General features: G+C 67.7%; 50 protein-coding genes and 2 pseudogenes. 23 read left to right on the forward strand and 29 right to left on the reverse strand.

Features of this window, described 5'->3' with window-relative positions:
* Window positions 1–293 precede the first annotated feature (293 nt).
* Together DES52_RS13155 and DES52_RS13160 are read right to left on the reverse strand one after the other, a co-directional pair.
* Window positions 294–1,091 carry a Cof-type HAD-IIB family hydrolase gene (locus DES52_RS13155; RefSeq protein ID WP_110887285.1) on the reverse strand — a complete coding sequence of 266 codons (798 nt, stop codon included), beginning with the start codon at window positions 1,089–1,091 and terminating at the stop codon, window positions 294–296.
* On the reverse strand, window positions 1,088–1,960 hold the full coding sequence (locus DES52_RS13160; RefSeq protein WP_110887286.1) for a PhzF family phenazine biosynthesis protein: 873 nt from the start codon (window positions 1,958–1,960) through the stop codon (window positions 1,088–1,090). Before DES52_RS13160 ends, DES52_RS13155 begins: the two co-directional genes overlap by 4 nt.
* Before the next feature lie 100 nt (window positions 1,961–2,060).
* Between DES52_RS13160 and DES52_RS13165 the strand changes: the two genes are divergently transcribed.
* From DES52_RS13165 to DES52_RS13175, 3 genes are all read left to right on the forward strand, one after another.
* A complete protein-coding gene (locus tag DES52_RS13165; protein WP_110887287.1) occupies window positions 2,061–3,044 on the forward strand; it encodes a tyrosine-type recombinase/integrase in 984 nt (327 codons plus the stop codon).
* Window positions 3,045–3,151: 107 nt separating this feature from the next.
* Complete coding sequence (asnS, locus tag DES52_RS13170; protein WP_110887288.1) at window positions 3,152–4,486, forward strand: asparagine--tRNA ligase; 1,335 nt, start codon at window positions 3,152–3,154, stop codon at window positions 4,484–4,486.
* 55 nt (window positions 4,487–4,541) lie between these two features.
* A complete protein-coding gene (locus DES52_RS13175) occupies window positions 4,542–5,762 on the forward strand; it encodes a lycopene cyclase family protein (protein ID WP_110887289.1) in 1,221 nt (406 codons plus the stop codon).
* Window position 5,763: 1 nt separating this feature from the next.
* Here the strand turns inward: DES52_RS13175 and DES52_RS13180 are convergent, their stop codons facing one another.
* A complete protein-coding gene (locus DES52_RS13180) occupies window positions 5,764–7,170 on the reverse strand; it encodes an aspartate kinase (RefSeq protein WP_110887290.1) in 1,407 nt (468 codons plus the stop codon).
* A 208-nt stretch (window positions 7,171–7,378) separates the two neighbouring features.
* On the opposite strand from DES52_RS13180, the gene gap reads away from it, so the two are divergent.
* From gap to DES52_RS13215, 7 genes are all read left to right on the forward strand, one after another.
* A complete protein-coding gene (gene gap, locus DES52_RS13185) occupies window positions 7,379–8,371 on the forward strand; it encodes a type I glyceraldehyde-3-phosphate dehydrogenase (RefSeq protein WP_110887291.1) in 993 nt (330 codons plus the stop codon).
* A 66-nt stretch (window positions 8,372–8,437) separates the two neighbouring features.
* Window positions 8,438–9,604, forward strand: coding sequence for a phosphoglycerate kinase (locus tag DES52_RS13190; protein WP_110887408.1), 1,167 nt, complete (start codon window positions 8,438–8,440; stop codon window positions 9,602–9,604).
* Window position 9,605: 1 nt separating this feature from the next.
* Window positions 9,606–10,364: a triose-phosphate isomerase gene (gene tpiA / locus DES52_RS13195; RefSeq protein ID WP_110887292.1), complete on the forward strand. Its 759-nt coding sequence runs from the start codon at window positions 9,606–9,608 to the stop codon at window positions 10,362–10,364.
* 75 nt (window positions 10,365–10,439) lie between these two features.
* Complete coding sequence (locus DES52_RS13200) at window positions 10,440–10,832, forward strand: DUF1517 domain-containing protein (RefSeq protein WP_110887293.1); 393 nt, start codon at window positions 10,440–10,442, stop codon at window positions 10,830–10,832.
* Window positions 10,833–10,965: 133 nt separating this feature from the next.
* Window positions 10,966–12,027, forward strand: coding sequence for a M24 family metallopeptidase (locus DES52_RS13205; protein ID WP_110887409.1), 1,062 nt, complete (start codon window positions 10,966–10,968; stop codon window positions 12,025–12,027).
* Window positions 12,024–12,554 carry a septal ring lytic transglycosylase RlpA family protein gene (locus DES52_RS13210; RefSeq protein ID WP_245900985.1) on the forward strand — a complete coding sequence of 177 codons (531 nt, stop codon included), beginning with the start codon at window positions 12,024–12,026 and terminating at the stop codon, window positions 12,552–12,554. The genes DES52_RS13205 and DES52_RS13210 overlap by 4 nt, the downstream gene beginning before the upstream one ends.
* A 1-nt stretch (window position 12,555) precedes the next feature.
* Entirely contained in the window at window positions 12,556–13,191 is a 636-nt protein-coding gene (locus DES52_RS13215) for an MBL fold metallo-hydrolase (protein WP_245900987.1), read from the forward strand.
* A 121-nt stretch (window positions 13,192–13,312) separates the two neighbouring features.
* Here DES52_RS13215 and DES52_RS23750 read toward each other — a convergent pair.
* Window positions 13,313–13,768: pseudogene (locus DES52_RS23750) on the reverse strand (FAD-dependent oxidoreductase); the annotation flags it as partial.
* 165 nt (window positions 13,769–13,933) lie between these two features.
* Here DES52_RS23750 and DES52_RS13225 point away from each other — a divergent pair.
* Window positions 13,934–14,731, forward strand: a complete 798-nt coding sequence (locus DES52_RS13225) for a hypothetical protein (protein ID WP_146237284.1) — start codon at window positions 13,934–13,936, stop codon at window positions 14,729–14,731.
* A 9-nt stretch (window positions 14,732–14,740) separates the two neighbouring features.
* On the forward strand, window positions 14,741–15,643 hold the full coding sequence (locus DES52_RS13230; protein ID WP_110887295.1) for an RluA family pseudouridine synthase: 903 nt from the start codon (window positions 14,741–14,743) through the stop codon (window positions 15,641–15,643).
* 12 nt (window positions 15,644–15,655) lie between these two features.
* Here DES52_RS13230 and DES52_RS13235 read toward each other — a convergent pair whose 3' ends face one another.
* From DES52_RS13235 to DES52_RS23590, 9 genes are all read right to left on the reverse strand, one after another.
* On the reverse strand, window positions 15,656–16,411 hold the full coding sequence (locus DES52_RS13235; protein WP_170131047.1) for an alpha/beta fold hydrolase: 756 nt from the start codon (window positions 16,409–16,411) through the stop codon (window positions 15,656–15,658).
* Entirely contained in the window at window positions 16,408–17,136 is a 729-nt protein-coding gene (locus DES52_RS13240; protein WP_110887297.1) for an alpha/beta fold hydrolase, read from the reverse strand. The genes DES52_RS13235 and DES52_RS13240 overlap by 4 nt, the downstream gene beginning before the upstream one ends.
* Window positions 17,137–17,197: 61 nt before the next feature.
* Window positions 17,198–18,130 (reverse strand): hypothetical protein, encoded by a 933-nt coding sequence (locus tag DES52_RS13245; protein ID WP_110887298.1) that lies wholly within the window; start codon window positions 18,128–18,130, stop codon window positions 17,198–17,200.
* A 42-nt stretch (window positions 18,131–18,172) separates the two neighbouring features.
* The gene (gene pdxT / locus DES52_RS13250; protein WP_281268571.1) at window positions 18,173–18,769 is read right to left on the reverse strand and encodes a pyridoxal 5'-phosphate synthase glutaminase subunit PdxT; all 597 of its coding nucleotides are present in this window, start codon (window positions 18,767–18,769) and stop codon (window positions 18,173–18,175) included.
* Complete coding sequence (gene pdxS, locus DES52_RS13255; RefSeq protein ID WP_110887299.1) at window positions 18,759–19,640, reverse strand: pyridoxal 5'-phosphate synthase lyase subunit PdxS; 882 nt, start codon at window positions 19,638–19,640, stop codon at window positions 18,759–18,761. The genes pdxT and pdxS overlap by 11 nt, the downstream gene beginning before the upstream one ends.
* A gap of 65 nt (window positions 19,641–19,705) precedes the next feature.
* Entirely contained in the window at window positions 19,706–20,047 is a 342-nt protein-coding gene (locus DES52_RS13260) for a response regulator (RefSeq protein ID WP_110887300.1), read from the reverse strand.
* Between the two features lie 135 nt (window positions 20,048–20,182).
* Window positions 20,183–21,916 carry a beta propeller lectin gene (locus DES52_RS23305; RefSeq protein WP_211317926.1) on the reverse strand — a complete coding sequence of 578 codons (1,734 nt, stop codon included), beginning with the start codon at window positions 21,914–21,916 and terminating at the stop codon, window positions 20,183–20,185.
* A 91-nt stretch (window positions 21,917–22,007) separates the two neighbouring features.
* Window positions 22,008–23,306 (reverse strand): transcription termination factor Rho, encoded by a 1,299-nt coding sequence (gene rho, locus DES52_RS13270; RefSeq protein ID WP_425451127.1) that lies wholly within the window; start codon window positions 23,304–23,306, stop codon window positions 22,008–22,010.
* A gap of 14 nt (window positions 23,307–23,320) precedes the next feature.
* Entirely contained in the window at window positions 23,321–23,443 is a 123-nt protein-coding gene (locus DES52_RS23590) for a hypothetical protein (protein WP_281268572.1), read from the reverse strand.
* A gap of 435 nt (window positions 23,444–23,878) precedes the next feature.
* Here DES52_RS23590 and ileS point away from each other — a divergent pair, with 435 nt between their 5' ends.
* On the forward strand, window positions 23,879–27,175 hold the full coding sequence (ileS, locus tag DES52_RS13275; protein ID WP_110887301.1) for an isoleucine--tRNA ligase: 3,297 nt from the start codon (window positions 23,879–23,881) through the stop codon (window positions 27,173–27,175).
* A gap of 171 nt (window positions 27,176–27,346) precedes the next feature.
* The gene (locus DES52_RS13280) at window positions 27,347–28,126 is read left to right on the forward strand and encodes a methyltransferase (protein WP_110887302.1); all 780 of its coding nucleotides are present in this window, start codon (window positions 27,347–27,349) and stop codon (window positions 28,124–28,126) included.
* Here the strand turns inward: DES52_RS13280 and DES52_RS13285 are convergent.
* From DES52_RS13285 to aspS, 5 genes are all read right to left on the reverse strand, one after another.
* Window positions 28,123–28,863 (reverse strand): alpha/beta hydrolase, encoded by a 741-nt coding sequence (locus DES52_RS13285; protein WP_110887303.1) that lies wholly within the window; start codon window positions 28,861–28,863, stop codon window positions 28,123–28,125. The two genes, DES52_RS13280 and DES52_RS13285, sit on opposite strands and share 4 nt — an antisense overlap.
* Window positions 28,864–28,897: 34 nt before the next feature.
* Window positions 28,898–29,638, reverse strand: coding sequence for an alpha/beta hydrolase family protein (locus tag DES52_RS13290; protein WP_110887414.1), 741 nt, complete (start codon window positions 29,636–29,638; stop codon window positions 28,898–28,900).
* 112 nt (window positions 29,639–29,750) lie between these two features.
* Complete coding sequence (locus DES52_RS13295; RefSeq protein ID WP_110887304.1) at window positions 29,751–30,893, reverse strand: AI-2E family transporter; 1,143 nt, start codon at window positions 30,891–30,893, stop codon at window positions 29,751–29,753.
* Window positions 30,894–30,940: 47 nt separating this feature from the next.
* Window positions 30,941–31,471, reverse strand: coding sequence for a hypothetical protein (locus DES52_RS13300; protein WP_146237286.1), 531 nt, complete (start codon window positions 31,469–31,471; stop codon window positions 30,941–30,943).
* A 50-nt stretch (window positions 31,472–31,521) separates the two neighbouring features.
* Window positions 31,522–32,814: an aspartate--tRNA(Asn) ligase gene (gene aspS / locus DES52_RS13305; RefSeq protein WP_110887306.1), complete on the reverse strand. Its 1,293-nt coding sequence runs from the start codon at window positions 32,812–32,814 to the stop codon at window positions 31,522–31,524.
* 175 nt (window positions 32,815–32,989) lie between these two features.
* Here aspS and DES52_RS13310 point away from each other — a divergent pair, with 175 nt between their 5' ends.
* Complete coding sequence (locus DES52_RS13310) at window positions 32,990–34,054, forward strand: 3'(2'),5'-bisphosphate nucleotidase CysQ (protein WP_110887307.1); 1,065 nt, start codon at window positions 32,990–32,992, stop codon at window positions 34,052–34,054.
* Here DES52_RS13310 and DES52_RS13315 read toward each other — a convergent pair.
* Entirely contained in the window at window positions 34,020–34,610 is a 591-nt protein-coding gene (locus tag DES52_RS13315; protein ID WP_170131048.1) for a hypothetical protein, read from the reverse strand. The genes DES52_RS13310 and DES52_RS13315 overlap by 35 nt on opposite strands.
* A 147-nt stretch (window positions 34,611–34,757) precedes the next feature.
* Here DES52_RS13315 and DES52_RS13320 point away from each other — a divergent pair, with 147 nt between their 5' ends.
* The 7 genes from DES52_RS13320 (at window position 34,758) to leuS (ending at window position 43,383) form a co-directional block, all read left to right on the forward strand.
* Entirely contained in the window at window positions 34,758–35,726 is a 969-nt protein-coding gene (locus DES52_RS13320) for a lysophospholipid acyltransferase family protein (RefSeq protein ID WP_170131049.1), read from the forward strand.
* Window positions 35,629–36,846, forward strand: a complete 1,218-nt coding sequence (locus DES52_RS13325; protein ID WP_170131050.1) for an ABC transporter substrate-binding protein — start codon at window positions 35,629–35,631, stop codon at window positions 36,844–36,846. The genes DES52_RS13320 and DES52_RS13325 overlap by 98 nt, the downstream gene beginning before the upstream one ends.
* Window positions 36,847–36,892: 46 nt before the next feature.
* On the forward strand, window positions 36,893–37,735 hold the full coding sequence (locus DES52_RS13330; RefSeq protein WP_170131051.1) for an ABC transporter permease: 843 nt from the start codon (window positions 36,893–36,895) through the stop codon (window positions 37,733–37,735).
* Window positions 37,732–38,487 (forward strand): ABC transporter permease, encoded by a 756-nt coding sequence (locus DES52_RS13335; RefSeq protein ID WP_110887312.1) that lies wholly within the window; start codon window positions 37,732–37,734, stop codon window positions 38,485–38,487. The genes DES52_RS13330 and DES52_RS13335 overlap by 4 nt, the downstream gene beginning before the upstream one ends.
* On the forward strand, window positions 38,484–39,518 hold the full coding sequence (locus tag DES52_RS13340; RefSeq protein ID WP_110887313.1) for an ABC transporter ATP-binding protein: 1,035 nt from the start codon (window positions 38,484–38,486) through the stop codon (window positions 39,516–39,518). Before DES52_RS13335 ends, DES52_RS13340 begins: the two co-directional genes overlap by 4 nt.
* A 71-nt stretch (window positions 39,519–39,589) precedes the next feature.
* Complete coding sequence (locus tag DES52_RS13345) at window positions 39,590–40,417, forward strand: AAC(3) family N-acetyltransferase (protein ID WP_110887314.1); 828 nt, start codon at window positions 39,590–39,592, stop codon at window positions 40,415–40,417.
* Between the two features lie 494 nt (window positions 40,418–40,911).
* On the forward strand, window positions 40,912–43,383 hold the full coding sequence (gene leuS, locus DES52_RS13350; RefSeq protein ID WP_110887315.1) for a leucine--tRNA ligase: 2,472 nt from the start codon (window positions 40,912–40,914) through the stop codon (window positions 43,381–43,383).
* 213 nt (window positions 43,384–43,596) lie between these two features.
* On the opposite strand, the gene DES52_RS13360 is transcribed toward leuS, so the two are convergent.
* The 8 genes and pseudogenes from DES52_RS13360 to DES52_RS13395 all read right to left on the reverse strand — a co-directional run bounded on the left by DES52_RS13360 (window position 43,597) and on the right by DES52_RS13395 (window position 53,802).
* Window positions 43,597–44,112 carry a GlcG/HbpS family heme-binding protein gene (locus DES52_RS13360; RefSeq protein WP_110887415.1) on the reverse strand — a complete coding sequence of 172 codons (516 nt, stop codon included), beginning with the start codon at window positions 44,110–44,112 and terminating at the stop codon, window positions 43,597–43,599.
* Window positions 44,113–44,178: 66 nt separating this feature from the next.
* Window positions 44,179–44,796, reverse strand: a complete 618-nt coding sequence (locus DES52_RS13365) for a response regulator transcription factor (RefSeq protein ID WP_110887317.1) — start codon at window positions 44,794–44,796, stop codon at window positions 44,179–44,181.
* Entirely contained in the window at window positions 44,789–45,241 is a 453-nt protein-coding gene (locus DES52_RS22985) for a sensor histidine kinase (RefSeq protein WP_110887318.1), read from the reverse strand. Before DES52_RS22985 ends, DES52_RS13365 begins: the two co-directional genes overlap by 8 nt.
* Before the next feature lie 79 nt (window positions 45,242–45,320).
* A pseudogene (locus DES52_RS23755) lies at window positions 45,321–46,646 on the reverse strand (PAS domain-containing protein); the annotation flags it as partial.
* Window positions 46,647–46,870: 224 nt separating this feature from the next.
* Window positions 46,871–48,967, reverse strand: coding sequence for a tetratricopeptide repeat protein (locus DES52_RS13380; protein WP_146237289.1), 2,097 nt, complete (start codon window positions 48,965–48,967; stop codon window positions 46,871–46,873).
* Window positions 48,968–49,028: 61 nt separating this feature from the next.
* The gene (locus tag DES52_RS13385) at window positions 49,029–49,748 is read right to left on the reverse strand and encodes a carboxypeptidase regulatory-like domain-containing protein (protein WP_110887320.1); all 720 of its coding nucleotides are present in this window, start codon (window positions 49,746–49,748) and stop codon (window positions 49,029–49,031) included.
* A gap of 66 nt (window positions 49,749–49,814) precedes the next feature.
* On the reverse strand, window positions 49,815–52,835 hold the full coding sequence (locus DES52_RS13390) for an ATP-binding protein (protein WP_110887321.1): 3,021 nt from the start codon (window positions 52,833–52,835) through the stop codon (window positions 49,815–49,817).
* A gap of 166 nt (window positions 52,836–53,001) precedes the next feature.
* A complete protein-coding gene (locus DES52_RS13395) occupies window positions 53,002–53,802 on the reverse strand; it encodes an SDR family oxidoreductase (protein WP_170131052.1) in 801 nt (266 codons plus the stop codon).
* 234 nt (window positions 53,803–54,036) lie between these two features.
* On the opposite strand from DES52_RS13395, the gene DES52_RS22585 reads away from it, so the two are divergent.
* Window positions 54,037–54,240, forward strand: a complete 204-nt coding sequence (locus tag DES52_RS22585; RefSeq protein WP_146237290.1) for a hypothetical protein — start codon at window positions 54,037–54,039, stop codon at window positions 54,238–54,240.
* Between the two features lie 283 nt (window positions 54,241–54,523).
* Here the strand turns inward: DES52_RS22585 and DES52_RS13410 are convergent, their stop codons facing one another.
* Together DES52_RS13410 and treZ are read right to left on the reverse strand one after the other, a co-directional pair.
* A complete protein-coding gene (locus DES52_RS13410) occupies window positions 54,524–55,420 on the reverse strand; it encodes an isoaspartyl peptidase/L-asparaginase family protein (RefSeq protein WP_110887325.1) in 897 nt (298 codons plus the stop codon).
* A gap of 100 nt (window positions 55,421–55,520) precedes the next feature.
* Window positions 55,521–57,323, reverse strand: a complete 1,803-nt coding sequence (gene treZ / locus DES52_RS13415) for a malto-oligosyltrehalose trehalohydrolase (protein WP_110887326.1) — start codon at window positions 57,321–57,323, stop codon at window positions 55,521–55,523.
* Window positions 57,324–57,671 lie beyond the last annotated feature (348 nt).

Below are 57,671 nucleotides of genomic sequence, written 5' to 3' on the forward strand. Positions count from 1 at the left end.
CTTGGCCCAGCATCAGCAGCCGAAAACCAACTTCTGCTGCTGTCAGTCATTAGGCACGGCGCCTCCGAAAAGGGAAGGCTCGCGGCACAATATCGCGTCTTTCATTTTTCATTCCTGCCGCGCGCCATGCGAGGATATGCGGGGCTGGAGGCGAGATTTTTCCGTAAATGCGGCAAAAATTTCACGCGCCCATTTTATCGTGAATCATTTCACTTACCTCCATTGAATGGTTTCCTACCGCTCTCCTCAAGACCCTACGAAGACTCGAAGGGTGCGGCCTCTCGAGTCTTCGATCACAACGTCAACGCCAAGCGAAGTGCCTGCGCGAGTCCTCCCGCGTCCACGTGACCGACGTGATACCGTGCCGCTTCGCGCGCGTCCGCGTCGGCGTTGCCCATCGCCACGGCGTGCCCCACGACGCCCATCGCGCCGACGTCATTGTGCGCGTCGCCGACCATCATGACGCGCTCCAACGGCACTCCGTACGAAGCCGCGACGGCCGTGACGGCGCTCGCTTTGCTCACGCCGGGCTTCGTGAGGCTCACGAACAACGCGTCCGGCATGACCGGCGAGGTGGCAGGGGAGACCGTGAGGTCCTCGTTCGCTTCCGAGAGAAGCTCGTCTTTCATCGCGAGCGGCACCACCCACTGTGCCCGCACGACCTTCCCGTCGAGGCTCAGCAAGTCGCGCGGAACGAACGGCACGCCCAGCAACGCCGCGTGCTCCACGGCCGCGCGGTCGGTGCGCTCCACGGCGTACGCGTCGTCCGTGTACACCTCCAAGATGCGGTTCGTGCGGCGCGCGAGATTCACAAGGTTCGCGAGGGCCACGCTCGGCAAACCTTCCGAGCGGGACGCGAGGGACGACACGTTCACGATCGACGCGCCGTTTTGGAAGATGTGCCACGCCGAGTCGTCGAGTCGCCGCGCGTACTCGCGCGCCACGCCGAACGCGGGGCGGCCCGTCGTGAGGCACAAGTGAATTCCGGCGGCGCGCGCCTCGCTCACCGCGTCCCATACCACCTCGGGAATCACGCCGCCCGTTCCGACGAGCGTTCCGTCGACGTCGATGCACACCAAGCCGAGCGTCACAAGCGCCCCTCGTGTTCCACCACGGCGCACCCACCGACGCGCACTTCACGCACGGCGTCCCCGTCGAGCGCGATGTCGACGATGACTTCGCCCGGCGTGCCGAGCGCGTGTCCTTGTCGGCACAAGCCGCGCGCCATGCCGCCACGCCTCGGCAGAATGCCCGCGCTCGCCAGCATCGCCACGAGGGCGCCCGACGAGCTGCCCGTCACGGGGTCCTCGGGAATGCCCACGAGCGGCGAGAAGTCGCGCGTGTAAAACGAGTCCGGACTCATGGGCGCGTACGCGTGCACGCCCGTGACGCCGAGTTCGCGGCTGATCGACTCGATCTCGGCGAAGTTCGGCTCCAAGGCGTCCACCACGAACGCGTCGAGCAGCGGCACGAAGATCGACCACAAGCCGGTGCTCGCCACGGCCATCGGCAAGCCTCGGTGTACGAGGCGGTCGCTGACGCCGAGCGCGCCGGCGAGGCGTGACCGCCAACCGCTCGGAAGCGTTCGCACTTCCAAGGGGCGCTGGCGCATCCACACGCGGTGGGGCGCGCCCGCTTCGCGTTCCAAGTCGAGTTCGATCGGTCCGACGAGCGTCTCGAGGACCATGCCGTCACGCCACAAACCGCGTTGCGCGAGCACGAGGCCGAGCGCGACGGTGGCGTGACCGCAAAACTCGATTTCCTGGGTGGGCGTGAAGTACCGAACGCGTGCGACGCGTTCGTCGACGTTCACCACGAACACCGTCTCGGGCACGCCGAGGCGCGCCGCCAAGCCTTGCATTTGAGTGTCGCTGAGCGACGCGCCGTCCAGGACGACGCCGGCGGCGTTGCCGTGTCCGGGCGTGGACGTGAAGGCGCTCACTTGACAGTACGAAATCATGACGCTTCAGGGTAGCGTGTTCGAGCGGGCGGCGCGCCGAGGTGGTCTTGAGCGACTTCCCCATCCATCCGATGATAATGAATGTTATCATCGGAGCGACATGCCGAAGAAGCCCGACGACGCCCTCGTTCCCTACACTGGCGACCGCCTCGCCCAAGCCCGCTCCGTCGCCACCCTCCACGACGACGAACTCAAACGCCGCGCGAGCGCCGCCGCCCGCGACAAGAACCTCGACGATCTCTGGGCCATCACCCTCGCGTACCTCACGTCCGATTCGCACGCGGGCGTCGGCGCGAGCAAGCACACGCTGCGCGCCTACCGCAAAGGCGTCGAAGTCCTCGTGGAGTACGCCGCCGACCACGCGTGGAACTTGCTGCGGCCCGGTCGACGCGAGCCGGGCTTGTTCGTCGCGCACCTCAGCGCCTCGGGCCTCAAGCCCGCCACCGTGCACTCACGCGTCGCGAGCGCCAACGCCTTGTACCGCGCGCTTCGCTGGGCGGGCGCGACGGACGCCGATCCCTTCGCGGACGTCAAGCGCCCCAAGGACCGCACGAAGGGCATCGTGAAGAACCCGCCGTACAAAACCGACTTCGTGACCGCCATGGCCGAGGTCGCCCGAGCCGACGAGCGCGCGTTGATCTTGCTCATGGCGCACGCGGGCCTGCGCATCGCCGAGGCGCTCGCCTTGGCCTGGGAGCACGTGCACTTCGAACGCAAGCGCCTGCTGGTCGCGCATGGCAAAGGCGACAAGGCCCGCCTCGTGCCGATGAGCGCGAAGCTTCGCGAGGCCCTGCACGCCTTGCGCGTCGAGCGTGGTCTCCCCTCGCGCGGCTTCGTCTTCACCTTCCACGCGTACGCCACGGCGTACGAACGCCTGCGCCGCCTCGCGCGGTCCATCGACCGTGAGGACGAGTTTCGAGGATTTCACGCGGGCCGAAAGCTCGCCGGAACGCGCCTGTACGCGCAAGTCAAGGATTTCACGCGCGTCGCGGGCTTTCTGGGGCACGAGCAGGTGGACACCACGCGTCGTTACGTGGAACTCCCCGAGGACGATCTCGCCGACGCCGTGGAGAACTTCGAGTAACACGACGAACATACGTACAAGTGAAATGATTCACGATAAAATGGGCGCGTGAAATTTTTGCCGCCTCATCAAATTTCCCTTCCACCCATGCCTCTATAATTCCACCCATGACGTTCATTTCCGACCTTCCCCGGCACATCGACAAGGAAGTCACGCTCACGGCGTGGCTCACCGACAAGACGGGACGCGGCAAACTGCAATTCCTCAAGCTTCGCGACGGCAGCGGCTTCGTGCAAGCCGCCATGTCGAAAAACGACGTGTCCGAGGACGCCTTCGAGACGGGCAAGCGCCTCGTGCAAGAACAGGCCGTGCGCGTCACGGGCGTCGTGCGCGCCGACGAGCGCGCTCCAGGCGGCGTGGAACTCGGCGTGAAAGACCTCACCGTCGTGAGCGAGAACCACGGCGAGTACCCCATCACGCCCAAAGAGCACGGCGTGGACTTCCTGCTCGACCACCGCCACGTCCACTTGCGCCACCGCCGCCCGTGGTCGATCATCCGCGTGCGCGACTGCGTGCAACGCGCCGTCGCCGACTTCTTCCACCAAGAAGGCTTCGTCCGCTTCGACGCGCCGTTCTTCACGCCGAACGCCGCCGAGGGTACGACCGAACTCTTCGAAATCGACTTGTTCGGGGAGGACAAAGCGTACTTGTCGCAAACGGGCCAATTGCACGCCGAGGCGGGCGCCCTCGCGTTCGGCAAGGTCTACACCTTCGGCCCGACCTTTCGCGCCGAGAAAAGCAAGACGCGCCGCCACCTGCTCGAATTCTGGATGATCGAACCCGAAGTCGCGCCCGCCACGCACGAAGACAACATGGCGTTGCAAGAGCGCTTCGTGAGCTTCCTCGTGCGCCGCGCCCTCGACGAGTGCGAAGCGGAACTCACGATGCTTGGGCGCGACCTCGACAAGCTGCGGCCCGCCGCCGAAGGAAACTTTCCGCGCGTCACGTACAGCGACGCCCTGGGAGTCATCAACGACCGCATCACGCGCGGCGACTTCCCGGAGAACGTCTCCCCCGACACGCCGCTGCTCACGTGGGGCGACGATTTCGGCGCGCCGCACGAAACCATTCTCGGCGCGAGCTTCGACCGTCCCGTGATCGTCGAGCGGTACCCGGCGGCGATCAAGGCGTTCTACATGCAGCCCGATCCGCGAGACGAACGCGTCGCGCTGTGCGACGACATGATCGCGCCGGAAGGTTACGGCGAGATCATCGGAGGCTCCGAGCGCATTCACGACTTCGAGCTCCTCAAGCGCCGCATCGAACACGAAGGCTTGCCGCTCGAAGCGTTCGAGTGGTACCTCGACTTGCGCCGCTTCGGCAGCGTTCCGCACGCCGGCTTCGGCATGGGCTTGGAACGCACGATCGCGTGGATCACCGGCATCGACCACATTCGCGAAGCGATTCCCTTTCCGCGCATGCTGACGCGCATGCGTCCGTGACGCGAACGTAGCGAGAGCGGCAGTCTCGGCGCCCGCGCCCTTCTAGGGTAACGTCATGCGCCGCGTGGACGTGCTCGTGATCGGCAGTGGCCCCTCTGGGCTCGCCCTCACGAGCGCGCTCGCGTCGAACGGTGTGGCGGTCGCCAACCTCAGCTTGGACGCGCACGCACGCTGGCCGCAAACGTACGGCGCTTGGGAAGACGAACTCAGCGACCTCGACGTGCCGACGTCGCACCGCTGGAGCCGCGTGTTCGTCCATCCGAAGCGCGAACGAGCATTGCAACGCGCGTACGTCCTGCTCGACAACGAAGCGCTGCAAAACCAACTGCGCGAACGCGCGGCGCGTGACGGCGCCGCGTGGCGAGCCGCGCGGGCGGTCGAGGTGCGAGCCACGCCGCAAGGAAGCGTCGTGCTCGACGCGCACGGCCGTTCGCACCACGCGCGGCTCGTGGTGAATGCCAGCGGCCACGTCGACTTCGACGCGGCCGCCCCCAGCACGTCGAGGTTGGCGTTTCAAGCGGCGTACGGCGTCGTCGCGACCTTCGACCGCCCGCCCATCAAGCCCGGCTCCGTCGCCTGGATGGACTACCGAGCCGAGCACTTGCGCCCCGGCGAGTTCGACGCCGCCCCGACGTTCCTGTACGCCATGCACCTCGGCGGCGACCGCTACTTCGTCGAGGAGACGTCGCTCGCCGCGCGACCCGCTCTGTCGACGGACGTGTTGCGAGACCGCCTGCAACGCCGCCTCGCGTGGAACGGCACGCCGCCCGCACACGTGGAGCACGTGGAGCGCTGCCTCTTTCCGATGAATCGCTCGCCCGCGCCGCCGTCGCGCGTCGTCGCGTTCGGCGGCGCGGCGGGCCTCGTTCATCCCGCGAGCGGCTTCATGGTCGCGCACGCCCTGCGCCTCACGCGAAGCGTCGCCGCCGAGATCACGCTCGCCCTTCAGCAAGAGGCGCGCGCCGACGACGTGTCGAAGCGGGCGTGGCGCGCGGTGTGGCCGAGCGACGCGAGGCGCGCGCACCGCCTGTACACGTTCGGCTTGGAAGCCTTGCTGCGCCTGCGCGGCGCCGAGCTCGCCGAGTTCTTCGACGCCTTCTTCGACTTGCCGAGCGACCGCTGGCGCGCCTTTTTGTCCAGAACGGCCGCGCCCGCCGACGTCGCGGCCATCATGCTGCAAGTCTTCACGCGCGCCCCGAACGCCGTGCGCCTCTCGCTCGCGCGGTCGGCGCTGCACGAGCCGCGCACGTTGCTCGGAGCCGCCTTGAAGCGGTGACTCAAACTTCTTGCGGTACCTTGCCAAGCTCGAACGCCGCGTGCGCGGCGCGCACGGCCGCGTCGACGTCCGCCTCTTCGATCGCGAGGGAGATGTTGAGTTCCGACGACCCTTGCGCGATCATCAGCAAGTTGACGTTCGCGGAGGCGAGCGCCGAGAACAACCGCGCCGCGACGCCGCGCTGACCGCGCATGCCTTCGCCGACGACGGCGACGATGGCGACGTTCTCCTCCACCTCGTACGCCTTCACGAGCCCCGAGCCTTGCAAGGCCTCCTCCAGCACGCGCGTGGCGTGCGCGGCGACCGTGCGGCCCACGACGAGGCTGACGTTGGCTTGAGACGAACCTTGCGAAATCATCTGCACGGGAATGTTCTCGCGCGCGAGCACCTCGAAGATTTGCGAAACGACGTCGGGCACGCCCACCATGCCCGCGCCTCCCACCGTCAAGACCGACAAACCTCGAATCGCCGTGACGGCCTTGACGGGATGCGCCGCGTCCGTCTTGGCGTCTTTCGTGACGAGCGTGCCGGGAAAGGCGGGATCGGCGGCGCTCTTGACGCGCAAGGGAATCTCGGCGTCTTGCAGCGGCGTCACGGCGAGCGGGTGCAGGACCTTCGCGCCGAAGTACGCGAGTTCCATCACCTCGGCGTAACTGAGATGCTCGAGGTTGCGCGCGTCGGGCACGCTGCGAGGATCGGCGCTCATGACGCCGTCGACGTCCTTCCACGTCCAGACTTCCTGCGCGCCGAGCGCCGCGCCGAGAATCGTGGCCGTGTAGTCCGTGCCGCCTCGCCCGAGGGTCGTGACGACGCCTTCGGGCGTCTCGCCGATGAAGCCGGACACGACGGGCGTGAGGCCCACGCCGATCAAGCCGCCGAGACGCTCGCGAAGCCGCGAATACGCTTGAGGCAGCGGACGCGCGTTTCCAAAGTCCCGATTCGTGACGAGGCCCGCCGCGCCGCCCGACAAGTGATGCGCGCGCACGCCGATGCCTTCGAGGGCGAGCGCCATCAGGGGCGCGCTGAGACGCTCGCCGAACGACACGATGAGGTCGCGCGAACGCGCGCTGAGCTCACGCAGAAGTCCGACGCCCGTCACCGTCTGCTGCAGCGTGTCCGTCAACTCGCGCAGTTCCCGCGCGACGTCGGACGTCGCGCCCGCGCCGAGTTGCGACGCCGCTTCGAGGTGGCGAGCGCGCAGCGACGCGATGTCCGCCAACGCGCCGCCGAGGTCGCCTTGTTCGGCGCGTGACGCGACGCCGAGCAAGGTGTCCGTGACGCCCGACATCGCCGAGACGGCGACGGCGACCTTCGTCCCCGCCGCCGTGGTGCGCGCCACGAGGGACGCCGAGCGTGCGATGGCGGACGCGCCGCCCATCAAAGTGCCGCCGAACTTCATCACGATCATGCGTCGAATGCTAGCAACCGCAGCGTGCGCACTCGCGCAGAGTCATAGACGAAGGCGCAGACTTGAAAGCGCGGATGGTACACTCACCAGGCCGAAGTGAATGACCGACGCGTGAAGGCTTCGTGTGACCTTCACACCGCGAAGGGTGAGTTAAGATGGCGGCGCAAGGTCGCGCCCGACATCGACGCGCGACCTCGGAGGAGGAACCATGAAAGTAGGCATCAACGGGTTCGGGCGCATCGGTCGCCTCGTGTTCCGCATCCTCGTCGAGCGTGGCGTCGACGTCGTCGCCATCAACGACCTCACGGACAACAAGACCCTCGCCACGCTCCTGAAGTACGACTCGAACTTCGGGCGCTTCGCGGGCACGGTCGACTACGACGAGACCAGCCTCACCGTCAACGGCAAGAAGATCGCCGCGCTCGCCGAACGTGACCCGGGCGCGATCAAATGGGGCGAACTCGGCGCGGACATCGTCATCGAGTCCACCGGGATCTTCACGGACCGCGAATCGGTCAGCAAGCACATCCAAGGCGGCGCGAAGAAGGTCGTCATCACCGCGCCCGCCAAGGGCGACGACTTCAGCGTCGTTCTCGGCGTCAACGAGCAAGACTACGATCCCGCCAACCACCACATCATCTCCAACGCGTCGTGCACGACGAACTCTCTCGGCGCGCCGATGAAGCTGCTCGACGAAGCGTTCGGCATCGAAAAGGCGATCATGACGACCGTCCACTCGTACACGAACGATCAGCGTGTCCTCGACTTGCCGCACAAGGACTTGCGCCGCGCGCGCGCCGCCGCCGTCAACATCATTCCGACGTCGACGGGCGCCGCGAAGGCCGTGTCGGCCGTGTACCCGGCCCTCAAAGGCAAGTTCGACGGCACGAGCTTGCGCGTGCCCACCCCGACAGGTTCCATCTCGGACGTCGTCGTGATTCTCTCGCGCGAAGTCACGAAAGACGAAGTCAACGCCGTCTTCCGTGAAGCCGCGCAAGGCAAGCTCAAGGGCATCATGGATTACACCGAGGACCCCATCGTCCTCAGCGACATCCAAGGCGATCCGCACTCGGCGATCATCGACGGTGGACTCACCATGGCGATGGGCAACCTCGTGAAGTTCTTCAGCTGGTACGACAACGAGTGGGGTTACTCCAACCGCATCGCCGACCTCGTGCAGCTGATCCAGCAAAAAGGCTGAGCCACCCTTCGCACACGGGGTCGACGGTTCGATGAGCCGTTGACCCTTTCTTTCAAGGAGAGCTTCGTGAAGACCCTCAAGGACATCGACGTTCGTGGCAAACGCGTTCTCGTGCGCGTCGACTTCAACGTGCCGATCAGCGGCGGCAAGGTGCAAGACGCCACGCGCGTCCAAGCGAGCTTGCCCACCATCGAGTTCCTGCTCGACGAAGGCGCCAGCGTCATCCTCATGAGCCACCTCGGGCGCCCGAAAGGCGGCCCGGACGACAAGTACCGCCTCGCGCCCGTCAAAGACGTCCTCGAAGCGCTGCTGCAGCGTGACGTGACGTACCTGCGCAGCAATCCCGGCTCGGACGAGACGGCCCAAGCGCTTCGCGACGTGCAGCCGGGCAGCGTCGTCTTGCTCGAAAACGTCCGCTTCGAACCCGGCGAGGAAAAGAACGACGCCGAGCTCGCGGGCCGTCTCGCCGCGCTCGGCGACGCGTTCGTGCTCGACGCGTTCGGAAGCGCGCACCGCGCGCACGCCAGCGTCTCGGGTGTCGCGGCGCTCTTGCCGCACGCGGCGGGCTTCCTGCTCGAAAAGGAAGTGCGCGCCCTCGGCAAGCTCCTCGACGAAGCCGAGTCGCCGTACGTCGTCCTCATCGGCGGCGCGAAGGTCAGCGACAAGATCAAGGTCATCGAGAACCTCCTGCCGCGCGTCGACAAGCTTCTCATCGGCGGCGGCATGGCGTACACGTTCCTCAAGTCGCAAGGCGGAACCATCGGCGAGAGCATCCACGAGGACGACCAACTCGACCTCGCGCGCCGCCTTCTGGGCGAACACGAAGGCAAGATCTTCTTGCCGATCGACGTCGTCGCCGCCGATCGTTTCGCCGAGGACGCCGAGACGCGTGTCGTCGACGCCAAGGCGATTCCCGACGCGTGGCAAGGCCTCGACATCGGGCCGGCCACGCGCGAGAAGTACGCCGCCGAGTTGCAAGGCGCCAAGACGGTGTTCTGGAACGGCCCGATGGGCGTCTTCGAATTCGAAGCGTTCGCCGAAGGCACGAACGCCATGGCGAACGCCGTCGCGAACCTCGACGGGGCGTACACCGTCGTGGGCGGCGGAGACTCGGTGAGCGCCATCAACCAAAGCGGACTCGCCGACAAGATCGGCCACATCTCCACCGGGGGCGGCGCGAGCCTCGAGTTGCTCGAAGGGCAAGAATTGCCCGGCGTGAAAGCGTTGGCGTGACATGAGCGACGTCACGCCGCTTTTGGCCCTCAACTGGAAGATGAACAAGACGCCGAGCGAAGCGCGCGCCTGGGCGACCGAACTCGCCGGGACCTTCACGGGGCAGGGCGCCGAACTCGCCGTGATGGCGCCCGCCATCGACCTGCCCGGCGTCGCCGAGGCGTTGCGCGGCTCGCGCGTCGCGTACGGAGCGCAAGACGTGTCCGCGCACGCGTCGGGGGCATACACGGGTGAAATCAGCGCGGCGATGCTGCTTGACGTCGGCGCTTCGTACGCGATCGTCGGGCACTCCGAGCGGCGCGCGTACCACGCGGAAACGGACGAGAAGGTCGCGGCGAAGACGCGCGCGGCCTTGCAAGCAGGCCTCGTGCCGATCGTGTGCGTCGGCGAGGAGTTGCCCGTGCGCGAAGCGGGCGAGCACGTCGCGTTCACCTTGAACTCCCTGCGCGGCAGCCTCGAGGGCGTAGACGTTCGAGACGCGCGCGCTCTGGTGATCGCCTACGAACCCGTCTGGGCGATCGGAACGGGCAAGACCGCCACGGCCGACGACGCCGAGGAGATGGCGAGCGCGATTCGCGGGGAACTGCGGCGTTCGCTCGGAGACGTCGCCGACCGCGTGCGCGTCTTGTACGGCGGAAGCGTGAAGCCCGCCAACATCGCCGAGATTTGCGGCAAGGCCAACGTCAACGGCGCTCTCGTCGGCGGTGCGAGCCTCGAACTCGACTCGGTTCTTGGCATGGCGGGCGCGCTCAACGTCTGATCGAAGGCGCAAGGCCGCCGTTGGGCGCGACTCACGAACCGGAACTTCCCGAAGGCGACACTCGTACTGATGTGTATGACGCGTCGCCTTCTCCCCTTCTTGTTGGTGTTGCTCGCCGTGCTGTCGAGCACCGTGGACGCCGCGCGCCGAAGCGGCGGCGGCTTCGGCGGGTTTCGCACCACTCCCTCGTACCGCACGCCGAGCTATCGAAGCCCCACTTACCGCGCGCCGAGTTACCGAAGCCCCACCTACCGAAGCCCCACTTACCGCGCGCCGAGTTACCGCCCGTCGTACCGCAGCAATTTCTTCTTTCTGCCTTTCTTCGGGTTCTTTCCGGGATTCGGGTACGGCTACGGCGGCGGCGTGTCCTTTCTGGGCGGCTTGCTGAGCTTCCTGCTCAACCTCGTTTTGATCGTCGTCCTGATCGCCATCCTGCTTTGGTTCGTGCGCCGCTCTCGCCGCTTCTGAGCGTCTCGATGTCCCCGGCTGACCCGGGGATTTCCCTTGAGCTGATAGTGAAATGATTCACGATAATCCGGACGTGTGAATTTTGTGTTTGCTCGTCTTTGCGACTGTGTGAAGACGTGTTATGCTCCGCCCCATGCAACAACGACTCGCCGACCTGCTCGGGCGCGAAGGCCTCACCGCGCTTTGGGTGACCACGCCGGAACACGTCCGTCTGATCAGCGGCTTCACGTCTCCCGAGGACGCCAAGGTTCTCGTCACGCCGAGCGAAACGTGGCTGTACACCGACGCCCGCTACACCGCGCAAGCCGACGAGGAATGCCGCGTTCCGCACTTCATCGGCGCGCCCCCCCGCGCGAACGCCCTCAAGGAAATGTACGAGCACGCCCGCGTGCGATTCGGAGACGGTCCCGTCGGCGTGGAAGCCGCGCACCTCACCGTGCACGAATTCGAAACTCTGAAAGCCGCTTGGAACGCCGACCTCGTCGCGACGACCGGCTTGATCGAATCCGTGCGCCTCTCCAAGACGAACGAGGAAATCCAAGCGATTCGCGAAGCGCAACGCGTCGCCGACGAAGCGTACGCCGAAGTGCGCCCGACCATCACGGCGGGCCGCAAAGAGCGCGACGTCGCCCTCGACCTCGAAATCGCCATGCGTCGTCGCGGCGCCGCCGGACCCGCCTTCGACATCATCGTCGCGAGCGGCGCGCGAAGCGCCATGCCGCACGGCGTCGCCTCCGACAAGATCATCGAGGACGGCGACCTCGTCACGATCGACATGGGCGCCGTCGTGAACGGCTACCACTCGGACATGACCCGCACGATCGCCGTGGGCAGCGTGAGCGACGAGCTGCGGCGCATGTACGACGCCGTCCTCGAAGCCGAAGAAGCCTGCGTCGCCGCCGTCAAGCCCGGCATTCGCTGCGCCGACCTCGACCAGATCGCGCGCGACCTGCTCGCCAAGCACGACCTCGCGCCGCTCTTCGCGCACTCGCTCGGACACGGCGTCGGCCTCGCCATTCACGAAGGACCGAGTTTGTCGAGCGCGTCCGAGGACGTCCTCGCGCCCGGCATGATCATCACGATCGAGCCTGGCGTCTACCGACCCGGCGTGGGCGGGGTGCGCATCGAAGACCTCCTGCTCGTCACCGAAGACGGCTTCGACGTGCTGTCCAAAGCGCCCAAGGAGCGCGCGTGAAGCGGGCGCTCGCGGCGATGCTGCTCGCGAGCGCCGCCTTCGCGCAAGGCGCGGCGCCCGCCTCGTACACGGTCGTGCGCGGCGACACCGCGTGGGCCGTCGCTCGCAAGTACGGCCTGAGCGTCGACGCGTTGCTGCGCCTCAACGGCCTCGAAGCTCCCGACCTCAAAGTCGGACAGGTGCTCAAGGTCGGCGACACCGACGAACGCGTCGCCGTCGCCACCACGCCTCCCCCCGTCGCCGCGAGCGTCGCCGCCGCGTTCGCGCAGGCGGGCTACGCCGTGTACTACGGCGGCAGAAGCGACGCCGAAACGATCATGACGGCCGCGCACCTCACCTTGCCGATCGGCACGTGGGTGCGCGTCACCCACGAAAAAAGCGGAAAGAGCGTCCTCGTGAAGATCAACGACCGAGGTCCCTTTGGCAAAGCCGAGCGCATCATCGACCTCAGCCTCGCCGCCGCCCGCGAACTCGGCATTCTCGCCGAAGGCGTCGCCCTCGTGCGCCTCGAAGTCATCTCACGCTGACATGACCACCGAGCCGATGATTCGGTCCACGTCGTTCGGCGTCAACGTACACGTCGTGCTAAGCGGCGACGTCACCTTCGTCGTCGACACGGGCCTCACGAGCCGACAAGGTGACGTCTCGACGTTCTTCGCGCGCGTCGACCCCGACTTCGTCGTCTTGACTCACCACCATCCCGACCACGTCGGCAACGCCCGCGCCTTGTGGGAAACGCGTGGATACCGCATCGTCGCGCCGCGCGGCGACGCCGCGTACCTCACGGGCGAGCGCCCCCGCCCCGTCCTGCCCCTCCCCGTCATCGGGAAGATCCTCGGTCGAGCGCCGCTCGTACCGCGCGCCGCGCTCGACCTCGTCGGGGATGGCGACGACGTCGCTGGTTGGACGGTCATCGCCTTGCCCGGTCACACGCCCGGCCAAATCGGGTTGCTCAAAGACGGCGTGCTCATCGCGGGCGACGCCGTCGGTTCACGTCGAGGCGCCGCGACCTTGCCGCCGAAGTTCCTCAACGAACATCAAGAGGACGCGCGGCGCACCGTGCGCAAGATCGCCAATCTCGAAGCGCGTGAAGTCCACGTCGGCCACGGCCGCGTGCTGCGAGGCGACGCCGTGACGACCCTCGCCGACAAGCTCGGCGTTTGACGCTCCCTTCACGCGGCCGAGAACGTCCGATCGAGAACTCTATTCGGACGAACCGGTCAAGCGAGTGGGCGCGGAATGGACGGGCGGGCGCATCGCCCCGCAACTCCGCGAGCACCTCCCGAGCGGCCCACTCGCCGGATTGAACGGCGCGGTGCATGTACAAGTGCCACTCTGTCGACGTCTCGGCGCCCGCCCAGTGCAACCGGCCCACGGGCGCCCACAACGCCGGTTCGTACTCGCTCGGCACGCCCGGAGCGAAGTGCGCGCCGTAACCACCGCGCGCCCACTCGTCCACCGTCCAGTCCTGCTCGAAGTACGCTTGTGGAACGGCCGCGCGCGGCCGAGCAGGTCGTACACGTTCGAACCTTGATGCGCCGTTCGCATCGTGCGAACGCCGTAGTCGGCCGAGCTCTACGGGCGTGCCGAGTGGCGTGTGGACGGTACGGCCACGCCCTCGACCGAGCAGGCTTCGAGGACCACGACGGCTCGTCTGGCCTCCACGAGTTGCAAGGCGGCGGTGAGAGCCCGCCAAGCCCGCGACGACGACACGCACTTCGGTTTCGATCTGCTCGCGCACGTCACTCCTGAACCGAACGACACGTCGGATTCTCGAGTATAAGCCGCAGCCTCACGCGACTCGCGGGCACTTGCCCCTCGGCGCTTCGCGGACGCGTGGCCGTCGCTCACGTCCGTGCGTCACACTGAAAGCCATGAATTCGTTCCCGTTCACGGCGAGTCGATCGTGATCGAACGGTGGCTTCGAGGTGTCGAGGCCAGCTTGCCCGAAGACGCGCTCGTTCGCGAGGCGAGACGCGTCGTGACGCTCGTGCGCGCCGTCGACGCGGCGTGGCGACCGACGGCCGCGTGGTGGCAGCACGACCTCGACGCGCTCGACGACCTTCAAATGCTGCTCGAGCGGCCCTTCGCGTGGCTCACGCGGCGAGCCGCCATGATCGGCGCGTACCGCCGCGTGGCGGCGCTCGCGTGGAAGGCGGAAGTCGCGCTGCACGAAGCCGCGCACGGCGCGGCAGGGCTACTGGCGAACTTCGCGCCGACGTTGACTTGGACGCAAAGCGGCGAGGAATTCCCCGGGGGAATGACGCGAGCGACGCGACACCCGGCGTTGAGCGCGACGCTGCGCTTCTCGTGGCGCGGCGAGCGGCGACGCGCGGTCCTCGGCGGCGGCGAGTTGAACTTGGACTTGACGGAGCGATTGGTGGCGTTCGGTCTCGCGCCGCGCCTGCTGACGCTTCCCGGCGGTCACCGTTTGACGTTGAGCGACCACGACGAGGCGGCGATCGCTCGGCACTTGCGCGGCGTTCCAGCGGCCGAGCGGGCCGAGGTGATCGAGCGCGCGCAGGCGCGCTTGCAAGCGCATCCCGCCTTCGAAGTCGGCGCGACGGCGTTGGCGCGCGCGATGCTGCACGCTTGGCCGTCGAACCTCACGGCAGGCGAGGCGAAAGCGGTCTTCGACGCGGCGCGCGGCGGAGGTCCGGCAATGGCGCACGACGTCACGCCGACGCGTCCTGGGAGCCGCTAAGGTACGGCCGTGCCTTTCAACGACGGCTTCAGTTACAAAGAGCAACTCGGTGCGTCCGCCACCGGCCAGACCGTCGTGCAGTACCTCAGCGGGCGGCATCGGCACTCCACGCGCGACGAGTGGACCGAGCGCACGACACGTGGAGAAGTGCTGCTCGACGGCGCGCCCGCCCAAGGAGGCGAACGCTTGCGCGCGGGGCAGGTGCTGGTGTGGAACCGACCGCCTTGGTTCGAAGAGGACGTGCCGCGCGAGTACACCGTCGTGTACCGAGACGACGACGTCCTCGCCGTCGACAAGCCCAGCGGCCTGCCCACCATGCACGGAGGCGGGTTCTTGCGCAACACCTTGTTGAGCGTCGTGCGCGATTCGTATCCGCGGGCGGTGGCGCTGCACCGCCTCGGCCGCGCCACGAGCGGCCTCGTGCTGTTCGCGTTGAACGCGCGCGCCGCGTCGATGTTGGCCGAGGATTGGCGAAGGCACGCGATCGAAAAGCGGTACCGCGCGCTCGCGCGAGGCGTCGCGACCGAGGAATCGTACGACATCCGCGCGCGAATCGGGCGCGTGGCGCATCCACGCCTCGGAAGCGTGTACGCGGCGGCGAGTCACGGCAAGGAGGCTCGCAGCGACGCGCGGGTGCTCGAGCGTCGCTCGGACGCGACGTTGTTCGAGGTGAACATCCAAACGGGACGACCGCACCAAATTCGAATTCACCTCGCCTTCATCGGGCACCCGCTCGTGGGCGACGAGCTTTACACGCACGGCGGAGTTCCCAGCGCCGAGCATCCCGCCTTGCCGGGCGACGCCGGGTACTTTCTGCACGCGCAGACGTTGACGTTCAAGCATCCCGCGAGCGGACGCCGCGTCACGCTGAGCGCGCCGCCTCCGCCGCCGTTGCAGGGCGAGCGGCCGTGAACGTCGCCGAGATCATGACGTCGGAGACGGCGCGGCGTCGTGAACGAACGAGACGATTTCACGCGTCACGATTCGGACCCTCGAGTACCAAAAGGCGTGCGGTCCCGGCACCTTCTTCGAGCGGACGTCGGGCACGAACGCGCACAAGGTGCGGATGGCGTGGCTCGAGATCACGACGTCGAAGGTTCCCGCCATCACCAAGACGGGCGCGCGAATCGCGACGAGCTGCGGTTCGGTTTCGTGAACGCGCTGATCCTCGGCGATGAGCGCGATGCGCAGCGGACCGCAGCGCACGTACGCGGGCAGCAGGCGTGACAGCAACGTCGGGCGTTCGATCCACGCGTCGAGCATGAGGCGCGCCAATTGAAGCGGCACGCTCGGATTTTCCGGCACGCCCGTCGGCGCGAGCAGCACGAGACGGCCGAGCGCGTCGGGAAAGCGGCCCGCGAGGTCGATCGCGACTTCCCCGCCGAGGCTGTGCCCCACGATGACCGGGCGGTTCAAGTTCGCCGCGTCCAGCCAAGCGCGCAAGTGGTCCGACAAGCGCGAGATCGTGATGTGATCGAACGCGCGCGCTTCCGAGCGTCCGTGTCCGGGCGGATCGTAACACCACACCTCGAAGTGCCGCGACAAGTGAACGGCGAGCTTGCGGTACGCGTACGCGGCGCAGCCGATGCCGGGCACGATCACGAGCGGTTCGCCCGCGCCGTACACCAAGGCGTGCGTCAAGAGACCGTCGACGCGTCGCACGTCCACGCGAGGCTTCAAGCGTCCTCCAAGAAGTTCAGCACCGCGTCGTTGAACTCGGTCGGCGCGTCCCACATCACGACGTGTCCCGCGTTGGACAGCAGCACGTGCCGCGCGTCGGGAATGCACTTCGAGACGCTGAGGCCCACCTCGGGCGGAACGAGCACGTCCCGCCCGCCCGAAATCACGAGGGTCGGAGCTTGCACGAGCGCGCACAAGGTGGAGACGTCGTCGCGCAGCAACTCGCGACTCGCGCGGTACAACGTCAAGACGCCCGCGCGCAAAGCGTCCGTCGCGACGATCGGCAGGAAGTCGGGCCGTCCCCACAAGCCCGCTTGCGGCAACTTCAACGCCGCGCGAAACCACGACGAGCGCAGCAAGCCCGTCGGCGTGGCCAAGACGAGCTTGCGCACGAGGTCCGGGTAGGCGGCGGCGAGGTGAATGCACGTGTGGCCGCCCATCGAGTGCCCGAGGACGTGCGCGGGCGGCACGTCCGAGTCGCGCAGCCACCGCGCGAGCAACGCCGCCGACGCTTTGAGCGGCAGCGGCGTTTGACGCCGCGCGTAGCCGAAGCCGACGAGTTCGAGGCGGTACACGGTGAAACGCCGTTCGAACGCCGCGACGTTGCGCCGCCACCAGCGGCGAGAACCGCTCAAACCGTGCACGAGCACCAGTGGAGGGCCGTCGCCGCTTTTCGTGAAGCTCAGCGACCGCCCGTCATGCTCGAACAGTTCGTAGGTGCGCACGACCGCAGGATAATCGAAGCGGTGCGCGACCGCTTCTACACCAAGCGTTGAGACGGCGCCCTCAGCGGGCGCGCTCCATCGTGACGGTGCCGCCGCCGATCTCGCCGCCCGCGCGGTCGAAGGCCGTGAACGATCCTTTGAAGTGGTCGCCGTCGAACGCGCCTTGCACGCGGAACACCAAGGTCGTCGCGTCGTCGACGTACAACGTCACCTCCAAGCGGCCCGACGCGCTGTTGCCGGAGACGTTGCCGAGCACGGCGCCGTTCAGGCCGTACACGGTGCCCGCCACGCCGCGGTCATCGTCCATCACCACGCGCGCGTCGAGCGGTTGTCCGTCGCTCGTCACGAAGCGCGTCGTCCACTTGCCCGTCGCGCCCTCGTACACGGGACGGCGCTCGCTCGGCAAGGGCGCGCGGTACACGGGCTCGTTCGACGCGGCGGGCGCGGGCGCGGGAAGATCGGCGGGCGTCGCGCGGCGCAGTTCGAGCGACGCGTTGCTCGCCGTGAGGTGCAGCGCGCCGCCCTGTAACTTGTAGGAGTACGCGCGCGGCGCGCCCACCTTCGCGCCGGAATCGAAGCCGTTGAAGCGTGTGCAGCCGTTGTTGAGGCTGCTCGGCGACGAGCCGTTGACGCCTTTGGCTTGCGCGGGCTGCAACGTCAACGTCGATCCGGCCACCTTGAACGTGCCGCGCTCCCACGCGACGTTCAGCGACTCGCACGAAATCAAGTACGTGCTCATTCCGAAGCCTTGAGCGCTCATCGTCGACGAGATGACCGTTTGTTCGTACGTCCCGTTCGCGTTCAAGACGAGGCGGCGCGACGAGCCGTTGGCGTTCTTGAAGTCGCTGGAACCGAAGGCGTACGTGGCAGGCGTGAACACGCGGCCCGTGAACCACTCGCCCGCCACGGCGCTCGGCACGGCGGCGCTCGCGAGGCACGACGACAAGACGGTCAAGGCGGGCAGGACGCGGACACAACGAAGAACGAAGCTCATACCCAGACGGTACGAGCTTCGCGGTGACGAGCGCATGACGAGTCAGGCGACGAGGTTCAAGAACAGTTCGTGCAACCGCGCGTCACGCGTGAGCTCCGGGTGAAACGAGCTCGCCAGCAGGCGTCCTTGGCGCACGAGAACGACTTGCCCGTCGTGGCGCGCGAGCACCTCGGCCTCGTCGGGCACCGCCTCGATGACGGGCGCGCGGATGAACACCGCCGGAAAGGGTGCGTTCAAACCCGCGACGTTCAAGGGCACCTCGAACGAGTCGACTTGACGGCCGAAGGCGTTGCGGCGCACCCGCGTCGCCATCAAGGCGAGGCTCGGTTGGAAGCCGAACTGCGGCGGCACGCCCTGAATGTCTTGCGCGAGGAGAATCGCGCCGGCGCACGTGCCCCACACCGCGCCGCCCGACGCGGCGAACGCGCGAATCGGCTCGATGAGGTCGAAGTCGACGAGGAGCTTGCCGATGGTGGTGGACTCGCCGCCGGGAATCACGAGGCCGCCGAGACCGGCAAGGTCGGCGGGCAAACGCACTTCGGTCACGCGCGCGCCGAGACGTTCGAGCATGGCGGCGTGCTCGCGAAACGCGCCTTGCAGCGCGAGCACGCCGACCCGCTTGTCGAGGTTACCAGCCACGGCCCGCGAGGCGCTCGGATTCGATGAGGCCGTCGATGTTGATGCCCGTCATGGGCGCGCCGAGGTCTTCGCTGACTTCGGCGAGCACGTCGGGATTTTGGAAGTGCGTCACGGCCTTCACGATGGCGCGCGCACGCTTCTCGGGGTTGTCGCTCTTGAAGATGCCCGACCCGACGAACACGCCGTCCATGCCGAGCCACATCATGAGGGCCGCGTCGGCAGGGGTGGCGACGCCGCCCGCCGCGAAGTTCACGACGGGAAGCTTGCCGTGCTCGTGCACGAACCGCACGAGGTCGTACGGCGCTTGAAAGTCGCGCGCGAGCGTCATGAGCTCCTCGGAACGCGCCGACTTCACCTTTGCAATGTCGGACGTGATGGTTCGCGCGTGCCGCACGGCCTCCACGACGTTGCCCGTGCCCGCCTCGCCTTTCGTGCGGATCATGGACGCGCCTTCGCCGACGCGGCGAAGCGCTTCGCCGAGGTTTTTCGCGCCGCACACGAACGGCACCTTAAAGGCGTGCTTGTCGATGTGGAAGCTCTCGTCGGCGGGCGTGAGCACTTCGGACTCGTCGACGAAGTCCACGCCGAGCGCCTGCAGAATCTGCGCTTCCACGAAGTGGCCGATGCGCACCTTGGCCATCACGGGAATCGAGACGGCTTGGATGATGCTTTTGATCATCTTCGGGTCGCTCATGCGCGCGACGCCGCCGTCCTTGCGAATGTCGGCGGGCACGCGCTCGAGCGCCATGACGGCCGTGGCGCCCGCCGCTTCGGCGATGCGGGCTTGATCGGCCGTCACGACGTCCATGATGACGCCGCCCTTGAACATCTCCGCGAATCCGGTCTTCACTCGAGTGGTGGCAAGTTCCATGCAGGCAGGGTAAAGCACCACTGGTTCTCCCGACAGGGCCAGTTTCGGGTAGTGGGGGGAACCAGTCAGGAGCGTGGCACGCGAACGAGCGACTCGATGAGCGCGAAGAGATCAGCGGGCCGAAACGGCTTGGGTAGGCACGGCACGTTCGGCGGCGCGAATGCCGCTCCGATCAGCACGAAGCCGGGCGGATTCGGACGCGACGCGAGCGCGCGCTCGACGTCGAGGCCGCGGAGCGGCGCACTCAGCACGTCGCACACCACGACGGACGGCGAAAGCCGCTCGACGAGGTCGAGAGCTTGCACGCCGCTCGTCGCCGTGAACACCTCGAAGCCCCGCGAGCGCAAGATCAGCGCGAGCAGTTCCAGCAACTGAGGTTCGTCGTCCACGACGAGCACCGAGGTCATGAAGGCAGTGTAACGAAGCCGCTCATGAACGTGGGCGCAGATGTCGGGCGAATGTTACAAAGTGGGCGGCGCGCGACTCCGAGGCGCCGAAACGACGCGCCTCCGCCTCGACGGCGGAGGCGCGAACAGAGGCGCTCAGTATCGGAACGGACGGCTCCACGCGCCGTTTTGCGCTTTGTACACGAGGTTGAGGGCGCCTCCCGAATCCGTGAACACCACTTCGAGTTGCTGACCGAGTTCCTGGTACGCCACCGTCACGTTCGAACCCGGAGGGGCGCTTCCCGGTCCCGCCAGCACCACCGGCGCGCTCCACGCGCGGTTTTGCGCTTTGTACACGAGGTTGACGGCTCCGGTCGGCCCCACGGTGACGACCTCGAGTTGCTGATTCGGCGGGTGGTAGACGGCGACGATCGGACGGCCCGGCACGCCCACGTTCGCGGGGCTGATGGCAACGGGGCGGCTCCACGCGCCGTTGTTGGCTTTCCACAGCACGTTGACGCGTCCCGAGGGGTCGACGAAGAACGTCTCGAATTGCTGATTCAGCGGGTAGTACACGACGCTCAACGCGCCGCCGGGCGTGATGGCGCCGCTCGACGTGAGGGCCACGGGGCCGTTCCAGCGCCCGTTGTTGGCCTTCCACAGCACGCGAACCGAGCCGTCCTCGGCTCCCAACAGCACTTCGAGTTGGTTGTTGGCGGGATAGAAGGCCGCGGTCACGCCGCCGCCCGACGGCGCGAGACCGGCGGGCCCGAGGCGCGAAGGCGTGTTCCAACGACCGTTCTGAGCTTTCCACAGCACGTAGGGAGCGCCGTCCACGCCGACGTAGAACACCTCGAGCTGTTGATTCGGCGGGTAGTACACCGCGCTCACGTACGCGCCGGGACGCACCGTGCCGGGCGCCGTGAGGCGAACGGGACCGGCCCACGCGCCGTTGTTCGACTTCCACATGACTTGGATCGCGCCGTCGTTTCCGGCGAAGAACGTTTCGAGTTGACGGCCGAGCGGGTAGTTCACGGTCGTGAGCCACGCGCGCGGATCGACGACGTTGGGTCCCGTGAGGGCCGCCGGACCCTTCCACAGCGAGTTGTTGACTTTCCACAGCACGTTGACGGCGCCGCTCGGCGTCACGAACAGCGTCTCGAGTTGCTGGCCGCCCTCGAACGTGTACGGCGTCATTGCCATGCCCGCGCCAAACACCGGGGTGGGTCCCTTGCCGTACAGCACGCTCGCGCCGAGACGGTCGAGGTCGCTGAGCCGCCCGTCGCCGTTCCAGGCGGGATTGCAGTAATTCATGATCGACAAGCGGTCGTACGGAGTGACGAAGAGGTCAGGCTCGGTGCCTTGGTGCGCTTGCGTGCAGTCGAAGCGGTCGGAGCGGTTGTGTTCGTGCGCGAAGCCGAGCGCGTGTCCGAACTCGTGCACGGCGATCGCGTCGATGCAAAACTGCAGTCGCGAACGGCAGTCGCGCGAGAACGTGTTGAAGGTGAAGTTGAGGATCATGCCGTCCGCGCGGCCGTCGAGGCGATTGCCGAGCCCTTCCGTGTGAGGCCAGGCGTCGGCGATGCGAATGCGAATGCCGCGCGCGTCGCGCGCGCACGTTCCCCAACCGGTGAAGCGCACGGCCGAGGCCGTTTCCCACGTGCGCGCCACGGCCGCGCGCACCCAGGCGCGCTCGCGCGCGAAGGTGCCGGGATTTTCCCAGCACACCGCGATTTGAGGCGACGCCCACACGCTCGCGCGCTGAACGCTGAGCGGCGAACTCGTCGTGCCGATCGTTTCACGTTGCGAGAAGGCGCCGCCCGACAACGTGAGTGCCGCGCAGGCCAAGAAGGTCGTCGTCGCCGCCGCTGCCGTTCGTCTCGTCCGCATCACGAACCTCCTCGACCGGAGGACGGACGGGCGAACGAAAAAGACGGCGCCGTCGCGGTCGCCGTCATTGTGCGCTTCGCGCTTCGGGGCGTCAACGCCCCGCGAGGGTGGCGAGAAACTCGGCGTTGTTCGCCGTCTTGCCCATGCGGCCGAGCAGCATGTCCATCGCCTCGGCGGGGTCCATGTCGGAGATGACTTTGCGCAGCAACCACATCTTTTGCAGCACGGGTTGGGTGAGCAGCAGCTCTTCGCGGCGAGTGCCGGACTTGAGGATGTCCATCGCCGGGAAGATGCGGCGCTCTTCGAGGCGGCGGCTGAGGACGAGCTCCATGTTGCCCGTGCCCTTGAACTCCTCGAAGATCACGTCGTCCATGCGCGAACCCGTCTCCACGAGCGCCGTCGCCAAAATCGTCAGCGAGCCGCCGCCGCGGATGTTGCGGGCGGCGCCCAGGAAGCGCTTGGGCCAGTGCAGCGCGTTCGAGTCGAGACCGCCCGAGAGGGTGCGGCCTGTCGGAGGCGTGACGAGGTTGTTCGCGCGCGCGAGGCGCGTGATCGAGTCGAGCAGGATCACGACGTGCCCGCCCTCCTCCACGATGCGCCGCGCCCGCTCGTGCACGAACTCGGCGACGCGCACGTGGTTTTGCGGCGGCTCGTCGAACGTCGACGCGATGACTTGCGCGCCCTGCACGCTTTCGCGGAAGTCCGTGACTTCTTCGGGGCGCTCGTCGACGAGCAGCACCATCACGGTGACTTCAGGGTAGTTGCGAACGATGGAGTTGGCGATCTTCTTGAGAAGCGTCGTCTTCCCGGCTTTCGGCGGCGCGACGATGAGGCCGCGCTGACCGCGCCCGATCGGGCACAGCAAGTCCACGACGCGCAAGGCGACGTTGTCCTCCATCGTCGGGTCTTCGAGGACGAGTTGCTGATCCGGGAAGGTCGGCGTGAGGTCGTCGAAGCGCGGCCGCGCCGCCGCCGCGCCCGGATCGAGGCCGTTGACGGCCTCGACTCGCTGCAAGGTGCCGTAGCGCTCGTTGTCGCGCGGCGGGCGCGCGCGGCCGATGACTTCGTCGCCCGTGCGCAACTGGTACTGCTTGATGAGACCGGCCGACACGAGCACCGTGCGTGAATCGGGATCGAGGAGGTTTTCTTGCAAGAAGCCGTAGCCGTCCTGCGAAATTTCGAGGAAGCCGCGCGCGAGACGTTGACCTTCGCGTTGCGCTTGGCGCTCGAGAATCGCCAGGGCGAGCGCGTCTTTCTTGAGCTTGCGGTAATTGTCGATGCCGAGCCCCGCCGCGATGAGGTGGAGTTCGGGCATGATCTTCGTCTGGAGGTCTTGAAACTTCAGCGGTTCGGGCAGCGGGCCCGAGTTGGAAGGAACGCGGTCCATCATGGGTGAGTCCTTGATCAGGAAGTGGGCGAGGCGAGCCGCGCGGCCGCCGAGCCGAGTGAGGAAGCGAGCGTGAAAGCGCCGCGCGCGTCGAGAACGCGGATCTGTGCGGGGACGGCCGTGTCGACAAAGCGCTTCATGCAGCCTCCGGCGAGAGAAGGAAGATGAACCCGAGGTGTACATCGTACACGATCCATCGGCCGGACATGAAGCAGAAGGCGGACGGCCTGCGCGAAGAAAAACGAACGCGTTGACGCTCGGGACGGATCATCGTACCATGCCTGCAGGGCCGGATGTCCCGGCCGCAACAACTTTGCAGGCGATCGCGAGGACAGTACGCGGACACGGCGTTTCACAGCGAGTCGGGGATGGTGCGAGCCCGACGAGACGTTCCCGCCGAACATCACCTCCCGCGCCGTCGGAAGAACGAGCGAAGCTTCAGTAGACCCGACCGGACGGCCGCCCGACAGACGGCAAAGCGAGGCCCGCGATCCGCGGGCGAAGCCGGGTGGTACCGCGCCTTTCCAGCGCCCCAGCAATCGATGCCGGGGCGCCGATTCTTTTTTGGAGGATTCATGACCGACACGCTCAACACCCAGACCGAATCCCGCAAGCTGTTCGCCGACGTCGCGTCCAACCCGAGATACGCCGAGATCGAAGCGAACGTCCTCGCCTTTTGGAAGGAGCGCGGCGTCTTCGCAGCGACGCAGCGGCGCGAAGGCCCCGAATTCGTCTTCTACGAAGGGCCGCCCACGGCCAACGGGCAACCCGCCTTGCACCACGTGCTCGCGCGGTCGTTCAAGGACCTCTTTCCACGTTTTCGCACGATGCAGGGCTACCACGTCACGCGCAAAGGCGGTTGGGACACGCACGGCCTACCCGTCGAGATCTCCGTCGAGAAGAAGCTCGGGCTGCAAGGCCGCAACCACGGCGCTTCGCGCGAGGAACTCGAGGAATTCAATCGCCTGTGCCGCGAATCGGTCTTCACGACCATCCAAGACTGGAATTACTTCACCGAGCGCCTCGGGTACTGGGTGGACTTGGAGCACGCCTACGTCACGTACACCAACGCGTACATCGAAAGCGTCTGGAACCTTCTCAAGCGGCTGTGGACCAAAGGTCTCGTCGAGCAGGACTACAAAGTCGTGCCGCTCAGCCCGCGCATCTCCACGACGCTGTCCAAAGCCGAACTCGGCGAGGAGGACAGCTACAAGGAAGTCGACGATCCGAGCGTGTACGTGCGCTTTCCGCTGAAGCTCGACTCCTTGCCGAGCGCGGCGAGCGAGGCGTTGGCGGGCGTCCAAGGCGAAGACCGCGCCTCGCTCGCCCTCGTCATCTGGACGACGACGCCGTGGACGCTGCCGAGCAACACCTTGGCCGCCGTGAACGCCAAGCTCACGTACGTTGCGGCGCGCTCGGCGATGGGCACCGTCGTCGTCGCGAAGGACGCGGTGGAACGCCTCGGCGAACTGCCGGGCAAGACGCCGCTCGAAGTTCTCGCCGAATTCGAAGGGCGCGTTCTGGAAGGCGTGGAGTACGAGCCGCCCTTCGCGGACGTCGCGGTCGAACTCGGCGTCTTGAAGCAGTTGCACGAGCGGCGCGACGACGGACGGCCCGTGATGCACTTCGTGGCGCTCGCCGACTTCGTGTCCGCCGAGGACGGGTCGGGCGTCGCGCACGAAGCGCCCGTGTACGGCGCCGAGGACCTCGAGCTTTCACGCGCGTACGGCGCGCCGATGGTGTTCGGCGTGGACGACCACGGCATCTTGCGCGTCACGACCGAGCGCGGCCAGTTCTTCAAGGACGCCGACAAGGGCCTCATTCGTGATCTCAAGGCGCGCGGCCTCATGTACCACGCGGGCACGCTGCGCCACCGCTACCCCTTCCACGACCGCACGGGCGATCCGATTCTGTACTTCGCCAAGCCGAGTTGGTACGTCCGAACGCACAAGATGGCGGGCAAGCTCGTCGAAACGAACGACCTCATCAACTGGGTGCCGGAGAACATCAAGCACGGCCGTTTCGGCAAGTGGCTGGAAGGCAACGTCGACTGGGCCATCTCGCGCGAACGCTACTGGGGCACGCCCTTGCCGTTTTGGCGCGCCGAAGACGGCAGCGACACCATCTGCGTCGGGTCGTTGAGCGAGCTTCAAGAACTCGCGGGACGCGACCTCACGAACCTCGATCTGCACCGTCCCTACATCGACGACGTCACGTTCGAGCGGGGCGGCAAGACGTACCGCCGCGTGCCCGAGGTGCTCGACGTGTGGTTCGACTCGGGATCCATGCCGTACGCGCAGTGGGGCCTTCTCACCGACGAGACGGGCGAGTCTCCCCTGCCCGGCAAGGAAGCGAACTTCGAGGCGTTCAACAAGCACTTTCCCGCCGACTTCATCTGCGAGGCGATCGATCAGACGCGCGGCTGGTTTTACTCGCTGCACGCGATCTCGACGTTGCTGTACGGCGCGCCCGCGTACAAGAACGTCATCTGCCTGGGCCACATCGTCGACGAGCACGGCAAGAAGATGTCGAAGAGCAAGGGCAACGTCGTGCGGCCCATTCCTCTGTTCGATTCGTACGGAGCGGACTCGGTGCGCTGGTACATGTTCACGGCGTCCGAGCCGGGCGACCAGAAGCGCTTCTCGGAGCGCCTCGTCGGCGAAGCGCAGCGCGGCTTTCTGAACACGCTGTACAACGTCTACTCGTTTTTCGTGTTGTACGCGAACATCGACGCGCCGAACTTCGAGGAGGCGCCCGCGTTCGAAACGCGCCCTGAAATCGACCGCTGGCTGCTCGCCCGACTGCAAGTGACGGTGCGCGACGCGACGGCGGCCCTCGAAGCGTACGACGCGCGAGGCGGAGCGCGGGCCTTGGAGCGCTTCGTGGACGAGCTCAGCAACTGGTACGTGCGCCGCAACCGCCGCCGCTTTTGGCGCGGTGACGACCGGTCGGACGCGTCGAGCGCGTACGCGACGCTGCACGAAGCGCTCGTGACGGTGTCGAAGCTCGCCGCGCCGTTCGTGCCGTTCTTCGCCGAGCACCTCTATCAAAGCCTCGCGCGTCCGGTCGACGCGTCCGCGCCCGAGAGCGTGCACTTGTGTGACTGGCCGACCTTCGACGCTGCGAAGTTCGACGAGGCGCTCGTCTCGGAGATGGCGGCCTTGCTGCGCGTCGTGGACCTCGGGCGGGCCGTTCGCGGGCAGACGGGCATCAAGACGCGTCAACCCTTGCCCAAAGTCCTCGTGCGGGCGCGCACGCCTCAGCAGACGGCGGCCCTCGCGCGCTTCGCGGACTTGCTGCGCGAGGAGCTCAACGTCAAGGACGTCGAGTTTCTCGATCCGTTCGCGGAGCTCGTCACCTACACGCTGCGCCCGAACTTGCCCGTCATCGGCAAGACGTACGGCAAGCAAGTGCCGCTTTTGCGTCAAGCGCTCGCCGAGACGGACGCGGCGGCCGTCGCACGCGCCGTGCGCGACGGCCAAGACTTCACGGTGTCGGCGGGCGGCGTGACCTTCACGTTGCCGCCGAGCGGGGTGCTGGTGGACGCCAAGAGTCCCGAAGGGCTCGCGGCGGCGGAAGACGCCGGGTACCTCGTGGCGTTCGACACGACTCTCACGCGCGATCTCGTGCTCGAAGGGCTGGCGCGTGACCTCGTGCGGGCGGTGCAAGACGCTCGCAAGAACGCCGGGTTCGACGTTTCCGACCGCATCGAACTCGGGTTGGACGTGCAAGGCGACATGGGCGAGGCGGCGCGCGCGTGGGAGTCGTTCGTGGCGGGCGAAGTCCTCGCGGACCGTGTCGTGTTCGGCTCGGTCGAAGGATTCTCCGTGGAAGTCGAGGGCGGCCGGGTCTTCGTTCGCGCTCTTCGTTGATCGACCGCGCCACCTTTCGGGGTGGCGCTTCTTCGAGGTCTTTAAGTGATTTATTTCACAATGAACGGGCGCGTGATTTTTTTGTCGCTCTTTGGATATCGAGTTCCGACTATTTTGTTGTTCCCGAAGAAGTAACACGACTATGAATAGGCGGCGGCGTACCCTCGACACATGCCTTGGAATCCCGATCAGTACCAACAGTTCGGCGCCCAGCGCGCCCAGCCTTTTCACGACCTTTTGAACCTCCTCGACGTCCGCCCGCACCTCAAGGTCGTCGACCTCGGATGCGGCACGGGCGAGCTCACCCGCCTGCTCGCCGACCGACTGCCCGACAGCGACACCCTCGGCATCGACGCGTCATCCGAGATGCTCGCCAAATCGCACGCCTTCACGCGGCCCGGCCTGCGCTTCGAACGGCGCGACATCCTCGAGCTCGCCGGAAGCTTCGACGTCATCTTCTCGAACGCCGCCCTGCAATGGCTTCCCGACCACGACGCCCTCCTGGCGCGCTTGTGGACACACCTCGCGCCGCGCGGACAACTCGCCGTACAAGTGCCGAGCAACTTCGACCACCCGTCCCATCGCCTCTTGAACGACACGGCCCGTGAATTCGCCGACGACCTCGGCGGGTTCACCCGCCTGCAAAGCGCGCCCGCCTCGCGCGCGCGCCCCGTGGCGAGCCTCACCGAGTACGCCGAGCGCCTCTTCGACCTCGGCGGGATCGACATCGTCGCGTTCGAGAAGATCTACCCGGTCGTGCTGAGCGACGCGGACGGAATCCTCGCTTGGACGCGAGGCACGGCCCTCGTACCGTACCTCGAACGACTCGACGACGAGCGCAAGGCCGCGTTCGAAGCGCGTTACCGCGAGAGGTTGTGGCAACAATGGCCGAGCGGGCCCGTCTTCTACGCCTTCAAGCGCACGTTGTTCACGGCCCGCAAACCCGCCTAACGTCCTTGCAAAAATCGCAGCGTACCTTCGTACAACGCGTCGCGCGCCGGGATCTTCTCGAAGGCGTGCCCGACTTTCGGCACGAGCGAGAGCGGCGCGGCCGCGGCCATCGCGTACGCCTCGGCGCTCGACCGAGCGACGCGCTCGTCCTTCTCCCCTTGAAAGACGTGCACGTCCCGTCCCGCGACCCGCACGGCCTCCAGCGGGTCGAGGCGAGGCAGCTCGGCGAGAAACGGACGCCCGACGCCTTGCCCGGCGACGTCCACGATCGTCGACGGCAGCGTTCCGAACGGCAAGAGCTTCAAAAGGTCGTTCGGCAGGGCGGGCGCCCACAACGCGAGGCGGTGCGGACGCAGTTGCCGCGCCGACAAGGCCGCGACGAGGCCGCCCGTCGAATACCCCAGGAGCGACACGCGCTCGGCGTCCACGCCCGGTTGGGCGCGCGCGTACGCGCAGGCGGCGACCGCATCTTCGACTTGACGGGACATCATCACCTCCTCGTGCTCGCCGTCCGAATCGCCGCAGCCTCGAAAGTCGAAGCGCAAGCTGCCGAGGCCGCGCGGCGCGAAGAACCGGCTGGCGAGGGTGAACAACCGCCCGTCCTCGCTGCGCTGCCCCATGAAGCCGTGCAGCATCACGACGAGCGGCCAACCCGTCGAAGGCGCGGGCCCGTCGGGAAGGTGCACGATACCGACGAGCCGCTGCCCGTTCACACGGAAGGACGCGAACGTTTCCATGCGCGCCAGTCTACAAGCGCGCGCGCGAAGACGGTCAAGATTGAGTCAAGAAGGACGCCGTCGCCTCGTACAAGGCCCGCACGGCCTCCAACGAATCGAAGGTGTGGTTCGCGCCGGGAATCACGACCAACTCGGCATTCGACGCCTCGGCGTACGCCTGCCCCACGGCGAGCGGCACCGCCGCGTCCACCTCGCCGTGCACGACGCGCACGCGCCCCGAGAAGCGCGTCAAGGTCCCGACCGGATTCACGATCGGCAGCTCCTCCAAAAAGGCGCGGCCGAGCGGCCAGCCGTTCACGTCGATCACCTCGGGCAGCGTGTCCACGGTCGGCATGTTCGCCAGCCACAATTCCGGCGAGGCGGGCGCCCACAAGACGAGGCGCTCGGCGTTCACCTCGGCCGCGGCGAGCGCCGCGACCATGCCGCCCATCGAAAAGCCCAGCAACATGACTCGCTTCGCGTCGAGTTCGGGATGGGCGCGCGCGAACGCGAACGCCGCGCGCACGTCCTCGAGTTCGCGCGACACCGTCATCTCGGCGAAGTCACCCTGCGACTCGCCGCTGCCACGAAAATCGAAGGTGAGGGCGGCGACGCCGAGGTTCGAGAGGCGGCGGGCGAGCAACGGCAGCAAACGATGGTCCCCGGCGCGGTTGCCGGTGTAACCGTGCAGCAGTACCACGCTCGGATGGCCGCTCGGCGGACGCGGCGCGTCCGGAAGGTACAGCAGGCCGTAAAGAGCTTGACCGCCCACGACGAACGAAACTTGGAATTCCACGAGCGGAGCGTACCGAGCGCGCGCCCTCGGCGCAAGGGTGCCGACCACTCGCCAGCCACGACGCGCGGCGTGCTTCACGCGCCCGGTCGTTCGCGTGCGGCGAAGCGGCCTTTTACGTGGCCGCGCCCTTCACGAGCGCCCGCTCGGCGTCGGTGCGCGGCTTGCCGTCAAGGACGACGTCCACGGCGAGCTCCAGCGGAACGTCGCCGCGCTCGGCGCGCAGCACGAACGCCTCGTAGAACGCCTTGATGATGCCCGCGACGGGCGTCGCGAGAATCGCGCCCGCGAAGCCGAACGCCGTGCCGAACGCGAGCAAGGCCAGCAGCAACGACACCGGATGCAAGTCCATGCGGTCGGCGCGCACGAACGGCCCCACGAAGTTCGACGTCAAGGTGTCGAGCAGCAAGAAGAACACGCCCACCCACAACGCCGTCTGCGGTCCCACGGCGAGCGCGACGAGCAGCGGCGGAACGGCCATGACGTAGAAGCCGACGCGCGGCACGAGCTCCGAGAAGAACGCGAGCAACGCCCACACGAGCGCGCCCGGCACCCCGAGAAGGCTCAGCACGATCCCGACCGTGACCGCTTGAAAGGCGCCCACGATGAGGTTCGACCCCAGCCAGCCCGCCACGGCCTGTCCGCTCGACGCGAGCGCGAGCATCGCCGGACGGCGTAATTCCGGCGGGAACACCGCGATGAGACCGCGCACCAAGGGGCGCGGTTGCGCCACGCTGAACACCACCGACACGCCGAGCAGCGCCAGCAAACCGACGCCGCTCACGAGGGACACCGTGAACGACCCGACGCGCGCCAACCACGTTTGCAACGTCGGCAAGGCTTGCGTCACGAAGTCCGCGTTGACGTTCGACACCGACGACCGAATCTCGTCGGCGAGGCTCGGCGAGACACGCCCGGCGAGATTCGCGAGGGTGTTGGCGAGGCCCGTGACGAACGCGGGCAGTTGCGTCACGAGCTTCGACACCTCCGTCACGAACCGTGGCAACGCGATCCACAACACGAGCGCCGCGATCAGCAACGCGATCACCACCACGAGCGTCGTCGCGAGACCGCGCGGCACGCGGCGGCGCTCCAACCACCGTACGGGCGCGTTGAGGCCCAGCGCGAACACGAAGGTCGCGGCGGTGAACAGCACCACGAACAACGTCGTCTGCAAAAACCACAAGGCGAGCACGACCCCGAAGAAGAGCCACACGAGCTTCGCGAGCGAGCGGTACAGCGGGTCGGGTTGAAGCATGGATCACTGTACCCCGCCGCCACGTGCGGAACGCGGCACGTTTCGCGTCACCGACGCGGCACGTGCATGGCGCACGACGGCATGCCGCCGCTCGGCAAGACGAAGGTGAGGCGCAACACGCGACCGCCGCCTTCGCCGTCCTCGACGCTCACGCGCGTCTCTCGGCGCACCGAGAGGCGCGCGAGGCGGTTGGCGAGCGCCGCGTCCACGACCGTGCCGAGGCTTCTCGGAGCGTGGGAGAAGCACGCGCGGTTCAACGCGTCGCTCACGCGCAGCAGCGCGTCCCGCGACGCCGACGGCAGCCGATTCGCCGCGTCGAGCGGGGCGCTCACCGTGAACGACCGCACGCGGTCCGCCTCACTCGCGCTTCGAGCTTCGTTCGAGAAGATCAAGGCGAGAAGCGACGAGGACGCGGGCCACGAGACGGAGTAGGCGGACGCCGTCGCGCTCGCCCCGGCGAAGGTGACGCTCGCGCCGGCCAGGGAACGCTCGACGAGGGCGACGGGATCTTGCGCGGAAGGGGCGGCGAGGGCGAGCGACGCGGCGGCGAGCATGCACGACGAAGTGACTCTCTTCATGCCTCCAGAACGTCACGCGAACGTGACGGAAAGCTGACCTCGCGGGCGCGTCAAGGCGTGAGGCGGTGACGGTCTCTCGGAAAGGCGCGGGCGAAGCGAACGTTGGCGATGCCGAGAAGCTTCGCGGTGAGACGCTCGGCGCCGATCGCGAACCCGCCGTGCGGCGGCATGCCGTGCTTGAAGACCTCCAGGTAGCCTTCGAAGCCCGCCTCGCTCATGCCGCGCTCCGACAGCGAGCGCTTCAGCATCGCGAGGTCGTGGATGCGCTGCCCGCCTGACGTGATCTCGATGCCGCGGAACAGCAAGTCGAACGAGCGGGTGAAGCCGTCCTCTTCGAAGAAGGCGTAAAAGGGACGGGCGGTCCTGGGATACTTCGTGACGAACACGAAGTCGCTTCCGTACTCTTCGAGGACGTACTGCGAAAACAGCCGCTCCGCCTCGGGATCGAGGTCCTTGCCGCCGACTTGATGGCCGTACTTCTCGGTGACGATGCGCCGCGCTTCCATGAGGGGAATGCGCGGAAAGCGCTCGCCGAGAATCGGCAAGGACGCGCCGAACAAGTCGAATTCCTCTTGGCACTGAGCTTCGAGCCGCTCGACGACGTTGCGCAGCAACGCCTCCTCGACGTCCATCACGTCCTCCTCGGAGTCGATGAAGCCAAGTTCGACGTCGAGCGAGAGGTACTCGTTGAGGTGACGGCTGGTCGCGTGCTCCTCGGCACGGTACACGGGCGCGGTCTCGAAGACCCGCTCGAACACGCCCACCATGATCTGCTTGTAAAGTTGCGGACTTTGCGCGAGGTAGGCGCGCTCGCCGAAGTAGTCGAGCTCGAACAAGTTCGCGCCGCCTTCCGCGCCCGCCGAGACGATCTTCGGCGTGAAGATCTCCGTGAAGCCTTCGCGCGAAAGGTAATCGCGGAAGGCGTCGACGAGCGTCGCTTGCACCTTGAGGGCCGCGCGGTCCTTGAGGCCTCGCACCGTCACGTACCGGTAGTCGAGCAAGGTCTCGGGATTGGCGTGCCACTCCACCTTGTTCATCTCGACGGGCGGCGGCTCGGTCGCTTCCGACAGCACGTGCAAGTTCGACGCCTGCACTTCGAAGCCGCCGGGCGCCTTGGCTTGCCGCACGACCTTGCCGATCACCTCGACGCTGCTCTCGGGCATGGGAAGGTGCGTCTTGGAAAGAACGACTTGCGCGACGCCGCTGCGGTCACGCAGCAGCAGGAACTGAACGCCGCCGAGGTCGCGGCGCGTGTACACGAAGCCGCGCAACTTCACCTGCTGTCCTTCGTGACTTGGAAGTTCCTTGATGAGCACCCTGCTGGCGATCGCCGATCCCGTCATATCTTCACTCCTTAACGAAAACCCCCCGGAGTGGCTCCGGGGGGTTCGCTCGTTCCGCGATACGGCTACGACGCCCCCGTGGGAGCATCATTATCGTCATTGCGCGGCGAGCGGTTCATTGCCGGGAGTGTAACACGGACACATCGCCGCGTGCGAGCGAAGTAGTCTAGGTCACGTGACGCACGACTTCGCGCCCAGGCGCAGCGACTTGACGTTCGCGATCGACACGGCCCGCGCGGCGGGCGACCTCGTCATGAACCACCGACGGCGCGGCTTCGACGTCGAGCGCAAATCCGACGTGCCCGACGACTTCGTGACGATCGCCGACCGTGAAGCGTCCGAGCTCATCATCGAGCGCATTCGGCGTCACGCGCCCTTCGACGGCGTGCTCAGCGAGGAGATGGCCGACGACGAGACGCGCCTCGCGAAGCGGCGGGTGTGGATCGTCGACCCGATCGACGGCACGAAAGAGTTCGTGCACGGCTCGCCCGACTTCGCCGTCAGCATCGGCTTGACGGTGGACGGCGAGCCTCGCCTCGGCGTGGTGTACGCGCCCGCCACGGGCGACGTGTACGCGGGACTCGACGGCGTCGAGAAGAACGGGCGAACCGTGGGCTTCTCGAAACGGCCCGTGGAGGACGCCGTCATCGCCGTGTCCGCCACAGAGTACGAGCGGGAATTGACGGGCACGCCGCTTCGGGGCATGCGGCCGAGCGGATCGATCGCCTTGAAGCTCGCGAAGATCGCGGCGGGCGAGGCGGACGCGACGTTCACGATCAATCCGCGCAGCGAGTGGGACGTGTGCGCCGGACACGCCCTCGTGGCGGCGGCGGGCGGTTCGTACACCTTTCGTGACGGCGCGGCCATCGGCTACAACGCGCCCGACCCGGCGCTTCGGCGCGGAACGATCGGCGGTCGCGGCGACGTCGTCGCGTGGCTCGCGCGCGAGCTCGACCGATTGGCAGTCGCGCAGCAGCATCTGTTCGTGCGAGAAGGCGAGGCGGCGTTCGCGCTCTTGCCGCCCGAACTTCGCGGGCACCCCAGCGTGCACGTCCGAACGGCGGGACGCGCCTTGGAATCCGCCGTGGCGCTCGAACGGCGCGGCGAGGCGTACCGAGTCGCGTACGCCGACGGCCCCGCGCGCGGCGTGTCGTTCATCATGCGCAACTTGCGGCGCTCGCTGAGCATTCCCGACGCGCCGAACTTCAGCGAATCGACCACGTCAGACGCGACGGAGTGACGCTTTCTTGGCGCGCCAACAAGGTCGTTCCGACGAGACGGTACGTCGAGCGCTCGACGTTCCAGCCTGAGCGTAGGTCGAGCGCGTACTCGACGCGCGTTCCGTCCGCGCAGGACTTGCCGCCTCGTACGGTCGTGTCGTTCGTCACGAAGACGTACACGTACTCCTCGGAGGTGCCCCACGTCACGCGGCGCGTGGACAACGTCGTCGGCACGTCGCCGCCCCACGCGCGAAGCGCGGCGATCTCGACCGACCGAACACCCGGATTCCCGACGTGAACGTCGCCCTCGCACTCCGGATCGGGCACGAGCCACTCGGGACGATGCGTCGCGACGCCGCGCGGCAACGGCAACGAGAATCGTCCGTCGGCGTCCACCGAGGCGGGCTCCACGATCGGCGCGTCCTCGTCGAGTCCGACGAACCGTGGAAGCGGACCGGTCGTCACGACGCGCCCCGCGATGTGCGTCAAGGCGGGCTGCTCGTCGAGACCGAACGACCGGCAAGCGGCGAGGAGCAGAGGCAAACCGAGCAGGACGAGCCACGAAGCGTTCTTCATGCGCTCAGGGTGCTTCGCGCTTCGTGGCACGCCGATGACAAGCCCGAACGGATGCTGGCAACGGATGCTGGCAACGGATGCTGGCGGCGCCCACGATCTTCACGCTCGGTCAACGTGCGCAAGGCGGAGCCACCCGTAGACTCAGGCGTGCCGACGAAGACGTCCTTTTGGGACGACCGCGTGCAGGTGTCCCGAAAGGACGCCGCGCGCGCCCACGTCGGCATGGGCCTCGTGTGGACGTGGGCGTGCCTGCTGAGCGAGCCGTGGGTGGAGCGCGCTCCGAGGCGCGTGGTACACGCGCTGCTGCGAGGCGGCTCGAAGGCGCTGCTGCGGCACCTCGGCGTGCGCCTCGACGTGCACGGCGCCGAGCACATCGCGCGAGGCCAACGATACGTCGTCGTATCGCTGCACGAAGGGCTCGTGGACGTGCCCGCCCTGTTGCACTTGCCGTTGCCGCTGAGATTCGTCGCGCGCGACGAGCTGTTCGGCTGGCCCCTGCTCGGCGCGGCCTTGAAGCGCACGAAGCAAATCGAAGTGCGCCCCGAGGACGGCGCGCGGGCGTACCGTACGCTGCTGCGCCACGCCCGAGACGTGTTCGCCGAAGGCGAAAGCGTCGCGATCTTCGCGCAAGGCACCATCCTCGGCTTGGAGTCGGACTTTCAAGGCGGCGCGTTCCACCTCGCGCGGGCGCTCGACAAGCCCATCTTGCCCGTCGCCTTGAGCGGCTCTCACCGCGTGTGGGAGCATCCGTACACGCCGACGGTGCGGTACGGCGAGCGCGTCTCCGTGCGCGTCCTGCCGCCGATTTCCGTGGAGGACGTGCGCGGCGTGCCGCTCGACGAGTTGCGCGTGCGCACGCGGCGGCAATTGAAGGCCGCCGCCCTCACTGTCGGCGGGGCCGCGCCGCGCCGCTTCGATCCCGAGCGGGACGGGTGGTGGGACGGCTACAAGTACGACATCGATCCGGATTTTCCCGATTTGTTCGGTCGCGTTCGCGCGCACCGAGAAGGAGCTCCCCGTGAAACACCTGCTGGTCCTGACGGCCCTGCTGGCCACGCCCGCGCTCGCACAGACGCGCACGGTCGACCGCGACTTCGCCCGCATGACGTGGAGTGACGTGCTGCGAGAAGCGCGCGGTCAGACCGTCAACTTCTACATGTGGGGCGGCAGCGACAACATCAACCGCTACGTCGACCGAGTCGTCGCGCCCGAACTCAAGAAGCTCGGCGTGACGCTGCGCCGCGTGCCCCTCACGGACACCGTGCAAGCCGTCAACCGCGTTCTCGGAGAAAAGCAGGCGGGCCGCGACACCAACGGTACGGTGGACCTCGTTTGGATCAACGGCGAGAACTTCAAGACCGCCAAGTCCGCTCGGCTGCTGTTCACGACGTGGGCGGAGCGCTTGCCGAACGCGAAGTACGTGGATTGGCAGAATCCGGCGGTGCGCAACGACTTCGGCGAGCCGGTGAGCGGCGCGGAAAGTCCGTGGGGGTCCACGCAGTGGCAGTACGTGTACGACTCGGCCCGAGTGAAAGCGGCCGACTTGCCGAAGTCCTTTCGCTCGCTCGCCGCTTGGGCGAAGAAGCACCCGGGCCGCTTCACGTTCGTCGCGCCGCCCGCCTTCTACGGCAACCGCTTTTTGCGACAAGCCTTGTTCGAACTCGCCGGGGGCGCCAAGCAATTCCAAGGCCCGTTCGACGAGCAGCGGTGGCGCGCGACGTCACCGCTGCTGTGGCGCTACCTGCGAGACCTCAAGCCGAACCTTTGGCGTGGCGGCGCGACCTTTCCCGCCGACATCGCGCAGCAATACCAACTGCTTTCCAACGGCGAGGTGGACTTCGCGTTCGTGCAGAACATCGCGGGCATCGCCGCCGAAGTCGAGAGCGGCCAGCTTCCGAAGTCGGCGCGCGTGTACCTGTTCGACGCGGGCACCGTCGCCGACTTCCACTACGTCGCCATTCCGTACAACTCGGCGAGAAAGGCGGGCGCGATGGTCCTCGCCAACGTGCTGCTGGAGCCCGAGTTGCAACTGCGAAAACTTTCCGGCGGCGTGTGGGGCGACGGGCTCGCCGTCGATCCCACCAAGGTGGGCGGCCGCTTCCCCGAGCGCGTGAAGGCCGCGTTGAACGTCGGGCCGTACACGCTCGATCCCGCCTTGCTCGCCCGGAACTCCTTCGGAGACGTCGCCGCCGAGTACGACAAGCGCGTGCAGGACGGCTGGAAGAGCTTGCGGTGACCGACCTCCGTCCAGGCTCGCCTGCTTCGCTCTCGGAGGCGCGGCGTTGACGCGAGCGAGGCACTCGTTCGAGCGGTGGGGCGCGCTTCCCGCCTTGCTGGTGTGCGGCGGTCTGTTCGGCGGGGGGCTGGCCCTCGCGTTCGCGCAAAGCTTGGGCTACTTGCCGTTCGCGGGCCGAACGCGCGTCGGCGTGGACGCGTACCGCGCGCTGCTCGGCTCGAGCGAGTTTTGGGCGTCGCTTCGGCTCACCTTGGTCGTCGCGCTCGCGTCGACGCTGCTGTCGGGCGTATTCGGCGTGCTGCTGGCGCTTCTCGTGCGTCGGCGCGGCGGGCGCTTCGCGCTCGGCGTGACCTTGCCGATTCCGCACGTCGTGTTCGCGGTCGTCGTGCTGCTCGCCTTCTCGCAAAGCGGGCTGTTGTCGAGGGCCACGCACGCCTTGGGGTGGACGAACGGGCCCGCCGACTTCCCCGTGCTCACGAACGACCCGCTCGGGCTGGGAATGATCGTGCACCTCGTCTTGAAGGAGTCGGCGTTCGTCGGCGTGACCGTGCTGGGCGCGCTCGCGCGGCTCGATCCCGCGTTCGAGGACGCCGCCGCCACCCTCGGCGCGACCTCTTGGCAGCGCGTTTCGCGCGTCACGCTGCCGCTCGTGGCGCCGACCGTCGCGGGCGCGCTCGTGCTGGTGTTCGCGTTCGCGTGCGCGACGTACGAGGTGCCGTACGTGCTGGGCGCGACCTTCCCTGGGACGCTCAGCGTTCTCGCCGTGCGCGCCTTCGGCGACGTGGACCTCGGCGCGCGCTCGACCGCAATGGCGATCTCCGTTCTCATCGCCGCGTCGCTGCTGCCGCTCGTCGTCGTGTACGCGCGGGCCACGAGGAAGCGGCCGTGAAAGTCGCGCTCGGCGCGGCGGGACTCTCGCCGCTCGCGGCGCTGCTCGTGTGGTCGTTCGCGCGGCGCTGGTACTACCCGGACGTGCTGCCCGGCGAGTGGGCCACCTCGGCTTGGGCGCGACTGCTCGACCCGGCGACGCGCGTGGCGGCGGCGGCGGCGAGCAGCGTGCTCGTCGCGGGCGGAGCGGCCCTGCTCGGCGTGCTGATCGCGCTGCCCGCCGCGCGGGTGCTCGCGAAGTCGACGTTTCGAGGCCGAACGATCCTGCTCGGCGTGCTGCTCGCGCCGCTTCTGCTGCCGAGCTTCGCGGGCGTGTTCGGCGTGCACGTCGTGTTCGTGCGGCTCGGACTCACGGACACGCTCGTCGGCGTGATCGCCGCGCATCTCGTTCCCGTCGTGCCGTACGCGGTCGTGCTGCTCACGGGGACGTGGCGCGAGTACGACGAGCGGCTCGAGGAAGGCGCGCGGATGCTCGGCGCGACGAGATGGCACGCCCTCGTGCTCGTCACGCTGCCCGCCCTTCGGCCCGGCTTGCTCGTCGCGCTGCTCTTCGCGTTCCTCGTGTCGTGGAGCGAGTACCTGCTCACCTTGCTGATCGGCGGAGCGAGCGTCCTCACGCTGCCGGTCGTGCTGCTCGCGAGCGCGTCGGGCGGTGACACGGCCCTCACGGCGGCCCTGGCGGTCGTGTACACCGTGCCGCCCTTGGCCGCGTACGCGCTGACGGCGAAAAACGTGCGAAGCTGGCGAGCGTGAGTTCGCTGGAATTGACGAACGTCAGCAAGTCGTTCGGACCCACGTCGATTTTGAGGAACGTGACGCTCGGCGTCCGAAGCGGCGAACGCTTCGTGCTGCTCGGCGCGTCGGGAAGCGGCAAGACGACGCTGCTGAGAATCGTCGCGGGCTTGGAGACGCCCGACGCGGGCGACGTCCGCCTCGACGGAGCGAGCGTCACGCGCGTGCCACCCGAACGGCGAGACGTGGGCCTCGTCTTTCAGCGTCCCTTGCTCTTTCCGCACCTCAGCGTGGGCGGGAATCTCGCGTTCGGCCTCAAGCTGCGCGGCGAGGCGAAGCGCGACATCGACCGCAAGGTCGCCGAGATGCTCGACCTCGTCAACCTCGAAGGCTTCCAGAACCGACGTCCGCACCAACTCAGCGGCGGACAGGAAAGCCGCGTGGCGCTCGCGCGCGCCCTCGTCACGTCGCCGCGCGTCCTGCTGCTCGACGAGCCGTTCAGCGCCCTCGACACGACCTTGCGCGCCGAGATGCGAAGCGTCGTGAAAGACTTGCAAGAACGCCTCGGCACGACCATCGTCCTCGTGACGCACGACCTCGAAGACGCCCTCGCCCTCGGGCGCAGGCTCGGCCTGCTGCACGAAGGACGCCTGCTGCAAGTCGGCGAGCCGAGAAGCTTCTACGACGCGCCCGCCACGCTCGACGTCGCGCGCTACATGGGCGGCGCGAACTTCCTCGAGGGCGAACAGGAAGGGCGGCGGGTGCGAACGAGCCTCGGCGTCCTGACCGCCAACGTCGAGCGTCGCGGAAAGGTCGTCGTCACGATTCGGCCCGAAGCGATTCGCTTCGGGCCCGGCCCCGAGAACACCGTCGAGGGAATTGTCTCGAACGCCGAGTACGGCGGCACCTTCATCCGCCACGAACTGCGCGTCGGCGACACCACGCTCGTGCGGCACGCTCCGCCGCACGAAACGCACGCGCTCGGCGAGCGAATCGTCGTGCACGTGCCCGTCGTCGCGTGCTGGACGGTTCCCGCCGAAACGACGACGTGAGGACGCGCGGTCGGGCGTCGTCCGCCAAAGTGCCGATGTGACGACGCTTCGACGCGCGCTACGTTCGCTGCATGAGCACCTTCAGCGGAGAGCGCCGCAGCATCGCCATCGCCGACGTTCCGCGAACGCGTCGCAACCTCGCCGCCGACCTCGCCGACCTCGGCGTTCGGGCGGGCATGACCGTCCTCGTCCACTCCAGCTTGAGCGCCCTGGGCTGGGTGGCCGGGGGACCCGTCGCCGTCATCCAAGCGTTGCAGGACGTCGTCACGCCGAGCGGCACGATCGTCATGCCCGCCTACTCCGGCGACCTCTCCGATCCCGCCCACTGGCGCAACCCCCCCGTGCCCGAAGCGTGGTGGCCCATCATCCGCGAGGAGACCTCGGCGTACGACCCGCACCTCACGCCCGTGCGAGGCGTCGGGCGCATCCCCGAACTCTTCCGCTCCTTTCCCGGCGTCTCGAGAAGCAGCCATCCCACCGGATCGCTCGCCGCGTGGGGACGCCACGCCCGCTTCGTCACCGAGCACCACTCGCTGGAAGACTCCATGGGCGAAGGCTCGCCGTTCGCGCGCGTGTACGACCTCGACGGGCACGTTCTGCTGCTCGGCACGGACCGCAACTCCAGCCTTCACCTCGCCGAGCACCGAGCCGGAATTCGCGAACGGCAACGGCAAGGCGCGCCGATCATCGAGAACGGCGTGCGGATGTGGAAGGAGTACTGGGATCTCGCGTACGACGACGAGGACTTCCCGCCCGTCAAGGCGGCGTTCGATCGGACGGGGCGGGTGACGTTCGGGCAGGTGGGGTCGGCGGCGTGTCGACTCATGAGGCAGCGAGAGGTGGTGGATTTCGCCGTGGAGTGGTTCAAGGAGAAGTCGGGTGGGGTGGAAGGGAGTTGAAGGGTGATGGGGGCCGAACGATGGTTCGTGAGCTTGTGAGGGCCGGTCCCCATCCCCCAACCCGCGCTTCGCAAGCCTGCGGCCTCCTACCCCCGCCGGGCTCGGAGGGCTTGACGTTGCACCGGGCAGGTCGGAGGTCAGCAACCTCGCCAAAGAGGCGTTGCCTGATCGATGTTCGGCCACCCTGCGCGCCCCGCCTGCTTCCGAATCTGTTGTGTCCCAAGGTGGCGGGCAGAAACGACCTCGCCCTTATCGTTCGCGAGTGCCAAGGATGGTAACCGTTTCTCGACGACTCCCGGCCCGTTGCTTTCAAGCTTCCCCAACCCTCCTCGGCCATTCCACACATTGACCTCCCCGAACAACCGTTCTACACTGACCGACATGATCAGCTCTGCGCTTCAACGTCGGGGAGTTCGCGGCTAACCAGCATTGGCACGCGACGCTCCCCGGCTTGTTTTGAAGCCGGGGCTTTCTTTTTGCTTCGAGGAGACACCATGACGACGAACGCCAGTACCGAACAGCAAGGCCGATCGACCCGCTACAATCCGCACTCCTTCGAGCCGAAGTGGCAAAAAGCGTGGGAGGAGCAAGGCTTGTACACGTTCGACGAAGCGTCGAGCAAGCCGAAATTCTACGCGTTGACGATGTTTCCGTACCCGAGCGGGAATCTGCACATCGGCCACTGGTACGCGTACTGCGTGCCCGACGCTCGCGCGCGTTGGTTGCGCATGCGCGGATACGAGGTGTTGTTCCCGATGGGCTTCGACGCGTTCGGCCTGCCCGCCGAGAACGCGGCGATCAAGCGCGGCATCGATCCGCGCGTGTGGACGCACGAAAACATCGCGTACATGCGCACGCAGTTCAAGCGCATGGGAACGATGATCGACTGGTCGCGGGAATTCGCGACGTGCGATCCGGAGTACTACCGGTGGAACCAGTGGTTCTTCGTTCAGTTCTTCAAACGCGGCTTGGCGTACAAGAAGGAGTCGTTCGTGAACTGGGACCCGGTCGATCAGACGGTCTTGGCCAACGAGCAGGTCGTCGACGGTCGCGGTGAACGGTCGGGCGCGCTGGTCGAGCGTCGCCTGATGAGCCAGTGGCACTTCAAGATCACGCAGTACGCCGAGGAGTTGCTGGACTTCGGCGCGACGGACATGCCCGAACGCGTGCGCCTGATGCAGACGAACTGGATCGGGAAGTCGGTCGGAGCGGAAATCGACTTCGACACGCCCGTCGGGCTGGAAACGGTCTTCTCGACGCGGCCCGACACCTTGCTGGGCGCGACGTTCCTGGTGTTGGCGCCCGAACACCCCAAGGTGAAGGCCTTGACGACCGACGAGCAACGCGCCGAGGTGGAAGCGTACGTCGAGGCGGCCGGAAAGATGAGCGAGATCGACCGTCAAGCCGAGGGGCGCGAGAAGACGGGCGTGTTCACGGGAAGCTTCGCGACGCACCCCGTGACGCGGCATCAAATCCCGATTTGGATCGCCGACTACGTGCTGGTCACGTATGGCACGGGCTCGATCATGGCGGTGCCGGGACACGACGTGCGCGACTTCGAGTTCGCGACGAAGTTCGGCTTGGAGATCCGGGAAGTCGTGCGTCCCGAGGGAGGCGAGCCGTTCGTGCCCTCGACGGCCGAAGAGGTGTTCACGGGCGACGGCATCATCGTGAACTCGGGTCCCCTGGACGGCATGCGGGGCGGCAAGGCGTTCATCGGGCCGGTCATCGAGACGTTGGCGGCGTCGGGCGTCGCTCGGGCGAAGACGACGTACCGTTTGCGTGACTGGCTGGTGAGTCGACAACGGTATTGGGGCACGCCCATTCCGATCGTGTACTGCCCGTCGTGCGGAACCGTGCCCGTTCCGGAAGATCAACTGCCGATTCCGCTGCCGTCGGACGTCGAGTTCCTGCCGACCGGGCAAAGCCCACTGAAGCTGCACGCGACGTGGAAGAACACCACGTGCCCGAAGTGCGGCGGCGCGGCGGAACGCGACACGGACACGATGGACACCTTCGTGGATTCCAGTTGGTACATGTACCGCTTCGCGTCGCCACACTTCGAGGAGGGCCCCTGGAACGCGGCGAAGGCCGAACCGCTGATGCCGATCGACTTGTACACGGGCGGCATCGAACACGCGATTTTGCACTTGCTGTACAGCCGCTTTTGGACGAAGGCGGCGCGCGACATCGGCTTGACGTCGAGTTCCGAGCCGTTCGCCGCGCTGCGCAACCAAGGCATCATCTTGGGCGAGGACAACGAGAAGATGAGCAAGTCGCGCGGAAACGTCGTCGACCCCGACGACTTGGTACGCGAGTACGGCGCGGACACCGTGCGGACGTACCTGGCGTTCATCGCGCCGTGGGAGTTGGGCGGCCCGTGGAACGCCAGCGGCATCAACGGACCCGCCAAGTGGCTGGGCCGCGTGTGGAGCTTGTACTTCGACGACGTGCAAGGACCCTCCGAGAACGTCTCGGAAGCGGAGGTGCGCTTCGCCGTGCACGCGACGTTGCGCAAGGTGACCGGGGACTTCGAGCGCTTGAGCTTCAACACCATCGTCGCGGCGTTGATGGAGCTGACGAACACCCTGGTGAAGGCCAAGCGCTCGCCCGTGTTCGGAACGGAGGCGTGGAGCGAGGCGTTGACGTTGTTCAACTTGATGCTGGCCCCGATGACGCCGCACGTCGCCGAGGAAATCTGGCATCAAACGGGCCGCGAAGGCAGCGTGCACGTGCAAGCGTGGCCGAGCGTGGACGAATCGGCCCTGGTGAGAAACACCATGACCATCGTCGTGCAGGTGAACGGCAAGTTGCGCGCGAACGTCGAGGTGCCGTCGGACGCCTCAAAGGACGACGTCATTGCCGTCGCCAAGCGTGACGAGAACGTCGCGAAGTTCGTGGAAGGCAAGGAGGTCTTCAAGGAGATCTACGTGCCGAACAAGCTGGTAAACTTGGTCATCCGCTAAGACGCCTTCCAGAACATTCGAAAGCGAGAGGTCACGCGTCCCGCGTGACCTCTCGCTTGGTTGATGTGGGACTTCCCGTCCACCGGGTGGCCCGCCCTTCGAAGCAACTCCGCGTCGCAGGGCGACGTGCCTTGCTCGCGATCCGAAGGGATGAACGAACCGTCGTACAAACGTGCCGACACCTGGCCTCGCCGAAGGTGCCTCTCCGGTCGTTCAGCCGCCGAGCACGGTCGCGACGGCGTCCGTGCCGCACTTCTCGTCAATCGCTCCGCTCGGCGCGCCGCCCACCCCGATCGCGCCCACCACGACGTTCGACACGCGAATCGGCGCGCCGCCCGCGACCACGAGGAATCGGTCGATGCGCGCGAGTTCCGCCGACGCGGGATTGTTGCGGATGTTCTCGGCGATCGCGGCGGTGGTGTTGCGCGCCGACGCGCTCGTGTACGCCTTGCGGTAGCTCGCGTCGATCGTATGCGGTCCGGCGTTCTCGGCGCGCGCCACGGCGAGCGTGACGCCCGCACGGTCCACGACGGTCACCGCCACGAAGTACCCTTGCTGCGCGCAGTTGCCGACGGCGAGTTGCGCGATGCGCACCGCCGCCGACAGGGTGACGGTCGGCTGCGCGACCGTCACGTCCGTCGAGAGTTGTACGGGTTGCGGCGTGGCGGGCTGAGCATTCTGGGCCAGTGCGGAGGACGTCAGGAGCAGGCCGAGCAGGAACTTGTTCATGCGCTCATCGTGCCTCGGGTGGGCGCCGAACGCCATTCGGGAAAGCCGCGAGTCGCCTCCGTAGTTTTACGGACCTTCGCGACTCGCGAGGTACATCCTCACGAGTTCCGCCACGGAGTTCGCGCCGAGCTTCTCGAAGAGACTCGCGCGGTGCGTTTCGATCGTGCGCGCCGAGATGCCGAGCGAGCGAGCGGCTTCCTTGTTGCTCGCGCCGTCGACGAGCAAGCGCAGCACGTCCGCTTCGCGGTCCGTGAGCCGCGCGAGTCGCGCGCGCGCCGAGGCCGCCGTGGTGTGCCGCTGGCGCACCTCCGCGTGCTGCCGCACCGCGCGCTGCACCGCGTCGAGCAGGTCGTGCTCGTCGATCGGTTTCGTCAGGAACTCCACCGCGCCCTGCTTGAACGCTCGCCGGCACAAGTCGATGTCACCGTGCCCGGTCACGACGATGACAGGAAGGTCCACGCCGTCGGCGCTCAGTCGAGCTTGCAACTCCAGGCCGCTCACGTGCGGCATGCGCACGTCGAGGATGAGGCAGCCGAAGGCCGACGCGTCGAAGGCCGAGAGGAACGCGGCCGGACTCGCGAAGTCACGCACGCTCAACCCGACCGTGCCGAGCAGCGTGGCGAGCGCGTCGCGCACCGCGTCGTCGTCGTCCACGAGGAACACGGTCGGCGCGTCGTCAAGCACCGGCGGCCTCCACGGCGCGAGTCGCAAGCGGAAGCGTCACGGTGAACGTCGCGCCGCCTTCGGGTCGGTTCTCGCCTGACAGCGTGCCGTGCATGCCTTCCACGAGCGAGTGCGACAAGGACAAGCCGAGGCCGAGACCGCCCGGCTTCGTCGTTGTGAAGGGCGAGAACAACCGCGCGCGGACGTCGTCGGGCAAGCCGGGTCCGGTATCGCGCACCTCGATCGCCACGAGCCCGGTTTGCAGGGCCGTCCGCACTTCGACGCTCGCGCCACCGGCGTCGAGGGCGTTGCGCAGCAAGTTCAGCAGCACCTGCTCGAGATGCACGGGGTCGACGTGCACGGTGAGCGGCGTGGCGTGCGTGTCGACGCTCACCTCGACATTCGCTTGCGCGAAGTCGCTCGCGGTGAGGGTCAAGGCGCTCTCGACGACTTGGCTGACGTCCACGAGCCGCGCGTGCGTGGGCGCGCCGCACGAGGTCGCGCAAGTGCACGATGATCGTCGCGGCGCGCTTCGCTTGCGTCACCACCGCGTCCAAGGAGCGGCGCACGCGCTCGACGTCTGCGGGCGCATCGAGCAAGCGCCGTGCCGCCTGCCCGTGGCTGACGATCGCCGTGAGCGGCTGGTTGAGTTCGTGCGCGAGGCCCGCGCTCATCTCGCCGAGCGTGGCGAGGCGAGCGGCGTGCGCGAGCATCACTTCGTGTTCGCGCACGCGCCGCTCGCTGTCCGAAAGCGCGGCGACAACGCGCGCACGCAGCGGGCCGACGTCGCGCAGCACGAGCACGCGTCCGGCCATGTCGGCGCCCGTGAGGGTGCCTTCCACGAGACGCGCACCTCCCGGCGTGAGCAGCGTGACGCCTTCGGGCAACTCGGCGGGGGCGCGGCCTTCCCAAAAGGCGCGTTCGTCGAAAGGTCGCTCGAGCAGCGTCGCGCGAAAGCGTACGACGTCGCGCGCCACCTCGCCTTCGAGCGTCTCGCCGAGCAAGGCGCGCGCGGCCGGATTGGCGAGTTGTACGTTGCCGTCCGCGTCGATCACGAGCAGCGCTTCGCTCACGCCGTGAAACGCGCGTACGGCGCGCGTCCGTTCGAGTTGCAACGCCCGCTCCGCCTCTCGGGAAGCGCTCAAGGCACGTTCGCGTCCTTCCACGAGGCGCACGAGCAGCAGCGTCGCGACGCCCGTCAACAAGCCGAGCGCGAGAATGCCCGCGAGCGGCAGGTCGGACGCGCGCAGAGGATGCGCCCCTCGAAACACGAACGGCTGCGACGCGCTGCCGAGCACTTTGCCGACGCGCAAGGGCGGCAGCCAAGCGATCACGCTCCGCGAGTCTCGCACCGCGAGCTCGGCGGCGACGACGGTCGTGTTCGGCCGCACGAGCGAGAAGGTCGACGTGACGTCCGGCGTGTCGTCTTCGTGCAAGAGGTGACGCGCGTCGATCCACAAGCGGACATCCTCGCGCGTCAACGCGTACACGGACGGTTGCGTCGGGTGCCAGCGCACGCCGTTCGCATCGGCGCGCACGTCGTCGCTTGGCGGGAGCGTTCCGGGAGAGCCGAGTACGGTGCAGCGGGGTCGGCAGCGTTGCACGCCCACGAGTTGCGGGTACTGCGCGCGCATCGCCGCCACGTACGACGCGAGCACCACGTCGGGCACGTTCGCGCGCGTCAAAGCGTTGAGGCTCGCGAGAATCGCGGTGTGCTGCTCGGCGCGCTGCGACAGCACGCGGTGCAGAATGCGCGCGGTCGTTTCGAAGCGGTCCTCAACGGCTTGCCGAGCGCCGAGCAGCAGCGTGACGCTCACGAGCGAGGTCACGAGCAGCCATGCGAGCAGCGCGCGCAAGCGAAACGGCATCATGCCGACATGATCGTGCGCAAAGAGGCAGCGTTGTCAAGCAGCGCCGCACGTCGTCGTGTTCTTGCAAGATCGTCGCGCGAGCAACGTGGCATACAACATCAGGGCGGATGATGGGATGCCAAGAACGAGCGTGAGCTGAGTCATTCGCTGAGGGCTTCAGGGACGAGGCCGAGGGGCATTCTGCCCCTCGGCCTCGTCGTGTCACGCGTTCTCGCAAAGGGTGTTCAGCGTTCGCGCCAGTACGCGGCGGCCGCCGCGACGCCGAATTCCTGCTCGATCTTGCCGTCCCACGAGCCCGCGACGGCGTCGGGTCCCGCGCCGATCGAGCCTTTGAGTTCCACCCGCATCCCCGCGTCCTGGATGCCGTCCTTGCCGAACTTGACGTAGATGCCTTCCTTGGCGCCCACGCCGCCCGTGACGGGCGCGCCGCTCGGCAGTTTCAACTCGGCCTTCACGCCCGTGAAGAAGGTGGCGTCGCCGTTCCAATCGAGGCTGGCCGACGCGAAGCCGCCGAGCCACTTCACGTCGAGCAGCGACGACGTCGACAGTTCGATGTCGATCTTCTTGCAGCTCACCGAGAAGCTCAGGCCCAGCCCGGACGCCTTGAGCGCGGGCGAGGGGACCTTGGACTTGAGCTTGACGCTCGACGGCACGCCGCCGCACGGATCGGCGTCGAGGTTGGGCAGCGCGGCGAGGTCGAGCGGGACGTTGGGTTGCGTCGCTCCGCACGTCAAGCTCAAGTCGGAAACGTCGCTCAGCAAGATGGCGCCGTACACCACCGGCCCGTAAAACGACGCTTTGGCCGACGCTTCGATGCTCGCGCGCAGGGCCGCGCGAACTTGCGGATCGGGAAGATTGGCGGCCAGGGCCGTTTCGAACTTCACGCGGGCGGACACGAAGCGCGCCATCGCCTGCTCCTGGCCTTTGACGTAGGGTCGGAAGGCGTCCATGTAGGCTTGTTCGGCGGTGTCGTAGACCTGCTTGCGCATCTCGCACGTCGCGCCGGACGGAAGGGCGTTGATCTTGCGCTCGATCTCCTCGTTGCGGGCGTTCGTGAGGGCGGGACGTGCGTTCATCATGTCGTAGTGCGCTCGGTACGCCGCTTGGTAAGCGGGCCACACCGCCGGTTCGAAGACCGAGGTGTTGATGGCGCTTCGCACGAGCTTGTACCACCGCAACTCGCCCGCGTCGAGGAGTTGCGAGAGATTGGGCGCGGCCGCGCGCGCGCTGAGCGCTCGCAGCAGCCCGTTGCCTTCTCGCTCCAACCCGAGGTACTGTCCGTGCAGCGCGACCGCCTCTTGGCGGTTCTTGGGCAGCTTGAGTTGCGGAAGGTCGAAGGTCGCGCCGCGACTCATGTCGAACAAGGTGCTCGCGGCGCGGCGCGTGGAGGCTTGCTCGCGAGGCTTGAGGGCGTCCCCGTGGGTTCCGGGCGTGTCCTCGGTCAAGATGAGGTCGCTGCTTTCAGGAGCGACCGTCCGGCGCAGCGCCGCGCGAAGTTCGCGGGTCGCGCCCGCGACGTCCCCGGCGCACAGCAGCGCCTTCGAGAGATTCATGCGCGCCTCGGAGAGGTCGGGCGTGATCGAAAGGGCCGCTTTCAAGGGCGTTTGCGCTTCACTCCAGCGTCCCAAGCCGAGAAAGGCGTGCCCGCGGTTCGTCAGGGCGATGGCGCGTCCCGGAACACCCGCGGGCGACGGCAAGGTTCCGCCGAGCTCGTCGGCGCGGTCGAGCACGGCGATCGCTTCGCGCGGCAATCCGGCGAGGGTGAGCACCCCGCCGAGGTTCACGAGGGTCATCGCGTCCTTGGGTTGAGAGCGGTGCCGCGCGAGGAGCAAGGCGAGGGCCGCGCGGGGCGAGTTGGCGGCGAGGGTCGCCGCGACGTCCGCCGACGTCGCGTTCGTCGCTTGTTTGCCAGGCGCGCCGACGAGGGCTTCGGCATTCTTGATCGCCGTCTCGAACGGCATGGCGCCCGCCTCTCGGCGTACCGGCAGTGGAAGCACCTTCGTTCCCTTGGCTTGCTCCTCGCGCAGCATCTTCAAGGTGAACTCCAAGCCTTCGCGCGCGGGATCTCCGGGTTTCATGGTGGCGAGGGTGCGTTCGAGCGTCTTGATCGTCTCGTCGACGTTCAGGCCGCCCGTCGGAGCGAGGCCCGGCGTCCTGGCGTCGCGCACGGCGGGGCGGCACGCTTCGCTGGCGAGCTTCGCCACTTGGGCGCGCATCTCGGTTTCCGGCCCCAAGATGGTCTGGTCGCTCAAGGACACCCACGAACCCGCGAGGGAGGACGAGACGCACAGGGCGGCGATCGGGATCAGCATTCGTTTCACGACGTCACCTTCGCAGGGCAGGCATGACCGAAGGATGTCGGCGGGACGGATTCGCGGAGCGTCACTTGGCATTCTCCAGGAACAAGTCCATGGTAATGCCGTAGCGGTCGTGGTTGTCGTGAAAGACCGCGAGCACGCGCGTCGAGAAGGTCCGCTCGTCGGTGGAGCTCAACAGGAGCTGCTCCTTGACGCCGTCGCGAACCTGCGTGGCGCTCACGTGGTAGCGGCCGATCGGCACGTTTCGCACGCCGTGACCGACGACGAACGGGCGGGTGAAGGACGCGGTCGAGCCGAGGATGTTCGGACCGTCGGGCGTGAAGGTGAACGACAAGGTGTCGTAGTCGAGTTCCACGTTCGAGTGCGCCACGGTGGTGTTCACCGTGCCGACGGGCAGCTTGGCGGGGTCGAGCGTGAAATCGCGCACGGCGCCCTTCGCGCCGTCGAAGGGCACGTCCACGTTCGGCGCGAGGCGCACTTCGAAGGTCTCTCCGCCGACGTTCAAGCGGAGGTAGGCGCCAGCCGACCACGTTCCGGCGTGCCGAGCGAGGGTGAGGCGGTACTGGCCACGCGCGTCGGTTTTGCCCACGACGTTCATGTCGTAGTAGGCGGTGTGGTCCGCGAAGACGTCCACGCCGACGACGGGACGACCCGCCGTGTCGCGCACGGTGCCGCTCATCGCCCAAGGCGTCGAGGCGGTCGGCGTGGGCGAAGCGGCCCGGGTGGTGCCGAAGGCGGCGAGCGAGGCGGCGAGGATCAGGGCGGGCAGGGCGACTCGGTTCATGGCGTTACCCTGACAGGCCGTGAATGATGAGGGGATGGTGCGCGCGCACGCCGAAATGAACGGCGCTCAGAGGGCGCTCCAACCTCTCGGCGACAAGCCGTGCAGCTCGCGCAGCGCCGCCGCCGCTCGTGGTTCGCCTCGCAAGTCGAGCCACCGAGCTCGCCACGCGACGTTCTCGCGCTGCGCGAGCAGGGCCGCCGCCGCTTCGAGCCGCTCGCTCGCCGCGAGGTCGTGGCCTTGCTCGCGCAGCGTCGCCGCCGCCTCGATTTCGAGCAGGGCCCGCAAGTGACCGGGAAACGAGGAGCTTCTCGCGGCTTCGAGGGCCGCCCGGGCCTCGGCGCGACGGCGGGTCAGGCGCAGGGTCTTGGCGTGCAGCAGCGGGAAGCTCGCGAGCAGCGACGAGTGCTCCAAGGTGTGGTCGCGCAACGACCGCTCGTACAGCGCGTACGCTCCCTCGAAATCGCCGACGAGTTGCGCCACCACGATCTGCGAGAACCGCAACGCCACGCGCTCGCCGAGGTTGACGTCGAGTCGGTCGAGGTGCGCTTCGCCGCGCGAGGCCACTTCGCTCGCCGCTCGGTTCTCGCCGAGTTCGGCGAGGACCCGCGCGAGCTTCACGAGGCTGGAACCCGCGCGAACGAAGTCGCCTCGCCTCAAGTGCATCGCCTCGGCTCGCTCGAGGTGTTCGCGCGCCGCTCGGGGCGCACCATACGAGTGCGCGAGGCCGAGTCCCTCGTGCGCTTTGGCTTGCCACTCCACCGAGCCCGTGAGTTCGCCGAGGACGCGCATTCGGTTCAAGTGGCGTGCCGTGTCGTCCTCGCGGCCCTCGATGAAGGCGACGAGGGCCGCGCCTTCTTGCAGTTGAGCTTCGACGAGCCGTTCGGGCGCGCCGTCGTCGGCGACGCGCAGGGCCGCGAAGCCCGCCTCGACGACGGTCGAGAGGCGCTCGACGTCGAGGGTGCTTTCCAAGAGGCGGTACTCTTGCATGAAGGCGGTCGCGCGCTGCAACGGCGTGACGGCGCGGGCGTGCAAGTCGCGCACGGCGTGCGCGTGCTCGGCGTCTTGCATCAAGGCGAGCATCTCGGCGCGGGCGGCGAGGGCGTCGAAGGCGCCGTCGGCGTCGTGCGGTTCGGACGCGGCGGCCGCTCGAGCGAAAAAGCTCGCCGCTTCCCCGAGGCGGGCGGTTCGCCGAGCCGCGTGGCCCGCCTCGACGAGCCAAGGCGCGGCCCGCGCGCCGTCGCCGCCCGCTTGCCAGTGGTGAGCGACGCGGCTCGGCAACGCGTCGGGGCGCTGCGCCAAAGCTCGGGCGGCCGCTCGATGCAAGAGCCGACGCACGCCTTCGGGCGTCTCCGCGCGCAACACCTCGGCCATCACGTCGTGACTGAAGCGCTCGCCGACCACGACGTGCGCCCGCTCCAACTCCTCCCACGCCGCGGCGGTTTCGAGCAGGGGCGCGCGCAGCGTGTCCGCGACGAGTTCGAGGTCGAAGTCGCTTTGCAGTACGGCGGCGGCGCGCGCCGCGTGCAGCGCGCTCCTCGTCAAGCCCGCGAGGCGCTGCCCGATGAGCTGACCGACGCGTTCGGCGACCGGCAGGGAGGCGTTCACCTCGGTCGGTCCGCGCTCCACGAGGCGGCGCAAGGTTTCGAGCACGAACAGGGGGTTGCCGCCCGTGAACGCCGCGAGTTCGGCGGCGCGCTCCAGCGTGTGAGGCACCTCGACGGTCGCCACGAGGCGTTTCACCGCCTCGTCGTCGAGCGGGCCGACGTCGATCCACTCGGCTTGCCCCGCGTCCACGAATCGTCGGAAGAGCGCGCGAACGTGCGGTTCGAGGTCCTCGTCACGAAAAGCGCCGACGAAGTGCGGCAAGCCTCCCGGCCGACCCAGCGGAAAGCTGCTCGACAACATCGCCATGCCCATCTCGGTCGTCGCGGCGTCCACCAAGTGGAGATCCTCGAAGATCGTCGCGACCGCGCCTTGCGCCACGATACCGACGCCCGACATGAAGTTGATCGCCTCGCCGAGGCGCGGATCGAACGTGGACGTGCCGAGCGCGGGCCGCCCGGGCAGAAGCGGCCCGAGCGCGTCGCTCACCCAGTCGGGCATGGAAAACCCCGGTTCGAGCGCGTCGAGCACACGCCTCAGCATCCTCGCCGTCGTCGCGTACGGCGCGCCTCGGTCGCCGGGCCGTCCCTCGAGGCGGAAGGCCGTTCCTTTGCTCGCCACGAAATCGTGCATGAGGCGCGACTTTCCCACTCCGGGCGGGCCGACGAGGAGCACGAGGCGGCCCGCGTGCCACGCGCGCTCCATGCGGTTCCACTCGCGCTCACGCCCCACCAGGACGGGCGGGCGAAGCACGGACGGCGGCAGGGTCGGCGGACGCAGGGTCGGCACGTCCACCGCTCCCCGGTCGATGAGGCGCGCGAGGTCGGCGGTCTCGGGCATGGGCTTCACCCCGAGTTCCTTCCACAGCACGTCTTGGCAGCGATGGTACGCCTTGAGGGCCGCCGGGCGGTCGCCGAGCAGGTAGTTCAGGCGCATCACGCGGCGGTGGGCGTCCTCCGAGACGGGAGCGAGGTCGAGCAGACGCGCGGCGACGCGGACGGCGACCGCGTACTCGCCCTTGGCCTCGAGTTCGGCGGCGTGCACGGCGAGGAGTTCCACGCGGCGCGCGTCGAGCCGCTCGCGCCACGCCAGCAGCCACTCGGCGAGGTCGGGCGAATGGTCGAGGTCCACGCCGTCGAGCAACGCGCCGCCCGGAACGTCGGCGGGGTCGGGCGCGCTCCGCACGAGAAGCGCGAGATCCACCGTCAATCCCGCTCCGAGCGCGACGTTCTCGTCGGCGGCCACGAGGTGCGGCGCGTGCGACTTGGCGATGCGCCGCAGCAGGTGCACGAGGTTGTTCCTCGCCGCTCCCTCGGGCGTGTCGGGCCAGAGCAGTCCGGCGAGCCGCGAGCGCGGCGTCGGCCCTTCCAAGGCGAGGTAGGCGAGGAGCGCGAGCGTGCGTCCCTCGACGCGCACGGCGCGGCCATCGGGATCGAACAGCCGAGGTTTGCCGAACGCCGCGAAGCGCCAAGAACCGTTGCTCATGGAGCCGTCATCGTAGCAAAGACGACCGGCTCGGCCATGAGCGAAGGCGGCCGCGGGCGACGATCCGAGCGCGGAGCGCCCGATTCCTTCGGGCCGCTTTGTATCGACCGGGACGCGAGGCGGCGAGCTTACCGGGCCTCGCCTCGCGTCAGCCACAGGAAGGTGGTCAACGAGGCGTCGGGCGCTCGGTGCCGCGCGGCGGCTTCTTCGAGGTCACCTCGGCCTCCAGCAGCCATTCGGACCAGCGCTGAACGCTGCGGGGCGCGTCCGGCGACGTGAGGGCGCCCGCGGCGAGCGCGCGCAGGGCAGGATGAGGCAGCGAGAACGGCACCACGCGGCGCGTTCGTCCGCGCGCCGACTGCCACGCTTCGACGAGGTCTTCGAAGTCCAGCACCTCGGGGCCGACGAGCGTGTCGGGCCCGCCGTGCAGGACGTGTCGAGTCAGCGCGGCGGCGACCTCCGCCACCGCCACGGGCTGAAAACGCGCGCCCGCCGGAACGGGCAAGATCGGCAGGCGGTCGAGACGACGCAACGTTTGCGACACGAACTCGTGAAATTGAGACGCGCGAAAGGTCGAGGATCGCACGGGGGCGTTCGCCACGAGGCGCTCTCCCTGGGCTTTCGCGCGGTAGAAGGGAACGCTCGGCACGGCCGCCGCCCCGACGATGGAAACGTACACGAGCTGTTGGGCCTTAGCGTCGCGCGTGGCCGCGACGACGTTGCGAACCCCGGCGAGGTCTCGAGCGGGACGAGTCGGGTCGTGCGCGGCATGCACAACGACGTCCACGTCCTGCATGGCGACGGCGAGGCCCTCGCCCGTCACGACGTCGCCTCGAACCTGCTCGAACTCGCTCGCCCCTGGGGAGGCGCGCCGACTGAGGAGCCGGACGGTCGCGCCTTGCCTGGCCAATGCAATGGCGGTCGGACGTCCGAGTGTACCTGTACCTCCGATGATGAGGACTCTCATGGCTGCCCTCATCCGTAACACGGCACGTCAGGTCAGAAGTCCCTATGGCGAGTCGAACAGCGTCGTGGCGTACCGGACGAATCTGTCGGCCCGAGGAAATCAGGACCGCCGAGGGGCGAGGGACTGTTCGAGCGAGTTGTGGAACAGACGGTCCCACCCCGCGGCGTTCGGCGTGTCTCGGCTCTCCCCTCGTCCAAAGGCGGCCTCGGGAAGGACGGGCGAGGTTCGGAGGGTTTGCTCGTCGACGTCGAGCATGGGAAGGCCGTTGAACTTCCGCCGGTCGTTCACGAACGCCGCGACGTCGCTCGAGACGAACTTCATGAGGCTGTGCGTGCTGCCCGTTCGGTGCCGGGCGTGCACAACGCCACCGCGTCCTTCCATCGCGCGCCGCTGCGGTCGAACAGCGTCACCTCGGGCGCGAAGACCGACCCGCCCTGAACGTCGACGTCACGAGCACGTGTGCCGCGACCTCGCGGTCGGCGCAGCCGCCTTCCACCCGGGTGACGTCACCGCGACTCGGCACGGCGCGCGCTTCTCGCGGCAGCGCATTTTGCATGTCGACCTCTCCGGGGGCCCGCACGCTCGCTTCGTCGGTGCACACCTCGATTCCTCGAAGGTCGGGGGCGCCGAAATCCGCGCTCTCGCTGACGGAAGAGCGCGGCAGCAAAATCAGCGTGTCCGTCTTGAACGTCGTCGGCGAGCGTTGCGAAGCAACGGCGTCTCAGTCGAGGGGGTGTGCCTCTGCTTCTTGTTCTTTCGTCAGAAACGTTCGCGGTTCGGGCGTGTCGGAAGTTTGGTACGCGACGGGCATGTGCGGACTGTTGTGCCACCATCCGACGCGGCCGTCCTTGTCGAGGGCGACGCCGCCGCCATCACCGCCGACGCGGCGCGTCATCTCCTCGAGGGCGCCTCGAACGGCGGCGTTCGGGCCTCGCTCCTTCATGTCGTGCACGATGCGCGCCGCCGTCATCATCCGCGCGATGGATTCGCCTTCGCCGGTCAAGGCGACGCCGCCCACCGTGTCATCGGCGTAGAAGCCGCATCCGGGCAGCGGGGAATCGCCGACGCGTCCGGGCCGCTGACCCGTGAGACCTCCGGTGGAGGTGCCGGCGGCGACGTGTCCGTGCAAGTCGAGGGCGACGCATCCGACCGTGTCGTGATCCTCGACGGCTTCGCGTTGCGTGGACGTGATGAGGTCGACGGGATCGGTGAGTTCGACGCCGCGCTCGCGTGCGAACGCGTCGGCGCCGCGCGCGATCAGCAGGATGGCGCGTTCTCGCAGGACCTGCTTGGCGACGCTGACGGGATTACGCGCGCTCGTGAGGCCCGCGACGGCCCCGACGTCGAGCGTCGCGCCGTCCATGATGGCGGCGTCCATCTCCACGCGTCCCTCGGACGTCAAGGCGGAGCCGAAGCCCGCGTTGAAGGTGGGGTCGTCTTCGAGCACACGAATGGCGGACTCCACGGCTTCGACGGCCGTGCCGCCCGCCTCCAGCACGCGGCGTCCGGCGTTCAAGGCGGCCAGGCAGCCCGCGCGACTCGCCGAGGCCTTCTCGGCGGGCACCTCGTGCGCGCCGCCATGCACGATGATCGCCCAACGGGCGGACTCGTCAGGCATCGTGACCTCGGGACCACCATCTTCGAGGCGAGGTGCGCGTTCCGACGGCGGTTCGCGCGGGGCGTTCGAGGGTTCTACGGCGGGATGGGTTCATGACGAGTCACCTTTTCGGAGCGAGGAGGACCGCGCTTTTGGCGGGAAGGTGGTTTTGAGCGGTGCTCGACGTGCTCAGGAGCGGTTGCAGGTCGTCGAGCGGCACGCCGCGCACGTCCGTCCACGCGACGGGCGCGCCTGAGAAGTTCACGAGGAGCACGCGGCGATCTTCGGCGTGCGTCCGTTGCACCCACAGCACCTCGTCCGACGCGCCCGCTTCGAGAGCGTCTCGCGAGGCGTGGGCGAGGACGGGGTCGTCGCGCCGCAAGCGCAGCAGCGCGCGATACAGCGTCAACACGCGGGCGTGTTCGGAGCGTTCGAGTTCGCTCCAGTCCAGCTTGCTGTTCTCGAAGGTCGAGCGTGCTTGCGGGTCGGGCACGCGCGTCGCGGCGTCCGGGTCGTTGAACGCCTCGAAGGCGCCGAATTCCGCGAGTCGCCCTTGCGTCACGAGGCGCCCCAATTCCCCGGCGTGGTCCGAGAAGTACTGGAAGGGCGTGGCGGCCATCCATTCCTGGCCTTGGAACAGCAGCGGCGTCATCGGCAAGAAGAGCAGCAACGCGCTCGCCATGAGAAAGCCGTCCTCGCCCGCCGTCGCCTGAAGGCGGTCTCCCAAGGCGCGGTTGCCGATCTGGTCGTGATTTTGAATGCAGTACACGAAGCTCGACGCGGGCAGCGCGCGCGCGGACGCGCCGCGCGGACGCGGTTCGCCGAGCGGCCACGTTTGCCCTTCGTACAGCCATCCGCGTTCGATGCAGCGCGCCAAGTCGGAGACGACGGGTCGGTAGCACGCGAAGTACCCGTCGCGTTCCCCGGTGAGCAGCACCCGCACTTGATGGTGAAAGTCGTCCGCCCACGCGCCGTTCATCCCGAACGTCGTGACGAGGTCGGGAAGATTGCGGTCGTCCTCGCAGAACAAGACGGGCCGCGTGCCGAGCTCGTCGCCGACGGCGCGCACGTGCGCGGCGAGTTCCGAGAGGAAGTGCGGTGGGTGCTCGTCGTGAATCTCGTGCGTGGCGTCGAGGCGCAAGCCGTCGAAGCCGAAGGTGCGCAGCCAGTGCTCGGCGCTGTCGAGGGCGAGTCGGCGCATGAACGGATTGGAGTAGTTCAGGGCGTCGCCCCAAGGCGTCTTGTGCTCGGACGTGAAGTACTCGGGGCTGTAGGCGTACAGGTAGTTTCCGTCCGGTCCGAAGTGGTTGTAGACCACGTCGAGGATGACGCGCAAGCCGAGCGCGTGCGCCTCGTCGACGAAGGTGCGCAGGTCCTCGAGAGGTCCGTAGGGCGCGAACGGCGCGAAGTGCGCGACGCCGTCGTACCCCCAGCCGCGCTCGCCGGGAAAGCTGGAGAGCGGCATCAACTCGACGCAGGTCACGCCGAGCGCGCGAAGGTGAGGAAGTTTCTCGGTCGCGGCGCGGTAAGTGCCTTCGGGCGTGAAGGTCCCGACGTGCACCTCGTAGATCACGAGGTCGCCGGGACGCGACGGAGGCGCCGCGTGACGGAAGGCGGTCGTGGACGTCCACACGACGGCGGGACCGTGAACGCCGTCGGGAAGCCAGCGGGCGTACGGATCGGGGTAGGCTTGGCCGTCGAGTTCGAATTTGTAGCGCGCGCCGTCGCGAACGTCCTCGAAGGTGCCTTCGAAGACGCCGTTTCCGGCGAAGCGCAAGGGCCGAGGGTCGGAGCGTCCGTCGTCGTGGTAGAGGACGACGCGAGCTTCGCTCGCCGTGGTGGTCCACAGGCGGAAGGTGACGCCTTCGTCGGTGACGAAGGCGCCGAGGGGCGGAACGGCGCGGGTGGAGAGCGTGTCGGTCATCGTGACTTCCGTGAAGTGGGGTGACGGGGACGAGAGGACTCGTCCCCGTGAGGCAGTAAAGAACCCGCCGGAAGAAGGCGGGGCGTTGAGGCGCGTCGAGGCCGGCGCGATGAAGCGAGCGAAAAGGTGGATCGAATCGGCTGTGCGGTTGTCATGAGTTGAAGAATCGGTCGCCTCGACCGTCTCAGGGTACCGAGGCGTGCCTCGGCGAACATCAAGAATTGTTGAGGGGCCACATCGGCGACTTGAGCCGTGTCCTCGACGTCGGTGAGCGCGCCTTCAGGTCGAGCTCATCGCACGTGGACGTGACTCGTCGCTCGACCCTCACCCTTCGTGGCACCGAGGCGA

This window comes from Deinococcus yavapaiensis KR-236, assembly GCF_003217515.1.
GTDB classification, from domain to species: Bacteria; Deinococcota; Deinococci; order Deinococcales; family Deinococcaceae; genus Deinococcus_A; species Deinococcus_A yavapaiensis.

What these genes read in the sequence shown, in the direction of transcription:
- tpiA (WP_110887292.1), top strand. Translation starts at nt 9,606, where the DNA reads ATGAGCGACGTCACGCCGCTTTTGGCCCTCAACTGGAAGATGAACAAG.
- DES52_RS13165 (WP_110887287.1), top strand. Translation starts at nt 2,061, where the DNA reads ATGCCGAAGAAGCCCGACGACGCCCTCGTTCCCTACACTGGCGACCGC.
- DES52_RS13295 (WP_110887304.1), bottom strand. Translation starts at nt 30,893, where the DNA reads ATGCTTCAACCCGACCCGCTGTACCGCTCGCTCGCGAAGCTCGTGTGG.
- DES52_RS23305 (WP_211317926.1), bottom strand. Translation starts at nt 21,916, where the DNA reads ATGCGGACGAGACGAACGGCAGCGGCGGCGACGACGACCTTCTTGGCC.
- DES52_RS13200 (WP_110887293.1), top strand. Translation starts at nt 10,440, where the DNA reads ATGACGCGTCGCCTTCTCCCCTTCTTGTTGGTGTTGCTCGCCGTGCTG.
- DES52_RS13385 (WP_110887320.1), bottom strand. Translation starts at nt 49,748, where the DNA reads ATGAACCGAGTCGCCCTGCCCGCCCTGATCCTCGCCGCCTCGCTCGCC.
- DES52_RS13180 (WP_110887290.1), bottom strand. Translation starts at nt 7,170, where the DNA reads ATGATCGTGATGAAGTTCGGCGGCACTTTGATGGGCGGCGCGTCCGCC.
- DES52_RS13395 (WP_170131052.1), bottom strand. Translation starts at nt 53,802, where the DNA reads ATGAGAGTCCTCATCATCGGAGGTACAGGTACACTCGGACGTCCGACC.
- DES52_RS13280 (WP_110887302.1), top strand. Translation starts at nt 27,347, where the DNA reads ATGCCTTGGAATCCCGATCAGTACCAACAGTTCGGCGCCCAGCGCGCC.
- DES52_RS13410 (WP_110887325.1), bottom strand. Translation starts at nt 55,420, where the DNA reads ATGCCTGACGAGTCCGCCCGTTGGGCGATCATCGTGCATGGCGGCGCG.
- asnS (WP_110887288.1), top strand. Translation starts at nt 3,152, where the DNA reads ATGACGTTCATTTCCGACCTTCCCCGGCACATCGACAAGGAAGTCACG.
- pdxS (WP_110887299.1), bottom strand. Translation starts at nt 19,640, where the DNA reads ATGGAACTTGCCACCACTCGAGTGAAGACCGGATTCGCGGAGATGTTC.
- DES52_RS13205 (WP_110887409.1), top strand. Translation starts at nt 10,966, where the DNA reads ATGCAACAACGACTCGCCGACCTGCTCGGGCGCGAAGGCCTCACCGCG.
- DES52_RS13245 (WP_110887298.1), bottom strand. Translation starts at nt 18,130, where the DNA reads ATGAGCTTCGTTCTTCGTTGTGTCCGCGTCCTGCCCGCCTTGACCGTC.
- DES52_RS13160 (WP_110887286.1), bottom strand. Translation starts at nt 1,960, where the DNA reads ATGATTTCGTACTGTCAAGTGAGCGCCTTCACGTCCACGCCCGGACAC.
- treZ (WP_110887326.1), bottom strand. Translation starts at nt 57,323, where the DNA reads ATGACCGACACGCTCTCCACCCGCGCCGTTCCGCCCCTCGGCGCCTTC.
- DES52_RS13260 (WP_110887300.1), bottom strand. Translation starts at nt 20,047, where the DNA reads ATGACCTCGGTGCTCGTCGTGGACGACGAACCTCAGTTGCTGGAACTG.
- DES52_RS13345 (WP_110887314.1), top strand. Translation starts at nt 39,590, where the DNA reads ATGAGCACCTTCAGCGGAGAGCGCCGCAGCATCGCCATCGCCGACGTT.
- DES52_RS13390 (WP_110887321.1), bottom strand. Translation starts at nt 52,835, where the DNA reads ATGAGCAACGGTTCTTGGCGCTTCGCGGCGTTCGGCAAACCTCGGCTG.
- DES52_RS13360 (WP_110887415.1), bottom strand. Translation starts at nt 44,112, where the DNA reads ATGAACAAGTTCCTGCTCGGCCTGCTCCTGACGTCCTCCGCACTGGCC.
- DES52_RS13300 (WP_146237286.1), bottom strand. Translation starts at nt 31,471, where the DNA reads ATGAAGAGAGTCACTTCGTCGTGCATGCTCGCCGCCGCGTCGCTCGCC.
- DES52_RS13315 (WP_170131048.1), bottom strand. Translation starts at nt 34,610, where the DNA reads ATGAAGAACGCTTCGTGGCTCGTCCTGCTCGGTTTGCCTCTGCTCCTC.
- aspS (WP_110887306.1), bottom strand. Translation starts at nt 32,814, where the DNA reads ATGACGGGATCGGCGATCGCCAGCAGGGTGCTCATCAAGGAACTTCCA.
- rho (WP_425451127.1), bottom strand. Translation starts at nt 23,306, where the DNA reads ATGATGGACCGCGTTCCTTCCAACTCGGGCCCGCTGCCCGAACCGCTG.
- DES52_RS13215 (WP_245900987.1), top strand. Translation starts at nt 12,556, where the DNA reads ATGACCACCGAGCCGATGATTCGGTCCACGTCGTTCGGCGTCAACGTA.
- ileS (WP_110887301.1), top strand. Translation starts at nt 23,879, where the DNA reads ATGACCGACACGCTCAACACCCAGACCGAATCCCGCAAGCTGTTCGCC.
- DES52_RS13175 (WP_110887289.1), top strand. Translation starts at nt 4,542, where the DNA reads ATGCGCCGCGTGGACGTGCTCGTGATCGGCAGTGGCCCCTCTGGGCTC.
- leuS (WP_110887315.1), top strand. Translation starts at nt 40,912, where the DNA reads ATGACGACGAACGCCAGTACCGAACAGCAAGGCCGATCGACCCGCTAC.
- gap (WP_110887291.1), top strand. Translation starts at nt 7,379, where the DNA reads ATGAAAGTAGGCATCAACGGGTTCGGGCGCATCGGTCGCCTCGTGTTC.
- DES52_RS13285 (WP_110887303.1), bottom strand. Translation starts at nt 28,863, where the DNA reads ATGGAAACGTTCGCGTCCTTCCGTGTGAACGGGCAGCGGCTCGTCGGT.
- DES52_RS23590 (WP_281268572.1), bottom strand. Translation starts at nt 23,443, where the DNA reads ATGAAGCGCTTTGTCGACACGGCCGTCCCCGCACAGATCCGCGTTCTC.